59 protein-coding genes (2 of these 59 only partly in view) are annotated in these 56,167 nt (G+C 69.6%); 27 read left to right on the top strand and 32 right to left on the bottom strand.

Annotated features, from left to right (window positions below):
* Positions 1-516 carry the 3' portion of a molybdopterin molybdotransferase MoeA gene (locus MUN33_RS03915; protein ID WP_244803603.1) on the top strand. Its footprint begins 714 nt before the window's first position, so only the last 516 of its 1,230 coding nucleotides appear in the window; its start codon lies beyond the left edge, outside the window; it ends in the stop codon at positions 514-516.
* Positions 517-565: 49 nt separating this feature from the next.
* Here MUN33_RS03915 and MUN33_RS03910 read toward each other — a convergent pair whose 3' ends face one another.
* The 4 genes from MUN33_RS03910 to modA form a co-directional block, all read right to left on the bottom strand.
* Positions 566-1,102 (bottom strand): HPP family protein, encoded by a 537-nt coding sequence (locus tag MUN33_RS03910; protein WP_244803602.1) that lies wholly within the window; start codon positions 1,100-1,102, stop codon positions 566-568.
* Positions 1,099-1,989, bottom strand: coding sequence for a LysR family transcriptional regulator (locus MUN33_RS03905; RefSeq protein ID WP_244803601.1), 891 nt, complete (start codon positions 1,987-1,989; stop codon positions 1,099-1,101). Before MUN33_RS03905 ends, MUN33_RS03910 begins: the two co-directional genes overlap by 4 nt.
* Positions 1,990-2,076: 87 nt before the next feature.
* On the bottom strand, positions 2,077-2,880 hold the full coding sequence (locus MUN33_RS03900; RefSeq protein WP_244803600.1) for an ABC transporter permease: 804 nt from the start codon (positions 2,878-2,880) through the stop codon (positions 2,077-2,079).
* Positions 2,870-3,745 (bottom strand): molybdate ABC transporter substrate-binding protein, encoded by an 876-nt coding sequence (gene modA / locus MUN33_RS03895; protein WP_244803599.1) that lies wholly within the window; start codon positions 3,743-3,745, stop codon positions 2,870-2,872. Before modA ends, MUN33_RS03900 begins: the two co-directional genes overlap by 11 nt.
* 204 nt (positions 3,746-3,949) lie before the next feature.
* Here modA and moaA point away from each other — a divergent pair, with 204 nt between their 5' ends.
* Positions 3,950-5,032 (top strand): GTP 3',8-cyclase MoaA, encoded by a 1,083-nt coding sequence (gene moaA, locus MUN33_RS03890; protein ID WP_244803598.1) that lies wholly within the window; start codon positions 3,950-3,952, stop codon positions 5,030-5,032.
* 46 nt (positions 5,033-5,078) lie between these two features.
* On the opposite strand, the gene MUN33_RS03885 is transcribed toward moaA, so the two are convergent.
* The 3 genes from MUN33_RS03885 to MUN33_RS03875 form a co-directional block, all read right to left on the bottom strand.
* On the bottom strand, positions 5,079-7,049 hold the full coding sequence (locus MUN33_RS03885; RefSeq protein ID WP_244803597.1) for a BCCT family transporter: 1,971 nt from the start codon (positions 7,047-7,049) through the stop codon (positions 5,079-5,081).
* A gap of 61 nt (positions 7,050-7,110) precedes the next feature.
* Complete coding sequence (locus MUN33_RS03880; protein WP_244803596.1) at positions 7,111-8,580, bottom strand: NAD-dependent succinate-semialdehyde dehydrogenase; 1,470 nt, start codon at positions 8,578-8,580, stop codon at positions 7,111-7,113.
* A 33-nt stretch (positions 8,581-8,613) separates the two neighbouring features.
* Complete coding sequence (locus tag MUN33_RS03875) at positions 8,614-9,576, bottom strand: flavin reductase (RefSeq protein WP_244803595.1); 963 nt, start codon at positions 9,574-9,576, stop codon at positions 8,614-8,616.
* A 225-nt stretch (positions 9,577-9,801) separates the two neighbouring features.
* Here MUN33_RS03875 and MUN33_RS03870 point away from each other — a divergent pair, with 225 nt between their 5' ends.
* From MUN33_RS03870 to MUN33_RS03840, 7 genes are read left to right on the top strand one after another with little or no spacing between them, the layout of a single operon-like run.
* Positions 9,802-10,521, top strand: a complete 720-nt coding sequence (locus tag MUN33_RS03870; RefSeq protein WP_244803594.1) for a GntR family transcriptional regulator — start codon at positions 9,802-9,804, stop codon at positions 10,519-10,521.
* Complete coding sequence (locus tag MUN33_RS03865) at positions 10,518-11,150, top strand: amino acid synthesis family protein (RefSeq protein ID WP_244803593.1); 633 nt, start codon at positions 10,518-10,520, stop codon at positions 11,148-11,150. Before MUN33_RS03870 ends, MUN33_RS03865 begins: the two co-directional genes overlap by 4 nt.
* A complete protein-coding gene (locus tag MUN33_RS03860) occupies positions 11,150-11,704 on the top strand; it encodes an amino acid synthesis family protein (protein WP_244803592.1) in 555 nt (184 codons plus the stop codon). The genes MUN33_RS03865 and MUN33_RS03860 overlap by 1 nt, the downstream gene beginning before the upstream one ends.
* 12 nt (positions 11,705-11,716) lie before the next feature.
* Positions 11,717-12,487, top strand: a complete 771-nt coding sequence (locus tag MUN33_RS03855) for an alpha/beta fold hydrolase (RefSeq protein WP_244803591.1) — start codon at positions 11,717-11,719, stop codon at positions 12,485-12,487.
* A gap of 54 nt (positions 12,488-12,541) precedes the next feature.
* On the top strand, positions 12,542-14,026 hold the full coding sequence (locus tag MUN33_RS03850; RefSeq protein WP_244803590.1) for an aldehyde dehydrogenase: 1,485 nt from the start codon (positions 12,542-12,544) through the stop codon (positions 14,024-14,026).
* A gap of 8 nt (positions 14,027-14,034) precedes the next feature.
* Positions 14,035-14,223: a tautomerase family protein gene (locus tag MUN33_RS03845; protein WP_244803589.1), complete on the top strand. Its 189-nt coding sequence runs from the start codon at positions 14,035-14,037 to the stop codon at positions 14,221-14,223.
* A 1-nt stretch (position 14,224) separates the two neighbouring features.
* A complete protein-coding gene (locus MUN33_RS03840; RefSeq protein ID WP_244803588.1) occupies positions 14,225-15,271 on the top strand; it encodes an LLM class flavin-dependent oxidoreductase in 1,047 nt (348 codons plus the stop codon).
* 68 nt (positions 15,272-15,339) lie between these two features.
* Here the strand turns inward: MUN33_RS03840 and MUN33_RS03835 are convergent, their stop codons facing one another.
* From MUN33_RS03835 to rplN, 4 genes are all read right to left on the bottom strand, one after another.
* Complete coding sequence (locus MUN33_RS03835; RefSeq protein WP_244803587.1) at positions 15,340-16,575, bottom strand: molybdopterin molybdotransferase MoeA; 1,236 nt, start codon at positions 16,573-16,575, stop codon at positions 15,340-15,342.
* Positions 16,576-16,706: 131 nt separating this feature from the next.
* Complete coding sequence (gene rplE, locus MUN33_RS03830) at positions 16,707-17,279, bottom strand: 50S ribosomal protein L5 (protein ID WP_244803586.1); 573 nt, start codon at positions 17,277-17,279, stop codon at positions 16,707-16,709.
* Positions 17,279-17,593 carry a 50S ribosomal protein L24 gene (gene rplX / locus MUN33_RS03825; RefSeq protein WP_038546349.1) on the bottom strand — a complete coding sequence of 105 codons (315 nt, stop codon included), beginning with the start codon at positions 17,591-17,593 and terminating at the stop codon, positions 17,279-17,281. Before rplX ends, rplE begins: the two co-directional genes overlap by 1 nt.
* 3 nt (positions 17,594-17,596) lie before the next feature.
* On the bottom strand, positions 17,597-17,971 hold the full coding sequence (gene rplN / locus MUN33_RS03820; RefSeq protein ID WP_244803585.1) for a 50S ribosomal protein L14: 375 nt from the start codon (positions 17,969-17,971) through the stop codon (positions 17,597-17,599).
* 717 nt (positions 17,972-18,688) lie between these two features.
* Here rplN and MUN33_RS03815 point away from each other — a divergent pair.
* The 6 genes from MUN33_RS03815 (at position 18,689) to MUN33_RS03790 (ending at position 23,986) form a co-directional block, all read left to right on the top strand.
* The gene (locus tag MUN33_RS03815) at positions 18,689-19,033 is read left to right on the top strand and encodes a hypothetical protein (RefSeq protein WP_244803584.1); all 345 of its coding nucleotides are present in this window, start codon (positions 18,689-18,691) and stop codon (positions 19,031-19,033) included.
* A gap of 466 nt (positions 19,034-19,499) precedes the next feature.
* Positions 19,500-19,823, top strand: a complete 324-nt coding sequence (locus MUN33_RS03810) for a hypothetical protein (RefSeq protein WP_244803583.1) — start codon at positions 19,500-19,502, stop codon at positions 19,821-19,823.
* Positions 19,824-19,975: 152 nt separating this feature from the next.
* Positions 19,976-21,049, top strand: coding sequence for a FecCD family ABC transporter permease (locus MUN33_RS03805; protein WP_244803582.1), 1,074 nt, complete (start codon positions 19,976-19,978; stop codon positions 21,047-21,049).
* Positions 21,046-22,203: a FecCD family ABC transporter permease gene (locus MUN33_RS03800; RefSeq protein ID WP_244803581.1), complete on the top strand. Its 1,158-nt coding sequence runs from the start codon at positions 21,046-21,048 to the stop codon at positions 22,201-22,203. The genes MUN33_RS03805 and MUN33_RS03800 overlap by 4 nt, the downstream gene beginning before the upstream one ends.
* Complete coding sequence (locus MUN33_RS03795) at positions 22,200-23,048, top strand: ABC transporter ATP-binding protein (protein ID WP_244803580.1); 849 nt, start codon at positions 22,200-22,202, stop codon at positions 23,046-23,048. The genes MUN33_RS03800 and MUN33_RS03795 overlap by 4 nt, the downstream gene beginning before the upstream one ends.
* A gap of 41 nt (positions 23,049-23,089) precedes the next feature.
* A complete protein-coding gene (locus MUN33_RS03790) occupies positions 23,090-23,986 on the top strand; it encodes a siderophore-interacting protein (protein ID WP_244803579.1) in 897 nt (298 codons plus the stop codon).
* Between the two features lie 15 nt (positions 23,987-24,001).
* On the opposite strand, the gene MUN33_RS03785 is transcribed toward MUN33_RS03790, so the two are convergent.
* The gene (locus tag MUN33_RS03785) at positions 24,002-24,703 is read right to left on the bottom strand and encodes a DUF1345 domain-containing protein (protein WP_244803578.1); all 702 of its coding nucleotides are present in this window, start codon (positions 24,701-24,703) and stop codon (positions 24,002-24,004) included.
* 71 nt (positions 24,704-24,774) lie between these two features.
* Positions 24,775-26,013 (bottom strand): MFS transporter, encoded by a 1,239-nt coding sequence (locus MUN33_RS03780; protein WP_244803936.1) that lies wholly within the window; start codon positions 26,011-26,013, stop codon positions 24,775-24,777.
* A 385-nt stretch (positions 26,014-26,398) separates the two neighbouring features.
* Between MUN33_RS03780 and MUN33_RS03775 the strand changes: the two genes are divergently transcribed.
* Both MUN33_RS03775 and MUN33_RS03770 read left to right on the top strand, forming a co-directional pair.
* Complete coding sequence (locus MUN33_RS03775; RefSeq protein ID WP_244803577.1) at positions 26,399-26,911, top strand: flavin reductase family protein; 513 nt, start codon at positions 26,399-26,401, stop codon at positions 26,909-26,911.
* Positions 26,912-26,939: 28 nt separating this feature from the next.
* A complete protein-coding gene (locus MUN33_RS03770; RefSeq protein ID WP_244803576.1) occupies positions 26,940-28,313 on the top strand; it encodes a hypothetical protein in 1,374 nt (457 codons plus the stop codon).
* 22 nt (positions 28,314-28,335) lie between these two features.
* On the opposite strand, the gene MUN33_RS03765 is transcribed toward MUN33_RS03770, so the two are convergent.
* A complete protein-coding gene (locus MUN33_RS03765; RefSeq protein ID WP_244803575.1) occupies positions 28,336-29,040 on the bottom strand; it encodes a GNAT family N-acetyltransferase in 705 nt (234 codons plus the stop codon).
* A 141-nt stretch (positions 29,041-29,181) separates the two neighbouring features.
* On the opposite strand from MUN33_RS03765, the gene MUN33_RS03760 reads away from it, so the two are divergent.
* Together MUN33_RS03760 and MUN33_RS03755 are read left to right on the top strand one after the other, a co-directional pair.
* Positions 29,182-30,516: a SidA/IucD/PvdA family monooxygenase gene (locus tag MUN33_RS03760; RefSeq protein ID WP_244803574.1), complete on the top strand. Its 1,335-nt coding sequence runs from the start codon at positions 29,182-29,184 to the stop codon at positions 30,514-30,516.
* Positions 30,513-32,279 carry an amino acid adenylation domain-containing protein gene (locus MUN33_RS03755; RefSeq protein WP_244803573.1) on the top strand — a complete coding sequence of 589 codons (1,767 nt, stop codon included), beginning with the start codon at positions 30,513-30,515 and terminating at the stop codon, positions 32,277-32,279. The genes MUN33_RS03760 and MUN33_RS03755 overlap by 4 nt, the downstream gene beginning before the upstream one ends.
* 3 nt (positions 32,280-32,282) lie before the next feature.
* Here MUN33_RS03755 and MUN33_RS03750 read toward each other — a convergent pair whose 3' ends face one another.
* Positions 32,283-32,582 carry a phosphopantetheine-binding protein gene (locus MUN33_RS03750; RefSeq protein WP_244803572.1) on the bottom strand — a complete coding sequence of 100 codons (300 nt, stop codon included), beginning with the start codon at positions 32,580-32,582 and terminating at the stop codon, positions 32,283-32,285.
* Positions 32,583-32,695: 113 nt separating this feature from the next.
* Between MUN33_RS03750 and MUN33_RS03745 the strand changes: the two genes are divergently transcribed.
* Entirely contained in the window at positions 32,696-39,721 is a 7,026-nt protein-coding gene (locus tag MUN33_RS03745) for a condensation domain-containing protein (protein ID WP_244803571.1), read from the top strand.
* Entirely contained in the window at positions 39,718-41,331 is a 1,614-nt protein-coding gene (locus MUN33_RS03740) for a (2,3-dihydroxybenzoyl)adenylate synthase (RefSeq protein WP_244803570.1), read from the top strand. The genes MUN33_RS03745 and MUN33_RS03740 overlap by 4 nt, the downstream gene beginning before the upstream one ends.
* 130 nt (positions 41,332-41,461) lie before the next feature.
* On the opposite strand, the gene rpsQ is transcribed toward MUN33_RS03740, so the two are convergent.
* The 11 genes from rpsQ to rpsJ are packed head-to-tail and all read right to left on the bottom strand — an operon-like array spanning position 41,462 to position 46,661.
* Complete coding sequence (gene rpsQ / locus MUN33_RS03735; protein ID WP_244803569.1) at positions 41,462-41,743, bottom strand: 30S ribosomal protein S17; 282 nt, start codon at positions 41,741-41,743, stop codon at positions 41,462-41,464.
* Positions 41,743-41,976: a 50S ribosomal protein L29 gene (gene rpmC, locus MUN33_RS03730; RefSeq protein WP_038546298.1), complete on the bottom strand. Its 234-nt coding sequence runs from the start codon at positions 41,974-41,976 to the stop codon at positions 41,743-41,745. The genes rpsQ and rpmC overlap by 1 nt, the downstream gene beginning before the upstream one ends.
* Complete coding sequence (rplP, locus tag MUN33_RS03725; RefSeq protein WP_038546294.1) at positions 41,976-42,392, bottom strand: 50S ribosomal protein L16; 417 nt, start codon at positions 42,390-42,392, stop codon at positions 41,976-41,978. The genes rpmC and rplP overlap by 1 nt, the downstream gene beginning before the upstream one ends.
* 3 nt (positions 42,393-42,395) lie before the next feature.
* Entirely contained in the window at positions 42,396-43,139 is a 744-nt protein-coding gene (rpsC, locus tag MUN33_RS03720) for a 30S ribosomal protein S3 (RefSeq protein WP_038546290.1), read from the bottom strand.
* Positions 43,139-43,504 carry a 50S ribosomal protein L22 gene (rplV, locus tag MUN33_RS03715; RefSeq protein ID WP_038546287.1) on the bottom strand — a complete coding sequence of 122 codons (366 nt, stop codon included), beginning with the start codon at positions 43,502-43,504 and terminating at the stop codon, positions 43,139-43,141. The genes rpsC and rplV overlap by 1 nt, the downstream gene beginning before the upstream one ends.
* 2 nt (positions 43,505-43,506) lie before the next feature.
* Entirely contained in the window at positions 43,507-43,785 is a 279-nt protein-coding gene (gene rpsS / locus MUN33_RS03710; RefSeq protein ID WP_145941230.1) for a 30S ribosomal protein S19, read from the bottom strand.
* A gap of 15 nt (positions 43,786-43,800) precedes the next feature.
* The gene (gene rplB / locus MUN33_RS03705; RefSeq protein ID WP_244803568.1) at positions 43,801-44,643 is read right to left on the bottom strand and encodes a 50S ribosomal protein L2; all 843 of its coding nucleotides are present in this window, start codon (positions 44,641-44,643) and stop codon (positions 43,801-43,803) included.
* 38 nt (positions 44,644-44,681) lie between these two features.
* Entirely contained in the window at positions 44,682-44,987 is a 306-nt protein-coding gene (rplW, locus tag MUN33_RS03700; protein ID WP_244803567.1) for a 50S ribosomal protein L23, read from the bottom strand.
* The gene (rplD, locus tag MUN33_RS03695) at positions 44,984-45,649 is read right to left on the bottom strand and encodes a 50S ribosomal protein L4 (protein WP_244803566.1); all 666 of its coding nucleotides are present in this window, start codon (positions 45,647-45,649) and stop codon (positions 44,984-44,986) included. Before rplD ends, rplW begins: the two co-directional genes overlap by 4 nt.
* Positions 45,646-46,302: a 50S ribosomal protein L3 gene (gene rplC / locus MUN33_RS03690; RefSeq protein ID WP_244803565.1), complete on the bottom strand. Its 657-nt coding sequence runs from the start codon at positions 46,300-46,302 to the stop codon at positions 45,646-45,648. Before rplC ends, rplD begins: the two co-directional genes overlap by 4 nt.
* A 53-nt stretch (positions 46,303-46,355) precedes the next feature.
* Positions 46,356-46,661 carry a 30S ribosomal protein S10 gene (rpsJ, locus tag MUN33_RS03685; RefSeq protein ID WP_010120790.1) on the bottom strand — a complete coding sequence of 102 codons (306 nt, stop codon included), beginning with the start codon at positions 46,659-46,661 and terminating at the stop codon, positions 46,356-46,358.
* A 678-nt stretch (positions 46,662-47,339) separates the two neighbouring features.
* On the opposite strand from rpsJ, the gene MUN33_RS03680 reads away from it, so the two are divergent.
* Genes MUN33_RS03680 through MUN33_RS03655 form a run of 6 tightly spaced genes read left to right on the top strand, consistent with a single transcriptional unit; the run spans position 47,340 to position 50,856 of the window.
* Positions 47,340-47,831, top strand: coding sequence for an Asp23/Gls24 family envelope stress response protein (locus MUN33_RS03680; RefSeq protein WP_244803935.1), 492 nt, complete (start codon positions 47,340-47,342; stop codon positions 47,829-47,831).
* Between the two features lie 51 nt (positions 47,832-47,882).
* A complete protein-coding gene (locus MUN33_RS03675; RefSeq protein ID WP_244803564.1) occupies positions 47,883-48,344 on the top strand; it encodes a hypothetical protein in 462 nt (153 codons plus the stop codon).
* Positions 48,345-48,351: 7 nt separating this feature from the next.
* Positions 48,352-48,543 (top strand): hypothetical protein, encoded by a 192-nt coding sequence (locus MUN33_RS03670; protein ID WP_439647827.1) that lies wholly within the window; start codon positions 48,352-48,354, stop codon positions 48,541-48,543.
* Positions 48,544-48,548: 5 nt separating this feature from the next.
* Positions 48,549-49,640 carry an Asp23/Gls24 family envelope stress response protein gene (locus tag MUN33_RS03665; protein WP_244803562.1) on the top strand — a complete coding sequence of 364 codons (1,092 nt, stop codon included), beginning with the start codon at positions 48,549-48,551 and terminating at the stop codon, positions 49,638-49,640.
* On the top strand, positions 49,637-50,296 hold the full coding sequence (locus MUN33_RS03660; RefSeq protein WP_244803561.1) for an Asp23/Gls24 family envelope stress response protein: 660 nt from the start codon (positions 49,637-49,639) through the stop codon (positions 50,294-50,296). The genes MUN33_RS03665 and MUN33_RS03660 overlap by 4 nt, the downstream gene beginning before the upstream one ends.
* A complete protein-coding gene (locus MUN33_RS03655; protein ID WP_244803560.1) occupies positions 50,293-50,856 on the top strand; it encodes an Asp23/Gls24 family envelope stress response protein in 564 nt (187 codons plus the stop codon). The genes MUN33_RS03660 and MUN33_RS03655 overlap by 4 nt, the downstream gene beginning before the upstream one ends.
* Before the next feature lie 12 nt (positions 50,857-50,868).
* Here the strand turns inward: MUN33_RS03655 and MUN33_RS03650 are convergent, their stop codons facing one another.
* From MUN33_RS03650 to fusA, 6 genes are all read right to left on the bottom strand, one after another.
* Positions 50,869-51,327 carry a pyrimidine dimer DNA glycosylase/endonuclease V gene (locus MUN33_RS03650; RefSeq protein WP_244803559.1) on the bottom strand — a complete coding sequence of 153 codons (459 nt, stop codon included), beginning with the start codon at positions 51,325-51,327 and terminating at the stop codon, positions 50,869-50,871.
* 20 nt (positions 51,328-51,347) lie between these two features.
* A complete protein-coding gene (locus MUN33_RS03645; RefSeq protein WP_244803558.1) occupies positions 51,348-52,508 on the bottom strand; it encodes an isochorismate synthase in 1,161 nt (386 codons plus the stop codon).
* The gene (locus MUN33_RS03640) at positions 52,486-53,226 is read right to left on the bottom strand and encodes an SDR family oxidoreductase (protein WP_244803557.1); all 741 of its coding nucleotides are present in this window, start codon (positions 53,224-53,226) and stop codon (positions 52,486-52,488) included. Before MUN33_RS03640 ends, MUN33_RS03645 begins: the two co-directional genes overlap by 23 nt.
* 40 nt (positions 53,227-53,266) lie before the next feature.
* Complete coding sequence (locus tag MUN33_RS03635; RefSeq protein ID WP_244803556.1) at positions 53,267-53,935, bottom strand: isochorismatase family protein; 669 nt, start codon at positions 53,933-53,935, stop codon at positions 53,267-53,269.
* A gap of 257 nt (positions 53,936-54,192) precedes the next feature.
* Positions 54,193-55,383: an elongation factor Tu gene (gene tuf, locus MUN33_RS03630; RefSeq protein ID WP_244803555.1), complete on the bottom strand. Its 1,191-nt coding sequence runs from the start codon at positions 55,381-55,383 to the stop codon at positions 54,193-54,195.
* A gap of 416 nt (positions 55,384-55,799) precedes the next feature.
* Positions 55,800-56,167, bottom strand: partial view of an elongation factor G gene (gene fusA / locus MUN33_RS03625; RefSeq protein WP_244803554.1) — the final stretch only. Its footprint extends 1,759 nt past the window's final position; only the last 368 of its 2,127 coding nucleotides appear in the window; the start codon falls outside the window, past its right edge; its stop codon occupies positions 55,800-55,802.

Raw genomic sequence — 56,167 nt, 5'->3', positions numbered from 1 at the left:
CCGGTGGCGGTCGAGGACTGGCTGCGGTGCCCGGACGTGCAGGACGCCGACCTGGTCGTCATGACCGGCGGTTCGGGCCGATCCGGCCAGGACTTCGCGCGCCGTTTCATCACCCGCGTCGCCGACGAGGTCCTCGCCGACGAGATCGCCTGCCAGCCCGGGCATCCGACGCTGATCGTCCGGCGCTCCGGCCAGCTGGTCTTCGGCGTGCCGGGGAATCCTTTCGCCGCGCATGCCGCGCTGCACTCCTTCGTCGCCCCGGCGGTCGCGGTGCTGTCCGGCCGTGGCGCCACCGGGGCCGCGGACCTGGGGCGCGGGACGACGACGGACGCCGTCGGCCCGCTGCGCCGCGACCGGGTGCGGCTGCTGCCCACCCGGGTGGACGGCGACGGACTCACCCCGGTGCCCGGCGCCCACTCCCACATGCTCAGCGGATACGCGGTGGCCGACGCCCTGGCGGTCGTCCCGTCCGACGGGCTCTCCCCCGGGGACCCCGTGCGTTACATCCGTCTCTGAACGATCTGCCGCGACGGCGGGCGGTGGGACGGCGGCCGGAGGGGTGCCGTCATCTCCCCCAGACGCGGTCGTCGACCACCGCGCGGTAGACGATGCCCAGCACCGCGACGGCGAGCGCGCTGACGAGCACGGGTTCGAGCAGGTAGTGCCAGGATTCCCCACCGGCGGTCACCAGTACGGGCATCGTCGCGGCCGGCGGGTGGAGCACCCGGAGGCCGGTCATCAGCAGCGACACCGCGCCGGTCGCCAGGGCCAGCGACCACCAGTCCGACGGCAGGTAGGAGAACAGGATGATCGACGTCGCCGTCGACAGGAGGTAACCGCCGACGACGTTCAGGGGCTGGGACAACGGGGCCGCCGGCAGGATGAACAGCAGGACGCAGGTCGCCCCGAGACTCGCCACGAAGAAGGGGTGGCCGGACAGCTCGCTGAGCCCGCTGAGCAGTGCCACGGCCACGGTCACGGCGACCGACGACACGAGGAGCCCACCCCACGGCATCCGGGGCTGCGTCGGGGTGACCAGTCCCCTCAGCCAGCTCAGCACTGTCAGCCGGCTCAGGGTTGTCAGCCCCTTCCGCGCGCTCACGCGCCCGCCGCCTCGTCGAGGGCACCGATCAGCATCGACCGTGGACGCGTGTCGAGCCGCACCAGCGCCACGTCCATCTCGACCGTCGGTGTGCTCAACGGCAGGGAGACGAGGTCCCCGGACTCGACGCCGGAGGACGGGACCACCGACACCCAGTGGCCCGTCGCCGCCAGGGCGCGCAACGCACTGATGGACGTGGTCTCCACCGCGGGGATCACCGATGCCCCGGCCTCCGCCATGGCGCGGTCGAATCCGGTCCTGGCGAGCATGTCGCGCCCCAGCAGGGCGACGGGCAGCTGCTCCAGGTCGGCGCCGGTGACATGGCCGTCGAAGCGGTCCATCGTCTCCCTGCGGCCGACGACGCTGAAGGACACCGAGCCCAGCGCGGTGAGCCGGACGGCACCCTGGCGCCCGGCACGGGTGTGTCCGCCGGCGGCTGCGGGGTGGATGACGCCGGCGTCGAGTTCGTGGTCGAGCACCCGGGAGACGATGTCCTCGCTGGTGAGGTTGGCGACGAGCTCGACGTGGACCGACGGGTTGGCGTCGACGAGGCGGCCCAGGACCTCCGCGGCACGGTCGGCGGCCGACGGGATCGCCCCGAAGCGGAGCGTGGCGTCCAGGTTGCCCCGCCGGTGGGCGAGGTCCTGCTCCAGCGAGCGCTGGTCGGCGTTGATCCGTTGGGCGTAGTCGAGGACGAGGCGCCCCTCCGCGGTGAGTCCGCGGTAGGTCGACTTCCCTCGGTTGACCAGCGGGAAACCCACCTCGGCCTCGAGCTTGCGGATGGCCTCGGACAGGGTCGAGGTGGACACGTAGCAGGATTCCGCGGCACGGCCGAAGTGTTCCTCCCGGGCGAGGGCCTCGAAGTAGGCGAGTTGCGACAGCAGCATGGTTGAGAACCTACCTGAACGGGAGTGTCAGGTTATACCTTTCAGGAAAATATATCCGTACGGCATCACCGAACGATGGTTCGGGTCCTACCGCTGCGTCCGACGCACCAGGACGACGCCACCGACGACGAACACGTAGATGCCGATGAGCAGGATGCATGCGCCCAATGCACGGTCCATGTCGTTGGCGCTGAGGCCGAGTTCGACGAGCAGCGGGATGGTCCGGGTCTGCCCGGCGACGTTACCGGCGAAAGTGAGCGTCGCCCCGTACTCCGACAACGCCCGGGCGAAACTCAGCACGGTTCCGGCGGCGATGCCCGGCCAGGCCACGGGGACGAGCACACGACGGACCGTCTGCCAGCGCGACGCACCGTCCAACGCGGCGGCCTCGGACAGCGCCACCGGGATACCGCGCAGCGCGGTGACCGTGGTGGACACGAAGAACGGCAGGGAGACGAACACCTGCACCACGACCACGGCGAGGGAGGTGTAGGCGACATGGACACCGAGGTCCCCGAGCCAGCCGCCGACCAGACCCCGCCGCCCCCAGAAGAACACCAGGGCCAGGCCCGAGACCACCGGGGAGAGCACCAGCGGCGCGTAGACGACCAGTTGGACGACCTCCCCCCTACCCGGGTGCCGGCGCGTGAGCTCCGCCAGCCACACCGACAACGGCAGGCCGAGGACGATGCACAGGACCGTGGCCACTGACGCGGTGACCAACGACAGCGTCAGCGACTGCACCGCCGCCGGGGCGGTGACGAGCTCCACCGCCCGCTCCCAGGGGATGTTCAGCAGCAGGGCGACCAGTGGCCCGGCCAGCAGCACCACCGCGACCAGCGCGATGCACGCGAGGGCCGCGGGGACGGCGGTGACGGGTTTACGCTGCACCGAAACCGTAGGACGCCAGGATGTCACGGGCGCGGTCGGACGTCAGCCACCGGAGGAACGCGACGGCGGTGTCATTGTCATCCCCGTCGGTGGACAGGGCCGCAGGGTAGGTGTTGGGCTCGACACCGTCGAGGTCGAAGACCTCCACGGCGCCGTCGGCGGAGTTCTTCTGCAGCGCCTCCGCGTCCGTGGAGTAGATGAAGCCGACATCCGCCTCACCCGTGGCCAGTTTCGTGGAGACGTCGGAGACATTCGCCTCCTCGGACACGGTCGACGGGCCCAGCCTGTGCCCGTCGGCCTCACGGCGGTCGAGGTAGTCGTTGGCGAGGGTGCCGCAGGGCACGCCGTCGGCACAGACGGCGAGCCGGAAGTCCGCGGTGGTGGACAGGTCGTCGGGAGAGTCGAAACCCGCAGGGTTCCCCGGCGCGGTCGCCAGCACCAGGTGGTTGGTGGCGACGGTCTCCGGTTCGGCACCCTCGAACGCCCGCAGGTCCAGGGCGGCGTCCATGTTCTCCTCGTCGGCGCTGATGAGCACGTCGGCCTGCGCCCCCTGGCCGATCTGCCGGACCAGCGCGGAGGACCCGGCGAAGTTGAACTCCACCGACGCGCCGTCGTTGTCCTCGGCGAAGGCCGCGGCCAGGTCGTCCCCGGCGTTGTTCAGCGACGCCGCAGCGAAGACGGTGACCGTCCCGACGGACGTGCCGGACCCCGTGGAGTCCCCCGGGGCGGAACACGCGGAGGCGACGAGCAGACCGGCTCCGGCGACGGCGAGGCCGCACACACGGAGGGCGCCGCGGACGGCGGGTGCGTCAGGGCGGCTGTCACGACGACGGCGTGCGGTGCGGGGACCGGTGGTGACGGACATGGGGGCCAGCTCTCGGAAGTGACGCGGGGACAGGTACGCGGGACAATACTACCCGCCCCGGGGCCACGACCCCGGGGATGTACCGTCCGGACAACCTGCTGTACCGGACAGCCGTTCGGAGCTACCAGACGCCACTGGTTCGCAGCCGCCCCCTGTGCCAAGGTAGACCGGTAGACAACGACATCAATCCACGGAGGTGAACCGGTGACCGCTTCAACTGTATCGGCTGCGCCGACTGCACCGACTGCACCGACTCGGCTCCGCCTCACCGACCGGTGGGGCCGCACCGCCGACGACCTCCGCATCTCGCTGATCGACAAATGCAACCTGCGCTGCACCTACTGCATGCCCGCCGAGGGGCTGCCGTGGCTGAAGAAGGACGAGCTACTCACCGCGGAGGAGGCCGTCCGCCTCGCCGACATCGGTGTGCGCGTGCTCGGTGTGAAGGACATCCGCTTCACCGGTGGCGAGCCGTTGGTGCGCAAGGACCTCGCCGACATCGTCCGCGGCGTGCGCACGATGCACCCGGAGGTGTCGATCTCGATCACGACGAACGGCATCGGTCTGGACAAGCGTATCGACGAACTCGTCGACGCCGGGCTGACCCGGGTGAACGTGTCCCTGGACACCGTGGACCGGGAGACCTTCGCCAGGGTGACCAGGAGGGACCGGCTTCCCCAGGTCATCGCCGGGCTGGAGGCCGCGAAGGCGTCGGGGCTGGAACCGGTGAAGGTGAATGCCGTGGCGATGCGCGGGGTGAACGACGAAGGTGTGGTGGACCTGACCACGTGGTGTCTGGACCACGGGTACCAGCTGCGGTTCATCGAGCAGATGCCGCTGGACGCCGACCACTCCTGGGCCAGGAAGAACCTGGTCTCGGCGGCCGAGATACGTCAGCGGCTGTCCACGGTCTACGAACTCACCGAGGACCCTGTGCCCCGCGGGTCCGCCCCGGCACAGTTGTGGGAGGTCCGTCCACGTGGCGCCTCGCCGGACTCGACCGCCCTGGGCAAGGTCGGGATCATCGCCTCGGTGACCGAGTCGTTCTGTGCGGCGTGCTCCCGCACCCGCATCACCGCCGACGGCCGCGTACGCAGCTGCCTGTTCTCCCAGGAGGAGACCGACCTGATGGGCCTGCTGCGTGGCGGCGCCGACGACGAGGACGTGGCCCGGACCTGGGCCACCGCCATGTGGGGCAAGCCCCGGGCCTACGGTTCCGACGCCGTCACCCTGAACGACCCGGAGTACGTGCAGCCCGAGCGCACCATGAGCGCGATCGGGGGCTGACGGCGACCGCCGTGCCCCCCCGGCCACGGTGCGGTCGCGCTGTCCGTCAGGGCGTTCGGGTGTCACCCCGACCGTCACCGGGATCGTCGGCCGGGTCGTCGGCCGAGTCACTGTCCGCCCATTCCCCTGAGGCGTAGTCGTAGGTGATCTCGTTGCCGTCCTCGTCGGTGCGTCGGTACCAGCCGGTCACCTTCTCGTCGGTCGAGTCGAAGTCCGCGCCCGCTCCCCTGCCGTCCGACGCGGCCGACACCTCCAGTTCGAAGTCGTCGCCGTGTTCCTCGAGTCCCTTGATCACGGCGTTCTGGATGACGTTCTGGGCGTAGGTCCTCCTGATGGCCGCGGGGTCGGTCGAGAGGTCCTTGATGAACGACACGGCGATCCCGACGAGCACCAGCGAGAACGGGATCGCCACGAGGTACGTCAGGCTCTGCAGTCCGGTCAGCGCCGTCTCACCGCCCGAGAGCAGCATGACCACCGCGATCCCGGTCATGCACAGGCCCCAGAACACGACGATGACTTTGCGGGGCCGCGGGTTGCCCCGTTCAGAGAGCGTCCCCATCACCGTGGACGCCGAGTCCGCCGACGTGATGAAGAAGATCGCGAGAACCACCATCAGGAGGATCCCGGTGATGGCCCCCAGAGGAAGCTCGTTGAACAACGAGAACAGGACGTTCTGCGGGGATGCCGACCCGTCGAAGCCTTCCCGCCCTTCCCTGTTGAAGCTGATGGCGGTGCCACCGAAGACGGTGAAGGCGAGGATGAGGATGAACGTCGGCGCGAGCGTCGTGACGATCGCGAGTTCACGGATCGTGCGGCCCCGTGAGATCCGGGCGATGAATGTCCCCACGAAGGGCGTCCAGGCGATCCACCAGGCCCAGTAGAACGCCGTCCACATCGCCTGGAACTCGATGGTCTCGTCTCCCCACGACAGTCCCCTGCTCATCATGTCCAGCATGTTGTCGGCGTAGTTGAGGATGCCGGCCGGGATCAGGTTGAGTAGGAAGAGCGTGGGCCCGAGGAGGAACACGAAGAGGACGAGCCCGAGGGTCAACGTGACGTTGATGTTCGACAGGTAGCGGATGCCGCGGGCGACACCGGACACCGCGCTGATGATGAACCCCAGTGACAGCACGCCCACCACGGCGATGAGCACGGTGTTCGTGACCTCACCGACACCGGAGATGATCTCGACGCCTTGTCCGATCTGGATGGCGGACAGTCCGAGCGTCGCCGCCGTCCCGAAGAGGGTGGCGATGATGGCCATGATGTCGACGAGACGCCCCGCCAGTCCCTCTGTCTGCCGTTGGCCGAAGAGGGACCGGAAGAGTGAGCTGATCAGTGTCACCCGTCCCCGCCGGTACGAGCTGTAGGCCAGGGCGCCGCCGACCATCGCGTAGAGGCCCCAGATGAACAGCCCCCAGTGGAAGTGGGACTGCGCCATGGCACGGTGCAGCGCGGCAGGGGTCTCACCCTCCACGGTCTCCGGTGGAGGAGACAGGTAGTGCGACAACGGCTCCGACGGGCCGAAGAAGAAGATGCCCACGCCGATCCCGGCGCCGAACATCATCGCGACCCAGGAGAACCTGGAGAACTCGGGCTTCTCGTCGTCCTTGCCGAGCTTGATCTTCCCGAAGCGGGAGAAGGCCAGGTAGGCCATGACGATCACGCCGAGCATCATCGTACTATTGAGCAGCCACCCGAAGTGTTCGAGCGACCACGCGAATACTGTCGACGCGACGTCGCCCACGGTCGCGGGGCTCACGATTCCCCAGGTGATGAAGGAGACCATGAGGACTGCGGCGACCCCGAAGACCGTCCTGTCCAGGCCGAACCGGTTGCGCTGTTCCTCGACGCTGATACCCGGGACCAGCCCGGGGTGCAGGTCATGCGGGTACAGCCCGACGGTGCCTTGGGTCCTCGAGGTCCGGAGCTTATCGACGGGGTTGATCGACGGTCGGTTGCGACCTCGTCGTCGGTGACCGCCCGGATGTTCCGTGTTGTCGGGTTTGTCGTTCATGTCAGGGATCCTGTCTCTGTGTTGAATGGAGCCGGAAGTCGACCCACGTGGCTACCGGTGCCTACCCGGCGTAGGGGTCGGGTTGTCCGATGTACTGCACCGACGAGTACTCCGCGATGCCCTCAGCACCACCCTCACGACCCATCCCGGACTGCTTGACCCCACCGAACGGCGCCGCCGCATTAGAGATCACCCCCGCGTTGAACCCCATCAACCCGAACTCCAACCCGTCGGCCATCCGGTACATCCGCGACGGATCCTGCGAGAACACATACGAGGCCAACCCGAACTCGGTGTCATTGGCCATCACGACCGCCTCGGCCTCCGAACCGAAGGTGACGATCGGAGCAATCGGCCCGAAGATCTCCTCCCGCAACACCCGGGCTTCCCGGGGCGCATCGACGATCACCGTCGGGGCGAAGAAGAACCCCGGCCCCGGCACCGGGCCCCCACCGACACGCACCCGGCCACCACGGGCCACGGCATCATCGACCAACGACTGCAGGTTCGCCACCGCCTTGGCCTCGATCATCGGGCCGATATCGGTACCGGCAGCCATACCGTCACCGACACGCAGTGCGGCCATTTTCGCGGCGAACTTCTCGGTGAACTCCGCCGCGATGGCCTCATGGACCAGGATACGGTTACCCGCGGTACACGCCTCACCACCGTTGCGCGTCTTCGCCGCCAGGGCCCCGTCGACGGCCTGGTCGATGTCGGCGTCCTCGAAGACGATCACCGGGGCGTTACCACCGAGTTCCATCGAGGTACGCAGCACATTGTCGGCCGCGGCCTTGAGCAGGTTGACCCCCACCGGGGTCGACCCGGTGAACGAGAGTTTGCGCAACCGCGGGTCGGCCAGCAGCGGTGCCGAGACCTGTGCGGCACTGGCGGAGGCAACCACGTTGAGTACTCCGGCGGGCAGGCCGGCGTCGATCATCGTCTGGGCGAGGTACTGGGCGGTCAGTGGGGTGAGTTTGGCGGGTTTGAGCACCATGGTGCAGCCGGCGGCGATGGCCGGGGCGATTTTGCGGGTCGCCATAGCCAACGGGAAGTTCCACGGGGTGATCAGCAGGCACGGGCCGACGGGTTTGTGCCGGGTGGTCATGCGCAGGGTGCCTTCGGGCACGGTGGTGTGGTGGCCGTAGTGGCGGACGGTTTCCTCGGCGAACCAGCGTAGGTACTCGGCGCCGTAGGTGACCTCGCCGCGGGCCTCGGCCAGGGGTTTGCCCATTTCCAGGGTCATCAGGGTCGCGAAGGTCTCGGCGCGGTCGTGGACCAGGTCGAAGGCGCGGCGCAGGATCTCGGAGCGGGTCCGTGGGCTGGTGCGGGCCCAGTCGGTTTGGGCGGCGCAGGCGGCGTCGAGGGCGGCGAGGGCGTCGTCGCTGGTGGCTGAGGCGACGGTGGCGAGGTGTTGTTCGGTGGCGGGGTTGGTGACGTCGAAGGTGGTGTTGTCGGAGGCGTCGCGCCAGTCACCGTCGATCAGCAGGCCGGTGGGTACCTCGGACAGCAACGCGGTCAGATCGGTCATGGTGGTGGTTCACCTTTCGGGGTGCTGGCCGGCTCAGTCGAGCGGGGTCAGGTCGGAGCTGTGGAAGAACTGTCCGGCCTTGTAGATGATGGGGTCGTCGTCGGTGGCTTCCGCCGAACGCACCCGGCCGACGAAGATCGTGTGCGTGTGCGCCTGGAAGCGCTCCTTGATCTCCACCTCGATCGAGGCTGACGAACCGTCCAGCAGCGGGGACCCGTTCGGCCCCTGGTGCCAGTCGAGGTCGGCGAATTTGTCCGCCCCCTTGGAGGCGAAGGTCCGGAGGGTCTCCCGCTGGCCACCACCGAGGATGTTGATGCCCATGTGGCTGGCCTGGAACAGGGACGCGTAGGTCGACGAGGACTTCTGCACGCAGACCATGACCAACGGCGGTTCCAGTGACACCGAGTTGTAGGAGTTCACAGCGAGTCCGCGCGGCTTACCGTCGGCGTCCATGGCGGTCACCACGGTGACCCCGGTGATGAACTGACGGTTGAAGGCCTTCAGCGCCTCCGTGGTGGGCCGCCCGTCCAGGTTGTCGCTGACCGACTCGTTCTCCTGGTCGAAGGCCGAGCTGAGCGACTTGAGGCCGAGGTCCGCGAGCAGGGCGCTGGGGTCCCACGTCGCCTCCTCGAGGATGATCCTCCCCGCGTCGAAGGTCAGCAGGTTGGAGCCGTGGGTGACGACGCTGGTCCCGGTCGGCGGGACGTCACCGAGGGGTTCGGTGAACGTCCCGGTGGAGTGCCAGTACACCGCGGCCTTGCAGTCACGGTCGTCACCGTCGATGACGATGTGGTCGACGACGGTGGTCAGGTCCGGGAACGCCGCACGGATCCCCAGGATCTCGGTCTTGATCGCCTCCAGGTCGAACAGACCGCCCGAGTGCGCGCTCTTACGACGGTAGTTCTCGTCGGTGAGCTGGTCGAAGACCGAGACGTCCCCCTTGTCCCATGCCGCGTGCCAGGCTTCGGTGATCGCTTTCTTCAGGTTGTGGCTCATGCCCACCTCTCTCCTCGGTACGTGTCGGGGTGCCGTGGATACCCGGAATCTCGCTTCTGTTGTATCCAACACCATGGTTGTGTTGCACACACAAAACCATAGAGAGTGTCGCGCGTCACGTCAACCACCACGGCGAAAGTCTGACTACCTGCAAATATGCACATCCATTCAGTAGTTTCCCCGCAGATCTTGCATCCAAGCGCCAACTCGGGCTACATTCCTTGTATGCAACAGACGACCACAACGACGGCGGCGACAGCAGCCGAACCGTCGCTCCACGAGAGGATCAGGGCCCGCATCGTCACCGGCGAGTTCGCTCCGGGCGAGCAGATCCCGGAGACCGCCCTCGCCGAGGAGTACGGCGTCAGCCGCACCCCTGTCCGGGAGGCGCTCAAGGCCCTGCAGATGATCGGGCTGGTCGAGATCCGGCCGCGGGTGGGCACATTCGTCAGGGAGCCGACCCGTCGCGAGATCATCGAACTCTTCCAGCTCAAGGAGTCGCTTGAAGGGCTGGCCGCGAGCCTCATGGCCCAACGGGGCCGGGTACCTGAACTCGATGTCCTCGAGCGCAACGTCCTCGAGTCCGACGACGCCGCGCGCGCCGGTGACAGCGCCCGGTACGCCAGGCTGGTCAGCGAGTTCCACTGGACCCTCGTCCGGGGTGCAGACAACGAGAAGCTCTACGAGACCTACGGCTGGCTGATGAACCAGCTGGCGTACGACCATCTCGTCAAGAAGACGGTGACCGACCCCCAGCGGCTGACGGAGTCCGACCGGGAGCACCACCACGTGCTGGCCGCGATCCGGGACAAGGACCCCTACGGCGCGGAAGCGGCGATGCGGGCGCATGTCGGGGCGTCGAGCCGGGCAGCGCTCTACCAGAGCTTCGGCGACGACTTCGGACGAGGAGTCCCCGCCGGGCACCACACAGAGGAGGAAGAATGACGGAGAAGCCGACAACATTCGAGGAACTGGGCGCCAGCCTCGGTATACGCAGACTCACCCTGGTCCACGAGGAGGTCGTCTCGGAGGCCGGCACCGAACTCACCCGGCCTGTCCAGAAGGCCGCGGCGATCGCGGTGCTGCGTAACCCGTGGACCGGTACCGGACCGGACCGCGACCTCTCGCCCGAGACCCGTACGATCGCCCCGGTCCTCGCGGCGCTCCTGTCGCAGCGGCTGACGGATTCGCTGGGTGGCGCGGACAACATCGAGGCCTTCGGCAAAGCCGCACTCGTCGGCACCGGGGGCGAGCTCGAACATGCCGGGGCGCTGGTCCACACCCCGTACTTCGGCAATCTCGTCCGCGAGCTGCTCGGCGGCACCTCCATCATCTGCTTCACCGACGGCAGGGTCCCGGAGGGCACGTCCGTGCACGTCCCGATGTGGCACAAGACCCACGCCGCCAACCGGGACCACTACCAGACCATCGACGTGGACCTCGCCGACGCCCCGCACGCGGACGAGATCTGCGTCATCGCAGCGGCGTCCACCGGTCCCCGGCCATTCCCCCGGATCGGCGACCGGCGTACCGACCAGCCCGTCACCACCGACATCCTGAAAGGACTTATCTAATGGAACTCCGTAAGATCACCACCACCGTCGACGAGATCTTCTCCGAGGGGGGCCGCAGTGTCGAACCGGCGAAGCGTGTCGTCGTCGTCGCGGCCGTCATCAGGAACCCGTGGGCGGGTCAGGGCTTCGTCGAGGACCTCGCCCCCGGTATCGAGGCGACGGCCTCGGACCTCGGCGCGCTGCTGGCTCCCCGGGTGATGGAGGCTCTCGGGGTCCCCCTCGAGGCGTACGGCAAGGCTGCGATCGTCGGGACCAACGGCGAGATCGAGCACGGTTCCGCCCTGATCCACACGCTGAAGTTCGGCAACCACTTCCGCGACGCCGCCGACGCGTCCACCCTCCTCCCCGCCGTGGAGCGGCGGGGCGTGTCGGGGACCCCGTTCGACATGCCTCTCAAGCACTTCACCGACGCCACGATCCGCTCGCACCACCAGACCGTGGAGTGCCGGGTCGCCGACGCGCCCCACCCGGACGAGATCCTCATCGCCCTGGGCGGCACCGGGACCGGACGCCCGCAGCAGCGGCTCGCGGACCTCTCGACCGAGACGAAGTAACAGGTCGTCGCCATGGGACAGCCCATCGTCCTCCTCCACGGCGTCGGTCTCGACGCCAGCATCTGGGACTCGGTCATCGCCGCCCTGACCGACGGTGGACAGGTCGACGCCGACTCCGTCGTCGCCCTCGACCTCCCCGGGCACGGGGACCGGCCACCGCTGGACAGCCCGGTGGGTCTCGCCGAGTTGGCCGGGGATGTCGTCGGGCGGCTGCCCGGCGACCCCGGTGAGCCCGTCCACCTGGTCGGGTTCTCGCTCGGCTCACTCATCGCCCAGTACATCGCGGTGCACTGTCCCGAACGGGTGTCGTCCCTCACCTGCGTCAGTTCCGTCTGCGCCAGGACCCCGGAGGAATCCGCCGCTGTCCGACAGCGTCTGAACACGGCGGCGGAGGATTTCCCGCTCAGCGCGAACCGGGCCCTGGAGCGTTGGTTCCCCGATGACGCCGGACTGCCGGACGCCCCGGCACTCCGGGAACGGACGCGGAGGATACTCCTGGCCAACGACGTCGACTCCTACCTCCACGCCTACCGCGTCTTCGCGGAGGGAGACAGGGACCTGGCGGACGACCTCCACCGGATAGACGTCCCCGTCCTGGCCGTCACCGGCGAACTCGACCCCGGGTCGACCCCGGGGATGAGTCACCGCATCGCCGAACGCATCCCGGGGACGCCTGTCCACGTGATCGGCGGAGCACGCCACATGGTTCCCGACACCCACCCGGAGGATGTCGCGGCCCTGATCCGGGAGAACGTCGGACGCGCCGCGGATCTGCGCCGTTGACGTCCCACCGTTGACGTCCCACGTCTGACACACCACTACCGAGAGGAGCACCACATGACTGAACGCCTCACCCACTTCATCAACGGCGAACACCACGCCCCGGCGAACGGCGAGTACTTCGCCTCGACGAACCCCACGACGCTCGACACCCTCTACGAGGTCGCACGCGGATCGGCCGAGGACGTCGCCGCCGCGGTGGCCTCCGCCGACGCCGCTTTCCGCCACCGGTCATGGGCCGGGCTCACCGCGACGAAACGTGGGCACCTGCTGCGGCGCCTCGGCGACCTGATCGGCGAGAACGGACCCGAGCTCGCCCGGTACGAGAGTCTGGACAACGGCAAACTCCTGCGCGAGATGACCGGCCAGCTCAAGAACGTACCGGAGTACCTCTACTACTACGCGGGCCTGGCCGACAAGGTCCAGGGATCGCAGATCCCCGCCTCCTCGCTGGACATCATCAACTTCACCATGCGCGAGCCCCTGGGGGTGGTCGGTGCGATCACCCCGTGGAACTCTCCGCTCACACTGACGATCTCCAAGCTCGCCCCGGCGCTCGCGGCAGGAAACACACTGGTCATCAAGCCGAGTGAGTACACCTCGCGGACGATCCTGCGGTTGGCCGAGCTCGCTGTCGAAGCGGGCTTCCCCGCCGGCGTCGTCAACGTGGTGACCGGGTACGGGGCCGAAGCAGGTGCTGCGCTCGTCGACTCCCCGGAACTGGCGAAGATCTCGTTCACCGGGTCGACGGGGACCGGCTCGCACATCGCCTCCAGCGCCGCGTCCCGGTTCATCGGCTGCACCCTGGAACTCGGTGGCAAGAGCCCCAACATCGTGTTCGGCGACGCCGACATCGACAACGCCGCGATGGGCGCCGTCGCCGGTATCTTCGCCGCCGCCGGGCAGACCTGTATCGCCGGGTCCCGGATCTTCGCCCACCGGAGCATCCACGACGAGCTCCTCGAGAAGATCACCCACCGCGCGTCGACCATCAGGATCGGTGACCCACTGGCCGACGACACCGAACTCGGCCCCCTCGCCTTCGAGGACCAGCTGAACAAGGTGAAGTCCTACGTCGACATCGGCGTCGGTGAAGGCGCCACCCTGCATTACGGGGGAACCCGCCCGGAAGGGCTGGACCTCCCCGGTTACTTCCTCTCCCCCACCGTCCTGACCGGCGCGACCAACGACATGCGGGTCTGCCGCGAGGAGATCTTCGGTCCCGTCGCCGCGGTGATCCCCTTCGACACCGAGGAGGAGGTGCTCCGCCTGGCGAACGACACCGACTACGGCCTCGCCGCCGGCGTCTGGACGTCCAACCTCCAGCGTGCGATGCGCATGTCGCAGTCCCTGGAGGCCGGCACGGTGTGGGTGAACACCTACCGTGCCATGTCCCCGATGTCACCCCGGCAGGGTTTCAAACAGTCCGGGGTCGGTGTGGAGCACGGCATCGAGTCGATGAACGAGTACACACGCCTGAAGTCCGTGTGGATCAACACCGACGAGGGGCCCGTCGCCGACCCGTTCGTCATGAGGGGGTAGGACACGCCATGCCCCTGATCGACGTCTCCATCGCCGAAGGCAGGACGCCGGAACAGCTCCGCGACCTGATCGACGGCCTCCACCGGGTCGCGGAGTCCACCGTCGACGCCGCCCCGGAGAACATCACCGTCATCGTCCGGGAGGTGCCCCACCACCTCTGGGCACGGACCAACACCACCATCGCGGAAAGGAACTGACATGCGATTCTCACTGTTCATCCACATGGAGCGCTGGGACGACTCCATCAGCCACGAAGAGCACTGGAACAACCTCGTCGAGTTGGTGACGATGGCCGAGGCTGGCGGCTTCGGTACCGTCTGGACCGGCGAGCACCACTCCATGGAGTACACGGTCGCACCCAACCCGATGGTCGCCCTCGCCTCCCTCGCCGCACACACCAGCACCATCCGTCTGGGTGCGGGCACCATCATCGCGCCGTTCTGGAACCCGATCCGTGCAGCCGGCGAGACCGCCCTCCTCGACGTCATCAGTGGCGGCCGGGCGGAACTGGGTGTCGCCCGCGGTGCCTACCAGTTCGAGTTCGACCGCCTGGCCGGTGGGCTGTCCGCCAAGGACGGCGGAAGCTACCTGCGCGAACTCGTCCCGGCGGTGAAGAAGCTCTGGGAGGGTGACTACGCGCACGACGGTGACCACTGGTCGTTCCCGGTGTCCACCTCGGTCCCGAAGCCGGTGCAGGCCGCCGGGCCGAAGACCTGGGTGGCCGCCCGCACACCGGAGACCCACGAGTTCGCCGTCGCGAACGGATGCCATGTCCAGGTCACCCCGCTGATGAAGGGCGACGAGGAGGTCCAGGACCTCAAGGACAAGTTCGACGCGGCTGTCGCAGCGCACCCGGAGGCGGACCATGACCCCGAGATCATGGTCCTGCGGCACACCTACGTCCACTCACCGGATGATCCGGAAGGGTGGCATCCCGGGGCCGAGGCGGTCAGCCGTTTCTACCGCACCTTCAGCTCCTGGGCGTTCGGCAAGAAAGCCCCGGAGAACGGTTTCCTCGAGCCGCAGCCGTTGTCGTCGGTGGAGGACCGCCCGGAGTTCGACGTCGACGCGCTGCACCGTAGCGCGATGATCGGTACCCCTGCGGAGATCACCGAGCGCCTGAAGTCCTACGAGGAGATGGGCTACGACGAGTACGCCTTCTGGACGGACAACTCGATGTCCCACGAAGAGAAGAAGAAGTCCCTCCAGCTGTTCATCGACCACGTCGTCCCGAACTTCCGGTAGGGGCGCCGGGCCCGACGATGCTCCGGGCACCTCCCCATCGCCCTCCGGCGGTGCCCTCCCCCGCACGGTCAGTCCAGCGGATATGCCTCCACGGTGTCCCCCGCGGCGAGCGAGGCACCGGCGGGTACCCGGAGCAGGACGTCCGCGGGCACGGACTGCGCCAGCAGGTGCGAGCCCGCCCCGCCGACCGGGGTGGCCAGCAGCCGCGCGGCGCGGTTCTCCGTCCGGGCGCGCAGGAAGCAGTCCTTCGCCGGCAGCCCCTGGACCGCCGTCGTGAGTTCGACGGTCACCGGATCCGCGGCATCGCCGAGGACCGGGGCGATGAACAGGCGGAAACTCACGGCGGTGGAGACCGGGTTCCCCGGCAGGCAGATGACGGGGACGCCCCGGAACCGGGCGAGCCCCTGGGGGCCTCCCGGCTGCTGTGCCACGTGGCCGAACCAGCTGTCCGACTCCTGCGAGAGGGTCTGGCGGACCACCTCGAAAGCGCCGTGGCTGATCCCTCCGCTGGTGACCACGGCGTCGGGGGTCGCCTTGGTGACGGCGTCGTCGAGGGCGGCGCGGAACGCCACCGGGTTGTCGGACGTGCGGACGGTACCGACGACCTCGATCCCGTGGACTCGGCACAGGGCCTCCAGCATCGGGCCGTTGGCGTCGCGGATCGTCGCGGCACCCGGGATGCGTGCACCATCTCCCCCGCCGGCGGTGATCTCGTCGCCGCCGGTGCAGACCACCACGCGTGCCGCCCGGTGCACCGGGACGGTGGCGATGCCCTGGGCGGCGGCGACACCGACCGTCCTCGGGTTCACCCGGTCACCGGCGCGGAACAGCACCTCTCCGGTCCGGATGTCCGTACCGCGGAGGCGCAGGAACTGCCCGGCGGGTGCCGCGGGCACCGTCACCTCGGCCGCCCCGAATACCGGGGGGTCGCATGTCTCGACCGGGACGACGGCCTCGGTGCCGGCGGGCAGACGCGCTCCGGTCATCACGGGGACGACGGCGTCACCGACGGCTCCGGCGGTGCCGGTGAGGATCTCGCGGGGATCGCTGCCGGCCGGGATCGTCCTGTCGACGCGGAAGGTGCCGCCGGCCCGGTGGCTCCCGGCGAGCGCGTAGCCGTCCATCTGCGAGTTGTCGAAACCCGGTGAGTCCTCGGCCGCCGTCACGTCCGCGGCGAGCCGTCGTCCCAACGCCAACGACGTCGGGACGTGGGTGACGCCGCGGACACCACGTCCGTCGACGAGGTCCCGGACGGCGGTGAGGTGCTGGTGCGGACTACGTGCGTGCTCGTGGTGCTGGTTCACCGTGACGACGTTACCGGTGCGGGACTGCCCAGGGCATCCGCAGGACGCGAAAACGCCGTCCCGGCCCCCTGCGTGCAGGGAGTCGGGACGGCGTCAGTGGCGTCGAGGTGTCCTCGATGCAGCCGGGAAGACTACTTCGCGGCGTTCTGGCCGGCCTCGAACGGGAAGCCGAGCTCGCGCAGCAGCGCGCGGCCTTCCTCGTTGTTGGTGGCGGTGGTCACCACGGTGATGTTCATACCGCGGGGACGGTCGATGGAGTCGACGTCGATCTCGTAGAACATGGACTGCTCGTTGAGACCGAAGGTGTAGTTGCCGTTGCCGTCGAACTGCTGGTCCGAGAGACCGCGGAAGTCGCGGATCCGGGGCAGGGCGACGGTCAGCAGACGGTCGAGGAACTCCCACATGCGGTCGCCACGCAGGGTGACGCGGGCGCCGATGGGCATGCCCTCACGCAGCTTGAAGTTCGAGATCGCCTTCTTGGCCTGGCGGATCTGCGGCTTCTGGCCGGTGATCAGGGTGAGGTCCTTGATGGCGCCGTTGATCAGCTTGGAGTCGCGGGCGGCCTCGCCGACACCCATGTTCACGACGACCTTGGTCACGCCGGGGATCTGCATGACGTTGTCGAAGTGGAACTCGTTGTTCAGGGTCTCCCGGATCTCGCCGCGGTAGCGGCTCTTCAGACGGGGGGTGTAGTTGTCGCTCATCAGATGTCCTTCCCGGTGCGGCGGGAGATGCGGATCTTCTTGCCGTCCTCATCGAAGCGGTAGCCGACGCGGGTGGGCTCGCCGTCAGCGTCGAGGACCATCACGTTGGACACGTGGATGGGTGCTTCCTGGGTGACGATGCCCTCGGACTCTGCACCACGCTCGGGTGCGGAGTTGACGACGTGCTTCTTGATGCGGTTGACACCCTCGACAAGAACCTTGTCGCGCTGCGGGTAGGCCTCGATGACCCGGCCCTTCGCGCCCTTGTCCGGGCCCGAGATAACCAGGACGGTATCGCCCTTACGGATCTTCATGGGTTAGAGCACCTCCGGAGCGAGAGAAACGATGCGCATGAAGCGCTTGTCACGCAGCTCGCGGGCGACCGGCCCGAAGATACGGGTGCCGCGGGGATCAGAGTTGTCGACACCCTTGATCAGGACGGCTGCGTTCTCGTCGAACTTGATGTAGGAGCCGTCCGGACGACGGGTCTCCTTCTTCGTGCGCACGATGACGGCCTTGACGATGTCGCCGGCCTTCACGTTTCCGCCGGGGGCTGCTTCCTTGACGGTGGCCACGACGACGTCGCCGATGCCGCCGGAGCGTCGGGTGGAGCCGCCGAGCACGCGGATGACCAGGATTTCCCGGGCTCCGGTGTTATCGGCGACCTTCAGACGCGATTCCTGCTGAATCACTTCTAGTCTCCTTGTAGACCTAGTAGTTCTGTGCGCGTGGGATTACCGACCCTCACGCGCGCGGTCCGTGCCTCTCCGTGGCCGCCCCAGGACCCCTCCCCGACGTACGCGCGGCACGGCCACACGACACGGTGGAGGAACCTGCGGACCACAGGCAACCGCCCAAGTATGCCACTGGTAGGGCGTGGGAACAAACCCGGACCGCACGGCCGTCCGGCGCGAGCACCTCCGCCGCAGACCCAGCCGCAACCCCGCGGGAAGGCATTCCCCACCCCCGAACGGCGGTATGTGCTGCATATCACAGTAACAGGTGTTATGGACTAGATTCACAATTATCACGACCGGAAGGACCCGCGGGGCACCTGCCTACGGAGAGCTCCGGGCGGCACCACCGATGCGATCCCCACCACATCCCCATACTACCCTCCACCTGGGAAGACGCGGTCTCCATCGCAGGCGGGACGGGCACATCACGGTGACGTCACCCGGGCGCCGAGGTAACCGGGAGATGAACATCCGGACTCCTCCGGATGACGCCCGCAAGGTCAGGTAAGCCTCTCACAACTCGCCGCACTTTTCCGCGGGGCGAAAGAAAGTGACTTACCCCACGACATACGCGTGCGCCACTGGTAACTTCTTCGACGAACGGCGGGACCCCCGCCTCCGCCCGGGAACTCTCCCCCGGACGGCCGCACAAGTTCAGTGAGGTACATACACATGTCCATCAAGAAGAGCCTGCTCGCCGCAGCCACCGCCGCCACCGTCACCATCGCCGGCACCGGCATCGCCGCCGCCCAGACCGACGAAGGCGGAAACGCCGAGACCCCCACTGAGGAGACCACCTCCTCCTCGAGCAGCCTCCCCACCCCCGACGAGGACGGCAACTTCGAGGGCTCCCTCGGCAGCGCCCAGGACGCCACCGAGATCCTCACCGTCATCAACGACTTCGGCGGTGCCGTCGCCGGCTCGATCAGCATCCTGCCGGACATCAATGACGCCGTGAACGACTTCAACGACATGGTCGCCGACATCTCCAGCAAGCTCCCGGCCCTGCCCTTCTGATTTCCAGCCGCACCATGCGGCACCCGCTCCCCCGCGGAGCACGGAACCCCTCACGGTCCTGACCACCCCGGTCAGGGCCGTTTCCTTATGCCTGCTCCTCATGTCCGTAACCCGACCCCTCCGACCGCCTGCCCCCCACGCCGACGCCAGGACGACGGTGATGTTGTTCTGTCTGTAGCACCTATTTCTTCCGTTGCACGCGCTGAGGAACGAAGGAACCCCCGCAAAGCCCCCCATAATGAGTGGTTCGGCCGCGACCCGGCAGAGTCGACAAAGACCATCATCACCGCAGGTAATCGGCGCTATTGCACCGCTCATACCCGTCACCGCCACACTGAGCGGCCTCAGCGGCCCGCTCGTGGTGTGGACGTTTTTCCACGAATATCAGACGATAGACCAGGTACATCGCCTTCTTTCGCGTCGGCATCTCAGCACCGGCGCACCCTGACTCAAGAGGAACACTCACATGAAGATCAAGAAGACCCTGCTCGCCGGCGCCACCGCCGCCACTGTCGCATTCGCCGGTGTCGGCGTCGCCTCCGCCCAGGACGGATCCTCCGACCTCCCCGGCTCCCTGACCTCCCTGTCGTCGGACGCCGGCACGGGCGAAGGCTCCGGCGAGGGCTCGTCCGACATCTCCGGTTCCCTCGACGACCTCTTCGCGGACGGCGGCATCCTCGGCTCCTTCGCTCCCGGCGAAGGTGACGACTGGATCGACGGCGTCAAGGGCATCAGCGCTGTCATCAGCCTGATCGTGGCCGCTGTCGGCCTGGGCGGCCTGTTCGTCTAAGCCCTCTGCCGCCCCGGAACACCCCGGGGAGCACCGCCCCTGCTTTCATTGCGCGAGGCTCACCTACCATCTAAGGTGAACCTATCCTCAAGCGTGACGGCAGGGGTTTTCCTGTGCCACCACGCTCGTCCACCACGAGTGAAAGGGGCCCGATGACGACGGGAACCACGGGAACCACCGGTGTCCCCGTCTCCGCGACAGCGGCCCTGCGGCACCGCAGGCTCCTCGGCCTGGCAGGCCTGGTCGCCCTCCTCGCCGTCGGCTTCCTGCTGAGCCTCGCCTACGGTTCCCGCGTCATCCCCGGTGACGTCCTTCTCGACGCGCTCCGTCAGCTGCCATCGGCCCTCGGCGACGACCGGATCGAGAACCCCGACCTCCAGGTCATCGCCGAACTCCGGTTCCCACGCACCCTGATCGGCATCGTCGTCGGCGCCGCCCTCGGTGTCGCCGGCGCCCTGATCCAGGGCCACACCCGCAACCCCCTGGCGGACCCCGGCATCCTCGGCATCTCCGCCGGGGCGTCACTGGCCGTGGTCACCAGTTTCGCGTTGTTCAACGTCACCGGCACCGGTGCGACCGCGGCCTGGGCCTTCGGCGGCGCGATGGCGGCGACGTTCGTGGTCTTCGGGCTGGCGTCGGTCGGTGGCGGGAACGTCCACCCACTGACCCTGATCCTCGGCGGAGCCGCCCTGAACGCCGTCCTCCAGTCGATCATCAGCGCCCTGGTCCTCACCGACGAGAACAACCTCGACCGCATGCGCTTCTGGACGGTCGGCTCGGTGGCGGGACGCGACATGGGGGTCTTCTGGGGCGTGCTCCCGGTCATCGTCGTCGGCCTGTTGCTCGCCTTCGCCACCGGCCCGCAACTCAACCTCCTCAACCTCGGGGACGACGTCGCCTCCGCGCTCGGGGTCAACACCCGCGCCGCCCGCGCCACCGGCATGGTCGTCATCGCCCTGCTGGCCGCCTCCGCCACCGCCGCCGCCGGACCGATCGCGTTCCTCGGCCTGGTGGTCCCCCACCTCGTCCGCGCCGTCACCGGCCCGGACTACCGCTGGATCCTCCCCTACTCCGCACTCGGCGGGGCGACACTGCTGATCTACGCCGACGTCCTCGGACGTCTCGTCGCCCGCCCCGGGGAGCTCCAGGTCGGTATCGTCCTCGCCTTCGTCGGCGCACCACTGTTCATCTACATGCTGGTGCGCAGAAAGGTCGTGCAACTGTGACCCCCACCGACACGACCACCGGCACGCCCGTCAGGAGCAGCCGGGTGCCGGGGCGCCCCGCGTTCCGGATCGGCGCACTGTCCACGGTGTGGCGGCCGCGGCAGGTCGCCGTCACCGTCGGCCTGGCCGTCGCCGCGGTCGTGCTGTTCCTGACGTCGATCTGTCTCGGTGACTACCCGCTGACCCCGGTCCGGGTCAGCGAGGTCATCGGGGCACGGTTCTTCGACGCACTGCACCTCAGCGTGCTCCGCGACCTCATCGTCGACCCCACCCGTATCGAGGAACTCGTCGTCTTCGAGTGGCGGATGCCCCGCTCGGTGAGCGGTGTCGCCGTCGGTGCCGCACTGGGACTGTCCGGTGCACTCACCCAGTCGGTCACCCGCAACGCCCTGGCCAGCCCGGACATCCTGGGCATCACCACCGGCGCCTCCGCGATGGCCGTGACCATCATCGTGCTCGGTGGCGGTGCCTCCGGCGGACTCGTCGGATGGCTGTCCGGGGTCGGCATCCCGGTCGCCGCCCTGGCCGGCGGGCTGCTCACCGGACTGGCGATCTGGGTCCTCGCCTACCGGCGGGGCATGGACCCCTTCCGTCTGGTCCTCTCCGGCATCATCATCTCGGCGCTGCTGATGGCCTACATCAACTTCCTGATGACCCGCGCCGATCTCCGCGACGCCGCCACGGCCCAACTGTGGCTGTCCGGGTCACTGAACGCCACGAACTGGACCCGGGCGCTGCCGGTCATCATCCTCGTGCTGGTCGGGGCACCGGTCTTCGCGTGGATCTCCTTCCAGCTCCTCGCCGGGGTCCTCGGCCCCGACGTCGCCCGGTCGCTCGGCCAGAACGTCACCGGGGTCCAGGTCGCGCTGCTGGTGTTCTCCGTGGCCCTGGCCGCCGTCGCCGTCTCCGCCGCCGGACCGATCGGCTTCGTCGCCTTCGTCTCACCGCAGATCGCCCAGCGCCTCTGCGGCCGCCCCACCCCGCCGCTGCTCGCCTCCGCCCTGTTCGGCGCCTGCCTGCTGGTCCTCGCCGACATGGCCACCCAGTCGCTGCTCCCCGTCGAACTCCCCGTGGGGCTGCTGACCTCCGCGGTCGGCGGACTGTTCCTGATCTACCTCCTCGTCCAGAACAACCGGAGGACCTCCACCGAATGAGTACCCAGACCCCGACCCTCACCCGGTCCAACACCATCACCGCCTCCGGACTCACCGTCGGTTACGGAAAGGGCACCCCGGTCATCGACGACCTGTCGCTGAGCCTCCCCGGGGGTGCGGTGACGACGATCATCGGCCCCAACGGCTGCGGCAAGTCCACGCTCCTGCGCTCGCTGGCCCGGCTGCTGCCCACCCGCTCGGGCGACGTCCACCTCGACGCCACCGACATCGGCGCGATGAAGCGCCGGGACCTGGCCAGGATCATCGGCGTCCTGCCGCAGTCACCGGTCGCACCACCCGGACTGCTGGTGTCCGACCTGGTCTCCCGGGGCCGGCACCCCCACCAGAGCTGGATCAGGCAGTGGTCGTCCACCGACGAGGAGGAGGTGACGGCGGCCCTCGAGATGACCTCCGTGGCCGACCTCGCCGACCGGCCGGTGGACTCGCTGTCCGGTGGCCAGCGCCAACGGGTGTGGATCTCCATGGTCCTGGCGCAGCACACCGACGTGCTCTTCCTCGACGAGCCGACGACCTACCTGGACCTCTCCCACTCCATCGAGGTCCTGGACCTGGTGCGCGAACTCCGCCGGCGGCTCGACCGCACCGTGGTCATGGTCCTACACGACCTCAACCTCGCGGTGCGGTACTCCGACCATCTGGTGGTCATGCGCGACGGCGCGGTCGAGGCCGCCGGCAGCCCCGCCGAGGTCATCACCCCGCGCCTGCTCAAGGACGTCTTCGACCTCGACGCCGTGGTCATCGACGACCCTGTCGTCGGCGGGCCCTTGATCGTCCCGTCCGCACCACCCGAGACCGGCGACCGCCCCGCCGGCACCGACCACTGAGCACCGAGTACCGAGCACCGAGCACCGGGAGGACAACCACCATGGCCACCACACCCGCCAGCGCCGTCCGCGACACCGAACTGCGCGAGCATCCGCGCAGGGACCCCACCGAGGGCACCGAACCGGCCGACGAGTTCGGTGGGCGACTCGTCCCGGTGACCGTCACCGCCAATGAACCGGTCGCCCCGAACCTGCGTCGGCTCACCCTGGCCTCCGACGAGTTCCACGAGCTGGAACTCACCGGGCCCGACGAGTTCTTCGGGCTGCTGATGCCGCAGGACGGCCGCGACTTCGCCCCCTTCGACACCGCCGGACGCAACATCCGCGCCGCCGTCGCCGCCCTCGACGAGGACGTGCGCCCCGGGTTGCGCTGGTACACCGTCCGCCACCTGCGCCAGGAGGCCGGGGAGATCGACCTGGACGTAGTGATGCACCACGACCACCCCGGCCCCGGTGCCGACTGGGTCGCCGCGGTCCGTCCGGGCGCCACCGCCGGGGTGTGGCTGTGCAACGCCATCTGGATCCGGCACGCCGAACGCCCCCTGTTCGTCGCCGATGCGTCGGCGGTCCCCGCGCTGCGGACGGTCCTGGAGTTCACCGAGGACCACCACCCCGACGACCTGCCGAGGTACCACCTCGTGGTCGTCGCCCACTCCCCCGACGACCTGGAGGGCGGGCTGGCGGAGGACTGGGCCGAGCGGGTCGGTTCCCTGCAGATCATCTACACCTCCCCCGGCATGGAGGCCGAGGCCGTGACCGCGCACCTGCGGAAGGCCGCCGGTGACGGGCACCCGTCCGCCGCGGCAGAGTACGTGTGGGCCAGCGGTGAGGCGGGCCTGGCGAAGGCCGTGCGCGGCGTGGCCGTCGACGAGTGGGGCGTCGACACCGCCTTCGTCGACTGGGTGGCCTACTGGATCGAGGGCCGTCCGCGGCCGTGAGACCAGACGGCGCCGTCAGCCCAGCCCGAACATGCCGGTGACCAGGTTGATCGCCGCCCCGAGGATCACCATGCCGAAGACGAACGACACGAGACCGTGCCGCAGCACGACCTTGCGGACGTCCCGGGAGGTCACGGTCGAGTCGGTGACGCCGTAGGTCATTCCCACGGCGTAGCTGACGTACAGGAAGTCCACGTAGGACGGTGCCCCGCCCGGGCCGAAGTCGATGCCCCCGTCCTCGTCGACGTAGTACAGGTGCGCGTAGTGGACGGCGTAGGTCTGGTGGACGCACGCCCACGCCCCGAAGACCCCGACAAGGGTCATCACCGCCTGTGCGGAGTGCCCCGACCCGTCCTCACCTGTGCCCAGGTGGAGCGTGACCACACTGACCATCGCCAGGACCGCGGCGAGGACGACCAGCACCTCGTCGGCGAACGGGGCCAGGTCCTCGCGGGTCGCCGCCCTCGCCGTCTCCTGCGGAGCCATCGGCCACAACGTGCTGGTGGACAGTACCAGGAACACGACCTCCCCCAGGGTGATCCCCACCATGACCCCCAACGCATTGTCCATGACGGTGCCGGTCACCGCCCACCCCAGGACGCCGGCGACGGCGGCGGCGAGGACCTGCGCCTTGGTGGTGCGCAACGGCGACGGTACGACGGTGACTGCGGCACGGTTCCCGGCACGCTTACTGGGACGCTTACTGGCACGGTTCATGACATGATTCTAGGCACGGTACCGGGCACGGTCCTGGGTACGGTCTCTGGAACACGGCCCGGCGAGCCCCCTCAGCGTGCCGCGAGCAGCTCGTCGTCGATGAGGGTGTCCTTCCCGGCGCGCACCCCGAGCACCCCCATGAGCACCGCGACGGCGATCAGGGCCACGAGGATCCCGGTCCAGTCACCGGTGCGTCCGTAAACCAGGCCGATGAGGAACGGGCCGACACCGGCGATGAAGTATCCCATGGGCTGCACGAAGCCGGACAGCCGCGCGGTCACCAGCGACGACCTGCTGCGCGCGGTGATCAAGGCGATCGCCGTCGGGAAGCAGAAGCCGCCCAACCCGAGCATCAACGCCCACACCAGGGGTGCCGCTGTCGGCGCGAGCAGGATCCCCAGGTAGCCGGCGGCGGTGAGGACTGCGAAGAGGACCGGGAACGGGGCGAGACTGCGGGCGCGGTCGATGACGGTGGGCATCACGATGCCGCCGAGGATGTTCAGCCCGCCGACCAACGCCAGGGCGATGCTGCCCACGTCCCGGGACACCCCGGAGTCCACGTAGATCTGCGGCAACCAGCCCATCTGCAGGTAGGCGTTCATCGCCTGGATACCGAAGAACAGGGTGAGGAAGACCGCGGTCGGTGCACGCCAGAGCGAGGTCCGCGCCAGTGCCTGCACCTCCTCCGGGGTCGGCTGGGGCAGCGGTGAGGGGATCGCGTCACCGTCGGTGGAGGTCTTCCGGCCGCCGGGGAAGTCCGCACCGGTACGCACGGCGACGAGCACCCAGACCAGCACCTGGACCAGGCACGGGAGCGCCCACACCAGCAGCGTCCACTTCCAGGCGTCGTCCCCGTCGAACCACAGGGCGGACAGCGGCCCGGCGGCGCCCGACGCACCGAGCAGGGCGCCGTAGACCGTCATCAGCGCCACCGTCCGGCGCCCGCCGTAGTTCTTCACCCAGGCCGGGATCAGCACGTTCCCCAGTGCGATACCGGCGACGACCAGGCCGGTGAGCACGATGAACACCGCGGTCGTCCCGACCCACGGACGTACCGCCAGGCCCACCAGCGACACGACCATGCCGGTGACGATCGTGCGGCTGAGCCCCAGGCGGCGCGCCACCGGAACCGCGCACAACCCCATCACGCCGAAGAGCACGCCCGGCAGTGCCGTGATCAGACCGGCGTAGGAGCTGGAGGTACCGAAGGCGTCGAGGACGTCGGACAGCACCGGGCCGAGCGAGGCGATTCCGGCGCGCAGGTTCACCGCCGCGACCGCGACGGCGACGAACGCGAGGACCACCGGCACCGCCGGCCCACCCCAGGTCCGCCGGCGCGGACCTCCACGCCCGGACCGCCGTCCGTCCGTCGTGTCACCGGTCCCGCCGTCTGCCTGGCTCTTGTCGGCCACGCCTACCATCCTCCTCCGCTGTCCCGCAGCTGTCCTGCAGCTTTCCTGCAGTCGTCGTGCCGCTGTCGTCCCGTCTCATGGTCCCGTCGCCAGAACCCCTGCAAACCTACTCCCTGACCGCCCGACCGGAAACTCCGGGCGACTGGCGAACGCGGTGGGACGAGCTGCGGACGAGCTGTGCCGGCAATTCCATTCACCCCGATCCCGAATCCTCGCCACCGGACAGACCGCATGGTCTACTCGGTGGTGCCGGACCACACCACGACGACCCCAGGAGCTCCCCATGACCACAGCGACCACCCAGACCGCGCCCGAGCACACCCCGACGCCGCTGTCCCTGCGCAGCGCCTGGGCCTCGATCCCCACCCCGATCACCACCGTCGCCGCCCTCGTCGACGGCCGCCCCGTCGGCCTCGTCGTCGGCTCCTATGTGGGACTGTCGCTGGAACCTGCCCTCGTCGCGGTGAGCGTGCAGAAGACCTCGCGGACCTGGCCCCTGCTCCGCACCGCCGACCATCTGGGGATCTCGGTACTCACCAGGGCCCACCGCGGGCACGTCCGCCAACTCGCCGGCCCGGTCGACAGCCGCTTCGACACCGTCGGGTGGACCAGCGACCGCGGCGCGGTCCTCGTCGACGACGCCGCGGCCCACCTCACCGGCCGGGTCGTCAACGAGATCGACACCGGTGACCACACCACCGCCGTCCTGCGTGTCGACCGCGTCCACGGGCAGGCCCCGTCGGAGACCCCACTGGTCTTCCACGGGTCGCAGGTCGCGGTCGTCGGCGAACTCTGAGGAGAACCGCTCCGGTAACCTGCAAGGCATGACTTTCAGGGTTCCACCGGTTCCGACCTCCGCCGTGTACTGGACGGCACTCGACACCACCGGCCCTGTCGGGGACGACACTCTGCGGTCCCTCGTCGACGGCCTGTCCGGCACCCACGGGGCGCTGCGCGCCATCCTCACCACCGACGGCAGTGACGGCAGTGACGGCACAGACGGCACTGGCTGTAGTGTCACTGTCCCCGACGAGGCCCCGGTCCCCGCCACCGACGTCATCGCGGCCGACGGCACCGGCCCCGGATCCCTGGCGTCCTCCCTGGACCCGGCCACCGGGCGGGTCTGGCGGGTCAGCAGACTCTCGGACACCCGCCTGCTGCTGTGCGTGCACCGCGGTGTCGTCGACGCCGCGTCGTGGGCGACGGTGGTGGACGACGCCAGGTCGCTGCTCGACGGCACCCCCGTCGAGCCCAGCGGTGACTGGGGACGGCGGGCCGCGACGGCCCCGCCCGCCCCGTTCGCCGGTGGCGGGCCGTCGACCTACAAGACCTTCGACGTCAGCGACCCCGACGCCCTGCTCCGTCTGCTCCCGGCACAGCTGGGGGTCGGGCACGGCGAGATCCTGGTGGCCGCCGTGCTGCTGGCACGTGCCGCCGCCGGTCTCCCCGCCGCACCGGTGGTCCTGCGGGCACGGGACGCCGCGCCGGCACAGTCCCCCGGCGACGACCGGACCGTCGGGCGACTCGACCGGGATCTCCCGGTGCCCGCCCCGCACGTCGACCTGACCGACGCACTGCTGACCGGAGGTCCCGCGGTACGGAAGACGCTGGAGTCGGTCCGCGACATACTGCGCGGGGGAATCGAGACGGCGACAGAGCCGGCAGAGCTGGCAGAGCCGGCAGAGCCGACGGCGACCGGAGCGACGGTGGAGGTCAGTCCGGCGAAGGTCTCGGTGTCCGGCCCGGTCCGCCCCGTCGACGGTGTACCGCACGTGATCCTGGGCACGCACCGGCTCGCCCGGGTGACCGTCGTCGACGAACGCGGCGGTGCCGGCGGTGTCCTGCTGTGGCCGCACCTGGAACAGACGCTGGTCAGCCTGGCGGCACTGGCACGGCTCATCGACGCCGGGCTGCCGCAGAGCACCCCGGACGCCACCCCGGACCCCGTGGACGCGCGCGCGAGGAACCTGTTCCGTGGCGTCGCAGGCACGGCAGGGACCCCTGCCACCCCGGACGTCACCGTCGACCTGACCCAGCTCCCCGAGGTCAACGGTTTCGCGGTGGCCAAGCGCCTGCAGCGGGAACACACCGGTGGCTCGACCCTGGTACGCCTGCCCGGGGTGACCGACCCGAAGAGCACCGGCGGCAGGGCCGGGCGGGTGGGCAGCGGTGTCACCGGCAGGCTCATCACCGGCTGACACGTCAGGCCAGTCAGGCTGATCAGGCCAGGTCGCCGTCCTCCGGGGCACCGTGCAGCCGGGACAGCGGGTCAACGCCGGCGCCCGGCCAGAAGAAGAGCCGGACGCGCCGGTCGGCACGTTGCTGCCACTGCCCGGCGTCCACGCCGCCACCCCGGTGGAGCACCCGGTGGACCCGGTGGTTGGTCACGTCCGGCTCAGCGATGACCAGGCGGCAGGCGGGGTCGGAGTGCAGCAGGTGCCGGGCGAAGGCACCGACGAACGGGCCGAAGATGCCCTTGCCGGTCAACGTGGGTTCCCCGACGGCGACGTGGAATCCGAGGTCATGGGGTTCGGAGCGGTACGCCAGGCCGATCTCGTCGCGGTGGGGGCGGTAGATCTCCATGTAGCCGACGTCCCGCCGCTCCCCGTCGGCGCTGTAGCTGAGGATCAACGGCACCGCGTAGGTGGTCGACAGTTTCGCCCGCCAGTCGGCGGCCCAGGCCGGTGCGCTCCAGGCCTGGTCCCAGGTCTCGACCAGGTGCGGGCGGTTCATCCACCGCGACACCGTCTCCGCGTCGGTCTCCGGGTCGGCCACGCGCAGTGAGATCCCGTCTGTGCCCTGCAGGTACTCCGCGGGGATCCGGGGTGGTGTGTCGAGGACCCCGCTATCCGGGACGTCGGTGCGCAGCCGGTGCAGGACGCTGAGGTCCGGGGTTCCCGGCATGGGGGTGTTCTTCTCGGTCACGGGTGTTTCCCTCTCCTGCTGGTCATGCAGCATGTACGCTAGTTAGGGATTCCTACCCTTTGATAAGGGCTGCCGTTACAGAGTACCCTGCGCCTACACGCCGTGTCCGCGCACCACCGAATCACAGGAGCACCCCTCACCGTGCCGCATCCGTCGCCGACCCCACTCTCCCCCTCGCTCGTCGTCCTGGGCGCCGGCCCCAAGGCCGTCGCCGTCCACGCCAAGGCCCACGCCCTGCGCACCCTGGGCCTCCCTGCGCCGACGGTCACCGTCGTCGACCACCAGGGCGTCGGCGGCAACTGGCGTTCCGGCGGTGGCTGGACCGACGGCCGCCACCAGCTGGGAACCTCCCCCACCAAGGACATCGGGTTCCCCTACCGCACCCGGATCGCCGGTGGCACCGGGGCGAACCGGGCCGTCGACCGGGCACTGCTGGACATCGGGTGGACCAGGTTCCTCGTCGACACCGACCGCTACGCCTGGTGGGTCGACCACGGCCACCCCAACCCCCGGCACTACCTGTGGGCGGACTACCTGCGCTGGGCGGCGGAGACGACGGGTATGACCCTGGTCAACGGCCAGGTCACGCATATCGGGCTGCGCGGGGCAGACGACCCGGACGGCTGGTCGCTGACCGTCGACCGGATCGACGGGACCACCTCGTCGCTGGAGGCCGACACCCTGATGATGACCGGCCCCGGACGCTCCGACCGGCGGATCGCCCCGTTGCCCACCATCTACTCGGTGGCCGGGTTCTGGCAGGCGGTGTCCTCGGCACAGCTGCCCACGGCGTCGCGGGTGGCGGTCATCGGCGGCGGCGAGACCGCCGCGAGCGTCGTCGAGGAGCTCATCACCCACGACGTCGTCGACATCGCCGTGGTGTCCCCCACCCCCACGATCTTCACCCGGGCCGAGGGCCCCTTCGAGAACGAGCTCTACACCGACCCCCGGCTCTGGACGGACCTGGACGACGACGCCCGCCGGGACGTGGTCACCCGCTGCGACCGCGGCGTGTTCTCCACCCAGGTCCAGGAGAAACTCATGGCCGAGGACCGCGTCAGCCACCTCCGCGGCCGGGTCAACGCCGTCCACGACCGCGACGGCCTGGCCGAGCTGCACATCGGCCACCGGACGGAGGTCGTCGACCTCGTCGTCGACGCCCGCGGCAACTCCCCGCTGTGGTTCACCCGCATGATGGACGACCGCGTCGTCGCCCGGCTCATCGGGGCCTGCGGCGGGGCGGTGACCCCCGCCACCGTCGAGGACCGGATCGGCCCGGACCTGTCGCTGTCCGGGATGTCCCCGACGCTGTTCCTCCCCACCCTCGCCGGCATGGCCCAGGGTCCCGGCATGGCCAACCTCAGCTGCCTCGGTGAACTCTCCGACCGCGTCCTCGCCGGACTCGGTGCCGGGGCGGCACCGGCCCCGGACGACCTGCGACACTCCCCCTCCCGTCCCGAAAGGACCCTCCTGTGACCGCACCCGACACCGCGACGTCCTTCTACACCGGTTGCCCCGGCGACCTGCGCTTCGGCCCGGCCGCCCCGATCGAGCCGACCACGCTGGACGTGCTGCTCCACCGCACGGTCACCGGCGGGGGTGGACGTCCCGCCGTGGTCGGCGACGGCGGGACGCTCAGCTACGCCGAGCTGGACCGCCGCTCCAGCGCCGTCGCCCGGTACCTGCGCGCACAGGGCATCGGCACCGGTGACCGTGTGGTCGTGCTGGCCCACCGGTGCGGGTGGCTGCCGGTGGTCGCCGTCGGCGTCATCCGGGCCGGCGCCGTCTACGTGCCGGTCGACGCCTCGTACCCGCCCGAACGCGTCCGTTTCATCCTGGAGGACTGTGACCCGGCCGCCGCCTTCGCCCTCGGCGGCGCGTCACTGCCCGCGGCGACCGACCTCGCGACTCCGCCGGTGGGCGGGACGGTCACCGACGATTCCCCGCTGGGGCGGGCGTTCCTGTCGGAGGACGGGCCGGGTTTCAGGCCGGGCGACCTGTCCCGCCCGGTCCTCCCGACCGACGACTGCTACCTGATCTACACCTCCGGCACCACCGGAACCCCCAAGGGCGCGCTGAACACCCACCTCGGGGTGTGCGCGCACCTGCAGTGGATGGGCCGGGTCCTCAGGGAAACCGGGGACACCGCCGACACCGGGGACTCCGGGGAGATCAGGATGCTCCAGAAGGCCCCGGTCAGTTTCGACGTCGGCGTGGCCGAACTCCTCGGCCCGTTGTCCACCGGCGGCACGACCGTGGTCCCGGGGCCGGACTGGTGGCCAGGCGACGTCGACGCCATGGTGGAGATGATCTCCTGCCACGGGGTGACCGTCCTGTCGATGGTGCCGTCGTTGATGCGGGTCCTGCTCGACGTCCTCGACGACATCGGCACGCCCCTGTCGTCCCTGTCGGGGATCCGGCATCTCCTGCTCGGCGGTGAAGCCGTCCCGGCCGACGTCGTGCGCCGCGCACGGGACGGGATCGGTTGCCGTGTCCACGGGCTGTACGGCCCGACGGAGGCGGCGATGGACGTCACCTGGGTGGAGTACACCGACGCCCTCGTCGGCGCACCCGACTTCGACGACCGCGCCAGTCTGCTCGGCCTGCCGGAGGACAACGTGGGCGTGTACGTCATCGACGAGGACGGCGACGAGGTCGACCCGGCCTCCGACCGGTGGGACCGGCCCGGCGAGCTGTGCGTCTCCGGCCCGCAGGTGGGCAACGGCTATGCCGGCCGCCCGGAGCTCACCGACGAGGTCTTCGTGGACTCGCCGCGGCCGGACGTGGACGGCGGACGCATGTACCGCACCGGCGACATCGTGGCCTGGACGGAGGTCGACGGCACCCGGCTGCTGCAGTTCCTGGGACGTATCGGCGACCAGGTGAAGATCCGCGGCAACCGTGTCGAACTCGGCGAGGTGGAGTCCCGGCTCCGTGATCTCGACGGGGTGCGCATGGCCGCCGCCGTCGCCGACGACACGGGCACCCTCGTCGCGTTCGTCGTCGGCACGGGCGCAGGTGCCGGCGCAGGTGTCAGCGCAGGTGTCAGCGCAGGTGTCAGCGCAGGTGTCAGCGCAGGTGTCGATGTCGCGGAGCTCAGCGCCCGGCTGGCCCGCCAGGTGCCCGAGTACATGGTGCCCAGCCGGATCCTGGAGCTGAACGCACTGCCGGTGAGCCCCAACGGGAAGCTCGACCGCGCCGCGCTCAAGGCCCTCGCCGGTGGGCCCGGCGGGCCCTGACGCCTAGAGCCCGTCGGCGAGCTGGTCGACGAGCAGTTCGCGCCAGGCGTCGACGGAGCTGTCCTCGGCCAGGTCGGCGAAGTCCGCGTCGAAACCTTCCCTGCGCAGGAACGTCACGATCTCCACGAGGCGGACCGAGTCCAGCCCCTGGTCCATGAGCTCCTCGTCGGTGTCGATGTCGGACACGTCGGTGTTCAGCAGCTCGGCCACCCGGGCGAGCAGTCGCCGCATCGTGGCGTCCACCCGGGCCTCGCCTGTCTCGTCCGCCGCTGTCTCGTCCGTCGTACCGGTGATGTCAGCCATGTGTCAGCCTTCCGTCGTGTCTGGGGATCGCCGCTGCGGCGACCGCGCAGACTGTACCACCCCTTTCGATATTAAGTAAGCCTCTCCAACCCTCGATCCTGAAAGGACCACCGGTGTCGCCCCAGTCGTCCCCGTCACTCCTCCCCCTCACCGCGGCACAGCTCGGCATCTGGAACGCCCAGCGACTCGACCCGACGTCGCCCTACTACGTCGTGGGCGAGGTTCTCCAGCTCCGCGGTGGCCCCACGGGCCGGCCCGGCGCGGGGCCGGGGGTGGACACGGCCGCACTCGCCGAGGCCGTCCGGTTGACCGTCGACGAGGCGGAGACGCTGCGGCTGCGCTTCACCGACGGGGCCGACGGCCCACGCCAGTACGTCGACCCGGCCCCGGCCTCACCCCCCGAAATCGTCGACCTGTCCGGGGCACCCGACCCCCGTCTCACCGCCGAGGCCATCATCGACGCGGAGAAAGCCGCCTGCGGTGAACGCTGGCGCACCATGACCGACGGGCCCCTGTTCCGGTACCTCGTCCTCGACCTCGGCGCCAGCCACAACGGCGAACCCGGCGAGGTCTGGTGCATACAGCTGTACCACCACATCATCGTCGACGGTTACAGCGCCGCGCTGCTGACCAGACGCACCGCCGCGCACTACACCGCCCTCACCGGCGGGAAGCCCGCCCGGCGCAACCGGTTCGCCACCATCGCCGAGATCGTCGACGCCGACCGCGCCTACCGCGAGGGCCCCGACCACGCGGCGGACCGGGACTTCTGGCGCGCGCAGATGTACCCGCTGCCGGACACCACCGGACGCGAGGACCTCGTCCACGGTGCCGGCACCGCGAGCATCACCACCTCCGTGCGTCTCGGGGCCTCCGAGGTCGGGGCCCTCCAGGCCCGCGCAGAGCGCCGGGGACTGGTGTGGTCCGACATCGTCGTCGCCGCCTACGCCGCCTGGCTGCGCAAACTCGGCATCGCCGGCAGGGGCGGCACCGGCAGCACAGGCGGGGGAAGCACGGGCCGCGACTGCGAGGCGCTGATCGCCATGCCGATGATGGCCCGGACCTCCGGGGCATTACGCCGCACCCCGGCGATGCTGGTCAACATGCTGCCGCTGCGGTTCCCCGTCGACGCCGACGCCACGGTCACCGACCTCGCCGGCGTGGCCCGTGACGCCCTCGACGCCGCCCGGGGACACCAGCGCTTCCCCGGCAGTGAGCTCGCCCGCGAACTCGGCACCCCGGCCGTCCTGCACGGCGTCGGACTCAACCTGAAGACCTTCGACGTCGGCCTCGACTTCCACGGCATCCCCGGGGTGCTGCGCAATGTCGCCGGCGGACCTCCGGAAGACCTCGTCCTGGTCGTCACCCCGACGTCCGACGGCGGTGTGGACCTCGCCTTCGAGACCGACCCGCAGAGCGTGGACGCCACGACCGCACGCCGACGGCTCGAGGACATCCGCGCACTGCTCACCGCCGAGGGGCCGTTGCACGGCATCCGGCTACGCACCCCGCAGGAGCGGGCCACCGCCGCCCGGGAGCGTGCCGGAGCTCCCCTGCCCGACGACTACCCGGGCCTCGACGACCTCGTCGACAGCCTGGCGTACGGCACCGGACGCCTCGTCGGCGGCACCGCACCCGACCTCGCCGGACCGGCACTGGCCACCCGCATCGGCGAATTCGCCGCGCTGGTCACCGGCCGGTCCCGGACCGACGACGTCATCGCCCTGGACCTGCCGAAGGGCCCCGACCTCGCGGCCGCGCTCCTGGGCGTCTGGCGGTCCCACCGCGTGGCGGTCGTCCTCGACCGTGACCACCCGCAGGCCCGGCGCGACCAGATCCTCGCCGACTCCGGGGCCGTCGCCGTCCTCGACGAGGACGGCGTCCGGCCGGTGCCCTCACCGGGTTCCGGCGCCCCGGTGCCCGAGGGCCTGGCGTACCTGCTGTACACCTCGGGGACGACCGGAACACCCAAAGGGGTCCGGGTCCCCCGTACCGCCGTCGAGGCCCTGCTCGCCGGGCACCACACCACCCTCTACCCGGATACGTGGTCACGGGCACGCGGCACCGGCCTGCATGTCGCCCACACCGCGTCGTTCTCCTTCGACGCGGCGATCGACCAGCTGTCCTGGGTGTTCACCGGCGCGACCGTGCACCTCTACCCCACCGACACGGTCGGTGACCCCGCCTCGATGCGTGCCGCGCTCATCGACGACGGGATCGACGTCCTCGACGCCACACCGTCACTGGCAGGTGCCCTGATCGACGCCGGGGTGCTCGATGAGTCACCCGTATCAACCGTGATCCTGGGAGGGGAAGCCGTACCCCGGTCGCTGTGGGACCGTCTCGCGCAGGCGTCGGGACCGTCGTTCGCGGCGTGGAACGTCTACGGCCCCACCGAAACCACCGTCGACGCACTGTCCGCCCGTGTCACCGCCGGCCCGGTGACCATCGGCACCCCTGTCCCCGGGATGACCGCCGAGATCCTCGACACCGACGGCGAGACCGTCCCCGAAAACGAGACCGGCGAGCTGTACCTGTCCGGCCCCCAGGTGGCCCTCGGCTACCACGGCCGCCCCGACCAGACCGCCGCCGCCTTCGACAGCACCGGCGGCACCGACGGCACCGGCGGCACCCGTCGCTACCGCACCGGCGACCTTGTCACCTGGGTCCCCTCGCCGCACGGGACGGGCCGCGGCGCCCACCATTTCCGCGGCCGTGCCGACGAGCAGCTGGAGATCCGCGGCCACCGGGTGGAACCCGCCGAGGTCGAGGCGGCCCTGCTCACCCTGCCCCGGGTCACCGGCGCCGCCGTCGCGACCGTCGGCGAACCCGGCGCGCTCAGACTCGTCGCACACGTGACCACCGACTCCGGGACAGGTTCCGGGTCAGTGACCGGGGCAGCACTGCGTACCGAGCTCGCGGCCCTGGTGCCGGGCCACCTCGTCCCCACCCGGGTGCTGGTGCACGACCGGCTTCCCCTCACCGTCGGCGCGAAGGTCGACCGCACGGCCCTGGCCGCACTCGCCGCCGAACCACCCCACCCGGCCGAGCAGCCCAACGCCGCCGGAGCCCCGGGACGGCGTCCGGTCACCGACGCCGAACAGGCGCTGGCCGACGTCGTCGCCGACGTCCTCGGCGCCCCGGACACCACCACGGTCGACCTGGGACGGGACTTCATCGCCCTCGGCGGTGACAGTATCGGCGCCCTCACCGCCGCAGGACGGCTCCGCCGGAGTGGCTGGGCGATCCAGGCGAAGGACCTGCTCACCGGCGTCGACCTGTGTGATGTCGCCGCCGGCGCCACACGGGTCGCCGCCACCGGGTATCTGAGCACGACCAGTGCCGGCACCACACCGGACACCGGCACCGATCCCGACCAGACTCTGCGTTACGCCACCGGTGCCGTGCCGACCGGTACCGTCACCGGTCCCCGGCCGACCTATCTCGGGCATCTAGGCGTCCCCGGCGACGCCACACCGGAGGCCGCTGCCGTGGCACACGCCGTCACCACCCTGATGAACACCCACGGTGCCCTCCGGTCCGTCCTCGACGAGAGTGACCGAACTGACCGGGCAAACCCACGGTTCATCGTCCCCCGGGTTCCCCTCGTCCCGGCGGAGTCGTTCATCGCACCCGCTACCGTCACCGACGACGAACTCACCGCGTCGCTCGACCCGACGGCCGGCGTGGTGTGGCGCATCGCGGTCTCCACCGGGTCAGACGGGCACGACCACGGAGCCACCGTCCGGGTGGCCGTCGACGCAGGCGTGGCCGACGCCGCCTCCGCCGCACGGATCCTCGACGACCTCTCCGGGATCCTCACCGGCACCCTCGCCGACGACCTCCCGGGACGCAGCCGCCCCCGTGACCGGGCGGCGGCCGGTACCGGGCACTCGTGGCGGTCCGGGGCACCGGCACCCCGGCACGTGACCTCCACACCGGCCCGGACCCGCCGGGCACCCCTGCCAGGACACCCGGATACCCTCACCCGACTCGTCACGCTGTACTCGGCGACGGCCGAGGACGCCGCTGTCGCGATCGCCCTGCTGGCGACCGGCGGTCCCGTCGACCTGATCACCCGTGGGCGACGCGGCCCGTCCGGCACCACGTCGACCACCCCGGTCGGTGCACTCAGCTCCGTCCGCCACGTCCCCGCGCTCCCGGGCACAGCGCCGGCCTCCGCCCGGACCGCCCTCCTGCACGCCAAGGAGCACCGTGCCCGTACTGACGCCGCTACCACCACCGGCAGCACCGCCGGCACCGGTACGGACGGCGATGTGGAAGGCGGCGCGACCCCGCCGCCTGCGGTGACCGTGACCTGCGGGGACACCCGGATGGTCCCGCACGGCCACGCCGCGGCCTGCCCGCTGCTGACCGTCGGCGACACCGGACTCGCGCTCACCACGGCAGCTGACACCGGCGACGGAGACAGCGACGGGGCCTGCGACGGGGCCAGCGGGTCAGACGCCCTGCTGCACCGGATCACCGACGCCGCCACCGCACTGGCGATGCTGTCGCTGAGCACCGACGGCGGAGCCTCCCCGTCCGACCTCCATATCGACGGGGTCGACGGGGTCGACGGGGTCGACGGGGTCGGCGGGGTCTCGCAGGCCACCATCGACACCTGGGAGCGGCACCACGGGCCACTGGCTGACGTGCTACCCCTGTCACCCCTCCAGGAAGGGATGCTCTACCACTGCCTCCGCGGCGGCGACGGCTACGTGCTCGCCGCGGGTGTGGACCTGCGCGGCGACGTCGACCCCGAACGGCTGCATGCGGCGTTGCACGACGTGCTCACCCGCCACGACCTGCTGCGTGCCCGCTTCGACAGCACCACCTGCGACGCCCCGGTCCAGCTGATCCCCCGCAGCGTCACCCTGCCCTGGCGCACCGTCGACCTCCGGGAGCTGCCCCGCCACGCCGCCGTCACCGCAGCGGACGACCTGCTGCGTCAGACCGCCGCACGCTCCGTCGACCCCGGCACCGGACCACTGGTCACCGCCACCCTGGTGCTGCTGCCGGACGAGGCGGGCCCCGCGCCGACGGCACGCCTGGTGCTCGGCAGCCACCACCTGCTCACCGACGGTTGGTCCACCCCGGTGATGCTCCGCGACCTACTGGCGATCTACCACGACGAGCCCCTTCCGCCCGTCACGCCGTACTCCGACTACCTCCGCTGGCTCGCCGCCCGGGACCCCCGCGACGCCGACGACGCCTGGCGCTCACGGCTGGACGGACTCGACCAGGGGACCGTGGTCGCTGCCCTGGCCCCGCCGGCCGCACCCGACGCCGCAGCTGATGCGGTCGGCGGCGAATCCGTGCAGGAGATCGCCCCGGACGCCGCGGCCGGTCTGCTGCGACGAGCCCGGCAGGACGGGGTCACCCCCAACACCGTGCTGCAGACCGCCTGGACACTCACCCTCGCGGCGCTGACCGGGCGCGACGACATCGTCTTCGGCACCACGGTCTCCGGTCGCCCCACCGAACTCGAGGGCATCGAGAACACCGTCGGCCTGTTCATCAACACCCTGCCCTCCCGCGTCCGGCTACACCGTGCCGACCCGCTCACCGACCTGCTCACCGGCATCCGCCGGGCCCAGGCGGAGATGACCGCACACGCCTCGACCCCGCTGGTGCACGTCGAACAACTCGCCGGGGTCGGTCCCCTCTTCGACACCCTCGTGGTCTACGACAACTTCCCGCCGCTCGACGACGCCACCGGCGGTGACGACCCGGCACGTCTGGCCGTCGCCGGGGTCCACTCCGCCGGCACGACCGACATCCCGCTCTCCGTCGTCGTCCCGCCCGGTGACACCCCGCGGATCCTGCTGGCGCACGAGCAGGCCCTGGTCGACCCGGCGTTCGTCGAGCGTGCGGCGCAAATCCTGACCCAGGTGCTCACCCACCTGTCCGACGGGCCGGCGACGACGGTCGGCGAGGTACTCGACGCCGTCGCCGCAGTGACCCCGCCGTGGCGTCCCACCCAGGTCGCACCGACCGGCACCGACGATGCGGGCGCCGTCGCCGGAGCGTCAGGCGATGCGGCCGACACAGGTGCCGACACTGCGCCAGCCACTGCAGCCGGGGCGACCGCCGCGACGATCGCCGGGGTCATGGCCGACCTCCTCGGGCGCGGGGAGGTCGACGTGCACGACAACTTCTTCGACATCGGCGGACACTCACTGCTCGCCATGCGGCTGCTCGGGAAGCTCCGGCGGCTCCGGGCACACGGTCTGGAGGCCGTCACCATCCAGGACATCGTCGAGACCGGCTCGCCGGCCGCCCTGGCCGCACGACTGGCCCCGGGAGCACCCGACGCCCCGGATGACGTGCATGGCTCGGACGCCCCTGACGTCTCCCCCGGTCAGGACGTCCTGCCGTTGGCCGCCGGCACCGGCGCTCCGCTGGTCTGCGTCCACCCCGCCGGCGGGCTCGCGCTGCCGTTCCGCGGTCTGGCCACGCACCTCAGTGCGGCTGACGAAGGCGGCATCCCCGTCACCGGCCTGCAGTTGCCCGGTGCACTGCCGCAGGTCGACGACGTGTCCGGCCTGGCCGCCCGCTACGTCGACACCGTGCTCAGGGTCCATCCACAGGGCCCGTACCGCCTGCTCGGCTACTCCTTCGGCGGCGTCGTCGCCCAGGCGATGACCGCAGAGCTGATCCGCCGGGGCCACACCGTGACCTACCTCGGCATCATGGACGCCTACCCCGCCGGGGAGGCGCCACGCAGAGCGGCCGCCCCAGGCGCCGACCGAGACACCGACCCGGCCGTCGGGCTCACTGCGGACGAACTCCGGGCCCTCACCGGGACCGACGCCGATGCCGGGCTGCTCACCAGGAACCTGCAGTTCTGCGACCGGTTGCTCCGGACCGCGACACCGGTGGACATGTCGGGGTTCTCCGGGAAGGCCCAGGTCTTCGTCGCCACCCGCGCCGACAGCCGCCTCGCCGAGCCGGCCGGCCCGGCCGGCCACCCCGTCTGGGCGCCGGCGCCCGCCTGGCGCAACACGCTCCCCCATGAGCCGGACGTCCTGTTCCTGCCCACCACCCACGCCGGACTGACCGGCGACGACGGCTGGGCACACATCGCCCCCGTCATCCACTCCGCCCTGACCAGCACAGAGGAACCACAGCCATGACCGACACCCTCCCCAACGGATTCAGCCACGACGCCGCAGAGCACTACCGCCGTCTGGGTGTGTGGAACGGCGACACCCACTGGAAGCTCTTCCGACGCACCGTCGAGGCACGGCCGCACGCGCCTGCCGCCGTCGACGCCGTACGCTCACTGACCTGGGCAGAACTGGACGACACCGTCGCCCGCGCCGCCGCCGTCCTGACCCGGGCCGGCATCCGCCGTGGCGACCGCGCCATCGTGCAGTTGCCCAACAGCGTGGCCTACCTCGAGACGGTCTTCGCACTCTGGCGGATCGGGGCCGTCCCGGTGTTCTCCCTCCCCGCCCACGGTGCCACCGACATCCGCCACTTCGCCGCCCACGCCCCGGCCACCCACTACATCGGCACCGCCCACCCGAACAAGCACCTGGGCCGGGTGCAGGCCGACCTCGCCCGTCCACTGCCCGACGGACGGACGCTGACCACCGTGCTCGTCGACGACCGGGCCGTGGAGCCCTGGCCGGCGGACGGCCCCTCGCCCGAGACCCCGGGAGCACCGGAGGAACTGGCGTTCCTGCAGCTCTCCGGGGGCACAACGGGAGTGCCGAAACTGATCCCCCGGACCCACGACGACTACCTGTACTCCGTCCGCGCCTCCGTGGACGTCTGCGACCTGCGCGCCGACGACGTCCTCCTCGTCGCCCTGCCCGCGTCCCACAACTTCACGATGAGCTCGCCGGGGATCCTCGGTGCCGTGCAGGTCGGTGCGACCGTCGTCTTCGCCCCGGGGCCGCTGCCGACCGAGATCCTGCCGCTCATCGAGGAGCACCGGGTCACCCACCTCGCCCTGGTTCCCCCGGCGCTGATCAGCCTGCTCAACTACCCCGACCGTGCCGCCCACGACCTCGGCAGTGTCCGCACGGTGTGGGTCGGTGGGGCGAAACTCTCCGAGGCTGCGGCCCGTCGCGTGCGCCCCGAGCTCGGCTGGAACCTCCAGCAGGTCTTCGGCATGGCGGAAGGGCTGGTCAACTACACCCCGTTGGACGCCGACGTCGCCGAGGTCGTCGCCACCCAGGGCCGCCCCATGAGCCCCTACGACGAAGTGCTCGTCGTCGACGAGGACGACAACGAGGTGCCGCCGGGCACACCGGGCGCGCTGCTCACCCGCGGGCCGTACACCATCCGCCAGTACCACCGTGCGCCCGAGGTCAACGCCCGGTCGTTCACCGCCGAGGGCTTCTACCGCACCGGTGACATCGTGACCTTCGTCGACGGCGTCCTCACCGTGGTGGGCCGGGCGAAGGACCAGATCAACCGCGGTGGGGAGAAGGTCGCCCCCGAGGCCGTGGAGAACGTCCTGCTCACCCACCCCGGTGTCCACGACGTCTCCGTCGTCGGGATGCCCGACGAGTTGCTCGGCGAGAAGGTCCGTGCCCTGGTCATCCCCCGGGACGGCGCCCCCGGCCCCCTGAAGCCCACGGCGTTGAAGAGGTACGCCCGGGGACAGGGCCTGGCCAGCTTCGCGGTCCCGGACGTGATCGACATCGTCGACGAGTTCCCCGTGACCGGCGTGGGCAAGGTGAGCAAGAAGGACCAGTCGCTCCAGCGTCCTGCGTCGTCGCCCGAGGCGTGACCCCCTGACGGCGGGCACCCCGCGCTGCGGCCCTGGGCGCGGGGTGCGGGCATGCGAAACGCCCCCGTCCACCGGTGTGAACCGGGGGCGGGGGCGTCACCGCGTCGAGGAGGGGCGGTCCCGGGTGGGACTACTTGGCCTTCTCGATGATCTCGACGAGACGGAAGTGCTTGTCCTTGGACAGCGGGCGGGTCTCCTCGATACGGACGAGGTCGCCGACGCCGGCGGTCTCGTTCTCGTCATGCGCCTTCACCTTGGAGTTGGTGCGCATGATCTTGCCGTACAGCGCGTGACGCTTACGGTCCTCGAGCTCGACCACGATGGTCTTGCTCATCTTGTCGGACACGACGTATCCGGAGCGGACCTTGCGTGCGCCCTTGGTGTTCTCGTTGCTCACAGTAGCCTCGCTCATTATGCGTCGTCACCACCGGGGACGGTGGACAGTCCGAGCTCGCGCTCGCGCAGGACGGTGTAGATCCGGGCGATGTCGCGCTTCACGGTGCCCAGTCGACGGTTGTTGGACAGCTGACCGGTGGCGGACTGGAAGCGCAGGTTGAACAGCTCTTCCTTCGCCTCCGTGAGACGGGTGGTCAGTTCTTCGTTGTTGAGCTCGCGGAATTCGTGAGCCGGGGTTCCGGTAGCCATCAGAACTGATCCTCCTTCTTCACGATGCGCACCTTGCAGGGCAGCTTGTTGCCGGCACGACGGAGTGCCTCAAGGGCGATCTCCTCGTTGGGGTACGACATCTCGAAGAGAATGCGGCCGGGCTTGACGTTGGCCACCCACTTCTCCACGGGGCCCTTACCGGAACCCATACGCACGCCGAGCGGCTTCTGGGTCAGGGGGCGGTCCGGGAAGATGTTGATCCACACCTTGCCACCACGCTTGACGTGGCGGTTGATGGCGATACGGGCGGACTCGATCTGGCGGTTGGTGATGTAGGTCGGCTCCAGGGCCTGCAGGCCGTAGTCGCCGAACGTCACCCGGTTACCACCCTTGGACACACCGGAACGGTGCGGGCGGTGCTGGCGACGGTACTTCGTGCGCTTGGGGATAAGCACGGGTTAACCCTCCTGCTTCTGCTCTGCACGCTGGCGGCGGGCACCACCGCGGCGCGGACGCTCACGGTTGTTGCGGCGCGGACGCTCGTCGCGTGCGTTCTGCAGGGACTCACGGCGGCCGCCGACGACGTCACCCTTGTAGATCCACACCTTGACGCCGATGCGTCCGAAGGTGGTGTGGGCCTCGTAGGTGCCGTAGTCGATCTCGGCGCGCAGGGTGTGCAGCGGAACGCGACCCTCGTGGTAGCGCTCGGTGCGGCCCATCTCGGCACCGCCGAGACGGCCGGAGCACACGACCTTGATTCCCTTGACCTCGGGCTGACGCATCGCGGACTGGATGGCCTTGCGCATCGCGCGGCGGAATGCCACGCGGTTACTCAGCTGCTCGGCGATGGACTGTGCCACCAGCTGAGCGTTCGCGTCGATGTTCTTGACCTCGAGGATGTTCAGCTGGACCTGCTTGCCGGTGAGCTTCTCCAGCTGACCGCGGATGCGGTCGGCCTCGGAGCCACGACGTCCGATCACGATGCCCGGGCGGGCGGTGTGGATGTCCACACGGACCCGGTCGCGGGTGCGCTCGATGACGACGTCGGCGATGCCGGCGCGGTCGAGGCCCTTCGACAGGAACTCGCGGATCTTGATGTCCTCGGCGAGGTAGTCAGCGTACTGCTTGTCGGCGTACCAGCGGGAGCGCCACTCGGAAGTGATACCCAGCCGGAGGCCGTGGGGTTGGATCTTCTGGCCCACTACTGAGCACTTCCCTTCTGGCTCTCGACAACCACGGTGATGTGGCTGGTGCGCTTGCGGATCTGGAAAGCCCGACCCTGGGCGCGCGGCTGGAACCGCTTGAGCGTCGGGCCCTCGTCGGCGAAAGCCTCGGAGACGACGAGCGTACGGGGGTCCAGGCCGAAGTTGTTCTCCGCGTTGGCCGCTGCGGAGGCGACGACCTTGGCGATCGGCTCGGAGGCCGACTGCGGCGCGAAGCGCAGCAGTGCCAGGGCGTCCTCCACGGACTTGCCGCGGATGGTGTCGATGACGCGGCGGGCCTTCATCGGGGTGACCCGGACGAACTTGGCCGTGGCGCGTGCGTTGTTGACAGCGGTGTCAGACATGTCTATCGCCGACCCTTCTTGTCATCCTTGACGTGACCCTTGAAGGTCTTCGTCGGGGCGAACTCGCCCAGCTTGTGACCGACCATCGAATCGTCGATGAACACCGGGACGTGCTTCCGGCCGTCGTGGACGGCGAAAGTGTGGCCGATGAAATCGGGAAGGATGGTGGACCGGCGAGACCAGGTCTTGATGACCTTCTTGGTGCCGGCGTCGTTCTGAACGTCCACCTTCGCGAGGAGGTGTTCGTCGACGAACGGGCCCTTCTTGAGGCTGCGTGGCATTCTCAACTACCTCCTTTAGCGCTTCTTGTTCTTGTTGCTGCGGCGACGGCGGACGATCAGCTTGTCGCTCGGACGGTTCGGCTTGCGGGTGCGGCCCTCAGGCTGACCCCACGGGGAGACCGGGTGGCGACCACCGGAGGTCTTGCCCTCGCCACCACCGTGCGGGTGGTCGACCGGGTTCATGACGACACCGCGGACGGTCGGGCGGACGCCCTTCCAGCGCATACGGCCAGCCTTGCCCCACCGGATGTTGATCTGGTCGACGTTGCCGACCTGACCGACGGTGGCGCGGCAACGGATGTCGACGCGACGGATCTCGGAGGACGGCATACGCAGGATGGCGTACTTGCCCTCCTTACCCAGCAGCTGCACCGACGCACCGGCGGACCGGGCCATCTTGGCACCGCCGCCCGGCTTGAGCTCCACGGCGTGGATGGTCGTACCGGTCGGGATGTTGCGCAGCGGCAGGTTGTTGCCGGGCTTGATGTCGGCAGCGGCGCCGGACTCCACGATGGTGCCCTGCGTCAGACCGCGGGGAGCGATGATGTACCGCTTCTCACCGTCGACGTAGTGCAGCAGCGCGATGTTCGCGGTGCGGTTGGGGTCGTACTCGATGTGCGCGACCTTGGCGGCGATGCCGTCCTTGTCGTTGCGACGGAAGTCGATCACGCGGTAGCGACGCTTGTGACCGCCACCCTTGTGACGGGTGGTGATGTGGCCGTGGACGTTGCGGCCGCCGGTCTTGGACAGCGGGCGCAGCAGAGACTTCTCCGGGGTCGAGCGAGTGATCTCGTCGAATTCGGAAACGGAGCTCTGGCGGCGACCCGGCGTAGTCGGCTTGTACTTGCGAATAGCCATACTTCTGCTCTCTCTTTACCTGTCGGTGTGCGCGGCCGCTACGCGGTCGCACCACCGAAGATGTCGATGGGATCGCTGCCGGCGACCAGGGTCACCATGGCGCGCTTGGTGGCCTTGCGCTGACCGTAACCGGTACGGGAGCGCTTGCGCTTGCCCTCACGGTTCAGGGTGTTGACGCTGGCGACCTTCACACCGAAGATCTGCTCGACGGCAATCTTGATCTGGGTCTTGTTGGAGTCCGGGTTCACCAGGAACGTGTAGACGTTCTGCTCCATGAGTCCGTAGGACTTCTCGGAGACGACGGGGGCGACGATGATGTCCCGGGGGTCGGCGATGGTGCTCACTTTGCCTCCTCCTTGGCGGCGGCCTTGGCGGTGTCAGCCCCGGCGATGAAGCCGTTGAGCGCCTCGACGGAGAACACGATGTCGTCTGCGTTCAGCACGTCGTAGGTGTTGAGCTGGTCGAAAGCCAGGGTGTGGACGTTCGGCAGGTTGTTGGCCGACTTCCACGCCGTGACGTCCTCGCGACCGAGGACGACCAGGACGGACTTCCGGTCGGTGAGACGCTCGATGAACGCCCGTGCGGCCTTGGTCGACGGAGTCTGGCCTGCGACGAGCTCCTCCACCAGGTGGATGCGCTCGTTGCGGACACGGTCGGTGAGGGCACCGCGCAGGGCGGCGGCCTTCATCTTCTTCGGGGTCCGCTGGTCGTAGTCACGCGGCTGCGGGCCGTGGACCGTGCCACCACCGGTGTAGTGCGGCGCGCGGATCGAACCCTGACGGGCACGGCCGGTGCCCTTCTGGCGGAACGGCTTGCGACCACCACCGCGGACGTCGCCGCGGGTCTTGGTGGCGTGGGTGCCCTGGCGCTTCGCGGCCAGCTGGGCCACGACGACCTGGTGCATCAGCGGGATGGACGGCTCCACGTCGAAGATGGACGCGGGCAGCTCGACCGAGCCGTTGGTGGCACCGTCAGCGGTCTGGACGTTCAGAGTCAGGTTGCTCATGCGTGTGCACCGCCCTTCACTGCGGTCTTGACGGTGACGATACCGCCGTTAACTCCGGGGATGGCACCCTTGATGAGGAGCAGGTTGGACTCGACGTCCAGCTTTGCGACCTTCAGGTTCTGCAGGGTGACGCGCTCGTTGCCCATGCGGCCTGCCATCCGGGTGCCCTTGAAGACACGGCCCGGGGTGGCGCAGGCGCCGATGCCACCGACGCGGCGGTGAGCGGCCTGGTTACCGTGGGAGGCGCCCTGGCCGGCGAAGCCGTGGCGCTTCATGGCGCCAGCATAGCCCTTGCCCTTGGAGGTGCCGGTGACGTCGACGAAGGCGACGTCACTGAACAGTTCTGCGGTGATGTCCTGGCCGACCTCGTAGGAGGAGGCGTCGTCGACGCGCAGCTCCGTGACGTGGCGGCGCGGGGTCACACCGGCCTTCTTGAAGTGACCGGCCTGCGGCTTGTTGACCTTACGCGGGTCAATGTCGCCGTAGGCGATCTGGACGGCCTCATAGCCGTCGATGTCCTTGGTGCGCACCTGGGTGACGACGCACGGCCCAGCCTCGACGACGGTGACCGGCACGACCCGGTTGTCCTCGTCGAAGATCTGGGTCATGCCGAGCTTCTTGCCCAGGATGCCCTTGATCTCGTTTTCACTCATAATTCAGTCTCCGCTGCCTCAGTTCAGACTCAAGTCCACGATCTCTGACGAGATCACTGGATGTTGACGTCGACGCTCGCCGGCAGATCGATGCGCATCAGGGCGTCAACGGTCTTCGGCGTCGGGTCGAGAATGTCGATCAGGCGCTTGTGGGTGCGCATCTCGAAGTGCTCGCGCGAGTCCTTGTACTTGTGCGGCGAGCGGATGACGCAGTACACGTTCTTCTCTGTGGGCAGAGGCACAGGGCCGACCACACGGGCACCGGTACGGGTGACCGTCTCGACGATCTTCTTCGCAGAAGCGTCGATTGCCTCGTGATCGTAGGCCTTGAGCCTGATGCGGATCTTCTGTCCCGCCACGCTAGTCCTCTTCCTCGTGTCTCTCTCGCCCGGGAGCCGGGCCCGAGAGAACTTCTTTTCAATGTCAACGCTGTCCGGCCCGGGGCCTGGCACAGTCGCCAGTTATGACTTCGGTTGGTCTCACGGTGCCCCGGTGCCGTCGTGGAGACGATGGCAAACACGGTGTCCGTCCGACCGGCGCCCAGGCACTCCCGGGACGCCGCCGAATCATGGTGAGGAAGAGCCCCTCCAACGTGGTGGCCGGGATCTTCACTTACTGCCGCTGTTTATTTGCCATGCCCCACTCCGGTCCCCGCGGTCGGGCGTGTCCGCCGTCTCCACGTGGGCTACCGCACGACAGCGCAACCCGGGACCAGATATGTATCCGACCCGAGGGGAACTGCCGATGAAGGTTCATGCTCACTTCACCATCTGCGTCGTCTTGCGCTACCACCGTCCCTGCCACCGGTTCCGATACGGCCTGATGGCGGGGCACAAAGCAATGGCGCTCAGACGCAATGTCAAAGCAACGTCCGCTATTTAACCACGAAGACCCCGTTCCATCAAATCCGGGCACCTACCGCGGAACACCGGTGTCGGGCGTCCTCACCAGCGGCACCACGAAAAGTGAGTACGCTTGAGACTGTCCTGTCCATGCCACCGTCCATCGGCACCGTCAAGAACAGTGAGGCCCTCTCCATGAGCGACAACGATTCCACGAAGAACTCCGGCTCCTCCAACTCCTCCGCACCCGCCGTCCGCGACGACTCCCCGGCCGACTCCGACCTGTTCACCGACCACGGGCGGACGTCGGTCGCCGACGTCGTCGTATCCAAGATCGCCGGCATGGCCGCCCGCGAGGTCTCCGGGGTCCACGGTCTCGGAGGCGGTGCCTCACGCACCATCGGCGCCCTGCGTGAGCGCATCCCGGGTGGCCGGGTGAATGTCCAGCAGGGCATCTCCGTGGAGGTCGGTGACCGCCAGGCCGCCGTGGACATCTCCATCGTCGCCGAGTACGGCGTCGCGATCCACGAGTTGGCCGAGGCCATCCGCCGCAACATCATCATCTCCGTCGAGGAGATGACCGGCCTGGAGGTCACCGAGGTCAACGTCATCGTCCACGACGTCCACCTCCCGGAGGACCACGACGACGATGACGACGAGGCGGAGCAGTCCCCCCGCGTCCAGTAGGACCCCGGTCACCGTCCCCACCGCACGCCACCCCGCCATCTTGGAGCATTCATGAGCAGCGCCGGAGCACAGGGCCCCTCCCCGGACTTCCGCAAGGACCCGGAGTACGTCCGCATGCGCCGACAGGTCATCCGCGACAACCACCCGGACACCGGTGGCTCCGACGCCCGGCTCATCGCCGCCCTCCGGGAGCTCGACGTGCAGTGGGAGCGCCGGACGTCGGTCCGACGGAGCGTGCAGAACGTCCGGCTGCCCGGGTTCATCCCGGACGACGTGGCCCGCCAGGCCACGGAACTCGCCGGCCGGACCTCCGAGGAAGTGCTCCGGCGCGCGGAGGACCTGCGCGCCAGGGGCACGGTCTTCGCACACTCCCCCACGACCCGTCGTGTGGTCCGCGCGGCCGGCAGATTCGTACGGGAGGCCGACCGCACCGTGCGGTCGCGTCTTCCCAACAACTTCCCCGGTGCCCGGCGGTTCACCGACACCGGTACAGACGACAAGCCCAACCGATAGTGAGGTCATGATGAAGTACGCGACAATCACCGGCGTGCTGCTGGGGTTCCTCCTGGCAGTCGGCGCCCTCTGGGCCGGCGTGGTCGGTTTCCTCGTGGTGCTTGTCCTCTGCGGGGTCGGCGGGACCGTCGGCGCCCACCTGGAAGGTGTGATCGACCTGCGCCGCGCATTCAACACCAGTGGCCGGGGACGGGGCTGATCCCCGTGTCCGGTACCCCGTCCGCCACGTCCGACCTCCGCGACGAGCTCCCCGAGGAGCTTCCACGGAGCCGCGCCTACCTGGCGCAACGCGCCCACGTCACCATCGAGACAAAGGTGCTGGAGAAGATCGGCGTCCAGGCCGCACTGTCGGTCCCCGGGGTCGTGCCCCACTCCTCCGGGCTCGTCCAGCTCGCCGGCCGGAGACTGCCGAGGGTGTCCGTGCAGATGGACCCCACCGGCACGTGCGCCGTGGCCGACGTGCAGATCGCCACGTCCTGGCCGGCGCCCACCGTCGCCGTCGCGCAGGTCGCCAGGGAAGCCGTCGGTGAGTGGATCGAGCACTCCACCGGCGTCCCGGTGCTCGCGGTGAACGTCGACGTGGCCGCCGTCGTCCCCGTCGTCGATCCCGACTCCGGCCCCGACTCCAGCCCCGCCGTGACGGTCCAGGACCTGGCCGACACGCCCCGGACACCGGAGCTGACCAGGGTCGCCGCCGAGCCGCTGCGGCCCACCCCACCCACCGTGTCGCGCCGCGTCCCGACGGTCACCGTGCCGGCGACCCCTGCCCCGGTCTCCCCGGTGCACCCACGGCCGCTGGAGACCGTCCACCTCACCCCCGTCTCGGCCGGGCGGCCCCGGCCACCCCGGCATATCGCTGCGCCGGCTCCGCGCCCGGTCCGCCGTCCGGTCACTCCGACACCGGTCCAGGTGACGCCCGTGCACAGTCCCGCACCGCCGACCGTGACCCGTCCGGTGACTCCGCCGGCGGCACCGGTCGTGCGGCCACGGTCGCCACACAGTGCGTCCCGTCCGCGTCCCCTGCTGCCGGTCGTCGTCGACCGTGCCGACGTCACCGCACCCCCGACGCCCCGCGGACTGCGGATCCTCTACGACGTACCCACGCCCACCGGACCACGGCTACGCGACATCCCGACCCCACGTGGTCTGCCGACCAGGGCGGTGCCGACACCGCAGGGTCTCGGGGTGAGCATCTACCCGACGGTCCGACGGCACCGACGGACCCCGGTGACGGTCGACACCAGTCGCCGCTGGCGGCGCACCCCCGGCGGAAACGACGACAGGAGCCCACGATGACCACAGCACCCCCTCCGGAGCGCTACCGTCCTGCACCGTCCGGACGGTTCGCCGCCGACCTGACCTCCTCGGACGACACCTCGACGGCCGTCCCCTCTGGTACATCCGACCCAGACGCCCACGCCCCCGAACCGAAGGCGTCGCCCCGGGCACGGGCGTGGACGGTCGTGGTCGGCCTCGTGTTCCTCGCCGTCGCCGGCGTCGCCGTCCGGGACGTCCTCCTGCTCAACGGCACCTTGTCCGGCGACCAGCTGCTGGCTCCGGTGTTCGACTGGTTCGCCACCGTGCACGTCGGTGCCTGGACGCTGTGGGCCGGCGTCGGTTGCGCGCTCGTCGCCCTGTTCTTCCTCACCGTCACCGTCCGGCCCCGGCGCCGGACCCACATGGCGTTCGGCCGTGGCTCGGAGCTCTACGCGCGGCCCGTCGATGTCGCCCGGCTGTCCACCGCGGCCGCCCGACGGATCCCCGGCGTCCTGTCGGCCCGCACCGTGACCACCCGGAAGAAGATCGCGGTCACCGTGGTCACCGCCGTCACCCCGGAATCCGCCGACACGATCCGTGACCGGGTGACCACCCAGGTCTCGGAGCTGTCCGCCCTGCTGGACCCCTCCCCCGGGGTCGAGGTGACCGTGACCCGCGGAGGTGAGACGGCATGAACCGGGGCAAAGCCTTCGTCGACCGCGTCGTGACCTTCCTGCTGTTCCTGGTGTTCGGCGGGGCCGCCTTCTGGATGATCGGGTCACACCTGGATCTACCGGCCGCCCGACGCATCGGCGACTACGTGGACAGCGACTTCTGGGCGGAGTTGGGTTCCCGGGACAACTACAACACCATCCTGATCGTCGCGGCCACGGTGGCCGCCCTGGCCGGGCTGCTGCTCATCGGGATCAACATCGAGCGCAAACGCCTCGGACGCACCGCCTCCCCGGCGTCGGCGCCCACCGGCACGATCCGCACCTCCCCGGCCGACATCGCCTCCGCCGTCGCGCAGACCTTCGAGAAGCGCGACGACGTGCGGTCCGCTCGCCACCGGGCCACCGAGGACCGTGGCACCGACATCATCGAGATCCGGCTGCGGATCACCGCGGAGGCCGATATCGCCGCACTGACCGACAGCTGCCACCGGGCCGCCGCCGACATCACCGACGCCTTGCCGGGGCAGAACATCCTGCCCCGCTTCGTGCTCCAGGCGGAGCAACCCGTCCGGTCGCGGTAGGGCCCACCCCGGTCAGGCGGTCCCCGTCGGGGGAACGACCTCCCACGGTTCCACGGGGCCGGAGGTCACGGTGAACAGCGGGTGCGCGGGAACCGGCCCGTCGTCGGATGGGAGCCGGGGCAGCCACTCCTCGGCGCGGTGGGCGACCTTTCCCCGCAGATGTCCGAGCTCGTACCCCAGCTGGCCGTCCGTGACCTCGATCGACGGGACGTCCCCGGGACCGACCTGCTCGTGGATCCGGCTGCGGTCGAAGGAGTAGCCGCGGTCCGTGGCCTCCCGGTGCAGGCCGGTGAGAAACGCCCCGACTGCCTCGACCGGGGCGGGGTGGTCCCGGAACCGAAGGAGCTGGGGGTGTGACCGGTAGCCGCGGGTACCGCCCTCCAGGACCTTCTGGGCCAGCAGTGCCTCACGCCAGCAGGCCACGAGGGCCGCACGGTCGAGCACCGACGGGTGGAGACTCCAGAGTCGCATACCGGACCATCCTACGCGGGCTACACCGTGACGGTGCGGCGCTGCTGGTTCTGCAGTACCCGGGCGAACGTCGCGAATTTCGTCGCGGTCTCCCGGTGCTCGTCCTCCGGCACTGACCCGGAGACGATCCCCGCGCCGGCGAACAACCGGGCCCGCTCCCCGGTGACCACCCCGCCGCGCAGCGACAGGGCCCACTCACCGTTGCCCTCGGCGTCGACCCACCCTACCAGTCCGGAGTACATGCCGCGGTCGAAGTCCTCGAGGTCGTCGATGACCGCCCGGGCGGCGGGCGTCGGCCACCCGCAGACGGCGGGCGTCGGGTGCAGGTCGTAGAGCATCTCCATGAGCGCCGCGGGCGAATTCGGTCCCGGCAGGCGCCCTGTCACCCGGCTGCCCAGGTGCAGGATGACCGGGGTGGCCACCACACCGGGTTCCTCGGGGACCACCACGTTCTCGGCGTGACGCCGGAAGACCTCGCCCACCTGGTGCACGACATGGCCGTGTTCCGCGCGGTCCTTGGGCGACGCCAGGAGCCGACGGGTCAGCTCACGGTCCAGCTCCGGATTCCCGTGGTCCCGCGGCACCGACCCTGCCAGGGGGAAACTGGTGACCGCGCCCTTCCTGCTGCGCAGGACCAGCTCCGGGCTCGCCCCGACGAGCGTCCCGACGTCGCCCAGGTCGGTGCGGTAGATGTAGGCGTGGGGATTGGCGGCACCGAGGTCGCCGACCAGGCGGTCGATGTCGAAGGGCCGGTCTGCCTCGAGGACCGCGGTGCGGGCCAGGACGACCTTCTCCAGCTCCCCGGCGTCGATGCGCTCGACCGCCCGACGGACCGCCTCACGGTAACCCGGTGAGTCCGGCAGGGGCGGCGATGACGCCGCCGGAGCGCTCCCGTCGGATCCGTCCGTTCCCGTCGCACCCGCCCCATGGCGCCAGGTGACGTCCTCCGGGACGTAGAGGACCGCGGGCCGGGAGGTGTCGAAGGGTATGCACCCCACCACCGGCCCCTCGTGCCCGCCGCGGTGCAGCAACTCCTCGACCGCCGCGGCGACATCGGCCCCACCCCACGTCCGCGGGGCGACGACCGCGCGGACGCCGTGACCGGTAAGCCGGTACTCCGGTGTCGAGAACACGAACGTCGCGGCGTCCTCGCGCGTGTCAGCGCTGGCTGGCACCACCATCGACGACCACCTCCTGCAGGGTCATGTGACGGGCGTCGTCCCCGGCGAGGAAGACGACGACGGCGGCGATGTCCTCCGGGGACGCGATACGCCCCAGGGGGATCCCACCCTTGAACAGCTCCGGACGACCGGCGACGAGATCACTTTCCGAGCCGAGGCCCTCGATCATCGCGGTACGGGTCGTCCCTGGACAGACGACGTTACACCGCACGTTGTGCGGCCCCAGTTCCAGCCCGAAGGAGCGGGTGACGCTGCTGGCAGCGGCCTTGGACGCCGCGTAGGCGACCATCCCCGACCGCGGGACCACCCCGGCGTTCGACCCGATGGTGACGATCGACCCGCCGCCGCGCTCCGCCATCCGCGGGCCGAGCGCGCGGCACAGGGCGAAGACCCCGAAGGCGTTGACCGAGAACTGACGGTGCCAGTCCTCGTCGGTCGTCGCCGCACCGGGACCGGAGGCGATGACGCCGGCACCGTTCACGAGGGAGTCGACCGGCCCGACCGAATCCCAGACCGCCGCGACGGTGGACTCGACCTTCTCCGTGTCGCCGACGTCCAGACCGACACGGTAGAGGGTGCCGGGTAGGTCCCCGTCGACTTGTGGGTCGGCGTGTACGACGCCCGGAGCGAAGGCGGTGTCCGCTGCGGTGACGACGTCTCCCTTGGAGAGCAGGCGACGGACGACCGCTCCCCCGATGCCGCCAGCGGCTCCCGTCACCAGATGGTGCCGCGGCGGTCGATGATGATCTGCAACCATGTCAGGCGCCCGACCCCACGACCTGCGTAGTACGCGCCGTACGCGACAGTTCTGCCACGGCCTGCGCGGTGTCCGTCACCCTCCCGCAGCGGGCCGCCGCGAAGGACAGCGCGCTGTGGTGGTCGTCGGCGGTGAAGTCCGCCATCGCGTCGGAGACGAGGAACGGTTCGATATCGCGCATGAAGGCGGAGGTGGCGGTGGTCAGACACCCGATATGGGCGTAGACGCCGGCGATCATGAGCTGGTCGCGCCCGTCCTCGGCCAGCAGGGTCTCCAGGTCCGAACGGTAGAAGGCGTCGTAACGCCATTTCGTCAGCACGGTGTCCCCGGGACCCGGGGCGAGGTCGGAGACGATCCCCGCCTGGGACTCCTCCTGGAGCCCCGGCCCCCAGAAGTCCCACAACAGGCCCCGGTCCGCGGGGTCCTGCTTCGGCGGCTGTGCGGTGTAGAACACCGGGATCCCCGCCTCGGAGGCCGTCTGCCGGAGAGAGCGGATATTCTCGATCACCCTGGAGATCATGGGCGAGCCCGCGCCGAAGGCGTCGATGAAGTAGTTCTGCATGTCGTGGATGAGCAGAGCGGTCCGGGAGGCGTCCACCGTCCATGGGGCGCGGCCGCGGGGTAGGTCGGCTGCGACGGGTAGCGGGTAGGCCTGTATTGAGGGAAGCACGACGTCCTCCTGGAGGTGTGAGGGGTGGGTTCAGTGGAGCATCGCCGGCCACGCCGGCGCGACTGATAAGCGTACCCTACCCTGCTTTCCTGTATGGCGACCCTACATATGGCATTTCTCACAGGGATTTCTCCGTCCGCCGTGGACTGGGGACACGCAAACGCCCCCTCCCGTCAGTTGACGGGAGGGGGCGTTTCATGGCGAGTCGACCGGCCCCGGCGACGGGGCGGTGACAGACCCTGTCAGGTCAGATCAGACTACTTGTTGATCTTGGTGACACGGCCGGCGCCGACGGTGCGGCCACCCTCACGGATAGCGAACCGCAGGCCCTCGTCCATGGCGACCGGCTGGATCAGGGTGACGCTCATGTCGACGTTGTCGCCGGGCATGACCATCTCGGTGCCCTCCGGCAGCTTCACGACGCCGGTGACGTCGGTGGTGCGGAAGTAGAACTGCGGGCGGTAGTTGTCGAAGAACGGGGTGTGGCGGCCGCCCTCATCCTTGGACAGGATGTAGACGGAGCCCTCGAACTCGGTGTGCGGGGTGTATGCGCCCGGCTTGGCGATAACCTGGCCGCGCTCGACGTCCTCGCGCTTCAGGCCACGGAGCAGCAGTGCGGCGTTGTCGCCGGCCTCTGCGGAGTCCAGCAGCTTGTTGAACATCTCGATGGAGGTCACCGTGGTCTTGGTGGACTTCTCGCGGATGCCGATGATCTCGATCTCGTCGTTCAGGTTCAGCTGACCGCGCTCGACACGGCCGGTGACGACGGTGCCGCGACCGGTGATCGTGAAGATGTCCTCGACGGGCATCAGGAACGGCTTGTCGGTCTCGCGCTCCGGATCCGGGATGGAGTCGTCGCAGGCCTGCATCAGGTCGACGATGGCCTGGGTCCACTTCGGGTCACCCTCGAGTGCCTTCAGAGCGGAGATCTGGACGATCGGGGCCTCTTCGTCGTAGTCCTGCTCGGCGAGGAGCTCACGGACCTCCATCTCGACGAGCTCGATGAGGTCCTCATCGTCGACCATGTCGCACTTGTTCAGGGCGACGAGGATGTAGGGGACGCCGACCTGGCGGGCCAGGAGGACGTGCTCACGGGTCTGCGGCATCGGGCCGTCGGTGGCGGCGACAACGAGGATCGCGCCGTCCATCTGGGCAGCACCGGTGATCATGTTCTTGATGTAGTCGGCGTGACCCGGGGCGTCCACGTGTGCGTAGTGGCGCTTCTCGGTCTGGTACTCCACGTGGGAGATGTTGATCGTGATGCCACGCTCACGCTCTTCCGGCGCCTTGTCGATGGAGTCGAAAGCGAAGGCGTGGTTGAGATCCGGGTAGGTGTCAGCCAGAACCTTCGTGATGGCAGCGGTCGTCGTGGTCTTGCCGTGGTCGACGTGACCGATGGTGCCGATGTTAACGTGCGGCTTAGTACGCTCGAACTTAGCCTTCGCCACTGTGATGTCCTCCTGGACTCTTCGGTGACTACGACTTTCGCAGCCACGTGGGGTTGTCTTTTCCGGTACCGGGCCCACCGCTGGTCGCAGCGGCCGGAACTCCGGAATCTTCTATTGTGCCGATTACAGCATCGTACAGCGCGTTGGCGGCCGTGACACCCCCGCACCGGAATGGCGGGACTGAAAGGGCTTCCTGCCTTCACGCAGGTGCTGGGTAACGGCCAGCACTCCACATCCTACTGCAACCCTCCCCCGCAGGAAAAACCGCGTGGTCGAACATGGTTGTGAGGATGCCGGGTGCTGGCCCCTACCCTCCCGTAAGTGAGCGTCCAGATTCCCGGGGAACCGGGCTCCCGGACCCGCCACGGGGAGGCGGGGACCGTGCCGGCGTGGGTCACGCCGGACGTGGCCGGAGCTTAGGCGTTGCCCGTACGCTCGGCGATGATCTCGGTCGCCACGGACGAGGGGACCTCACCGTAGGAGTCGAAGATCATGGTGTAGTTCGCACGGCCCTGGGTCTTGGAACGCAGGTCGCCGACGTAGCCGAACATCTCGGACAGCGGGACCTTGCCCTTGACGACCTTCGCACCGGAGCGGTCCTCCATCGCGGAGACCTGACCACGGCGGGAGTTGATGTCGCCGATGACCTCACCCATGAACTCCTCAGGGGTGGTGACCTCGACTGCCATCAGCGGCTCGAGCAGGACGGGCTTCGCCTTGGCGACACCCTCCTTGAGAGCCTGGGAGCCGGCGATCTTGAAGGCCATCTCCGAGGAGTCGACGT

The organism is Corynebacterium kalidii (assembly GCF_022869005.1).
Lineage (GTDB): Bacteria > Actinomycetota > Actinomycetes > Mycobacteriales > Mycobacteriaceae > Corynebacterium > Corynebacterium kalidii.
Note: the sequence above shows the minus strand (reverse complement) of the source record. Positions and strands in the feature narration are given on the sequence as shown.

Coding starts and splice junctions, on each gene's coding strand:
- MUN33_RS03795 (WP_244803580.1), top strand. CDS start 22,200: ATGAGTACCCAGACCCCGACCCTCACCCGGTCCAACACCATCACCGCC.
- MUN33_RS03885 (WP_244803597.1), bottom strand. CDS start 7,049: ATGAACGACAAACCCGACAACACGGAACATCCGGGCGGTCACCGACGA.
- rplD (WP_244803566.1), bottom strand. CDS start 45,649: ATGAGCAACCTGACTCTGAACGTCCAGACCGCTGACGGTGCCACCAAC.
- rpmC (WP_038546298.1), bottom strand. CDS start 41,976: ATGGCTACCGGAACCCCGGCTCACGAATTCCGCGAGCTCAACAACGAA.
- MUN33_RS03880 (WP_244803596.1), bottom strand. CDS start 8,580: ATGACCGATCTGACCGCGTTGCTGTCCGAGGTACCCACCGGCCTGCTG.
- MUN33_RS03840 (WP_244803588.1), top strand. CDS start 14,225: ATGCGATTCTCACTGTTCATCCACATGGAGCGCTGGGACGACTCCATC.
- MUN33_RS03775 (WP_244803577.1), top strand. CDS start 26,399: ATGACCACAGCGACCACCCAGACCGCGCCCGAGCACACCCCGACGCCG.
- rplX (WP_038546349.1), bottom strand. CDS start 17,593: ATGAAGATCCGTAAGGGCGATACCGTCCTGGTTATCTCGGGCCCGGAC.
- MUN33_RS03645 (WP_244803558.1), bottom strand. CDS start 52,508: ATGGTGGTGCCAGCCAGCGCTGACACGCGCGAGGACGCCGCGACGTTC.
- MUN33_RS03750 (WP_244803572.1), bottom strand. CDS start 32,582: ATGGCTGACATCACCGGTACGACGGACGAGACAGCGGCGGACGAGACA.
- MUN33_RS03770 (WP_244803576.1), top strand. CDS start 26,940: ATGACTTTCAGGGTTCCACCGGTTCCGACCTCCGCCGTGTACTGGACG.
- MUN33_RS03655 (WP_244803560.1), top strand. CDS start 50,293: ATGAACCGGGGCAAAGCCTTCGTCGACCGCGTCGTGACCTTCCTGCTG.
- rplC (WP_244803565.1), bottom strand. CDS start 46,302: ATGAGTGAAAACGAGATCAAGGGCATCCTGGGCAAGAAGCTCGGCATG.
- MUN33_RS03790 (WP_244803579.1), top strand. CDS start 23,090: ATGGCCACCACACCCGCCAGCGCCGTCCGCGACACCGAACTGCGCGAG.
- MUN33_RS03680 (WP_244803935.1), top strand. CDS start 47,340: ATGAGCGACAACGATTCCACGAAGAACTCCGGCTCCTCCAACTCCTCC.
- MUN33_RS03865 (WP_244803593.1), top strand. CDS start 10,518: ATGACGGAGAAGCCGACAACATTCGAGGAACTGGGCGCCAGCCTCGGT.
- MUN33_RS03670 (WP_439647827.1), top strand. CDS start 48,352: ATGATGAAGTACGCGACAATCACCGGCGTGCTGCTGGGGTTCCTCCTG.
- MUN33_RS03875 (WP_244803595.1), bottom strand. CDS start 9,576: ATGAGCCACAACCTGAAGAAAGCGATCACCGAAGCCTGGCACGCGGCA.
- MUN33_RS03785 (WP_244803578.1), bottom strand. CDS start 24,703: ATGAACCGTGCCAGTAAGCGTCCCAGTAAGCGTGCCGGGAACCGTGCC.
- MUN33_RS03650 (WP_244803559.1), bottom strand. CDS start 51,327: ATGCGACTCTGGAGTCTCCACCCGTCGGTGCTCGACCGTGCGGCCCTC.
- MUN33_RS03810 (WP_244803583.1), top strand. CDS start 19,500: ATGAAGATCAAGAAGACCCTGCTCGCCGGCGCCACCGCCGCCACTGTC.
- rplV (WP_038546287.1), bottom strand. CDS start 43,504: ATGTCTGACACCGCTGTCAACAACGCACGCGCCACGGCCAAGTTCGTC.
- MUN33_RS03815 (WP_244803584.1), top strand. CDS start 18,689: ATGTCCATCAAGAAGAGCCTGCTCGCCGCAGCCACCGCCGCCACCGTC.
- MUN33_RS03860 (WP_244803592.1), top strand. CDS start 11,150: ATGGAACTCCGTAAGATCACCACCACCGTCGACGAGATCTTCTCCGAG.
- rplB (WP_244803568.1), bottom strand. CDS start 44,643: ATGGCTATTCGCAAGTACAAGCCGACTACGCCGGGTCGCCGCCAGAGC.
- MUN33_RS03805 (WP_244803582.1), top strand. CDS start 19,976: ATGACGACGGGAACCACGGGAACCACCGGTGTCCCCGTCTCCGCGACA.
- MUN33_RS03905 (WP_244803601.1), bottom strand. CDS start 1,989: ATGCTGCTGTCGCAACTCGCCTACTTCGAGGCCCTCGCCCGGGAGGAA.
- modA (WP_244803599.1), bottom strand. CDS start 3,745: ATGTCCGTCACCACCGGTCCCCGCACCGCACGCCGTCGTCGTGACAGC.
- rpsQ (WP_244803569.1), bottom strand. CDS start 41,743: ATGAGCGAGGCTACTGTGAGCAACGAGAACACCAAGGGCGCACGCAAG.
- MUN33_RS03845 (WP_244803589.1), top strand. CDS start 14,035: ATGCCCCTGATCGACGTCTCCATCGCCGAAGGCAGGACGCCGGAACAG.
- MUN33_RS03675 (WP_244803564.1), top strand. CDS start 47,883: ATGAGCAGCGCCGGAGCACAGGGCCCCTCCCCGGACTTCCGCAAGGAC.
- MUN33_RS03870 (WP_244803594.1), top strand. CDS start 9,802: ATGCAACAGACGACCACAACGACGGCGGCGACAGCAGCCGAACCGTCG.
- MUN33_RS03660 (WP_244803561.1), top strand. CDS start 49,637: ATGACCACAGCACCCCCTCCGGAGCGCTACCGTCCTGCACCGTCCGGA.
- MUN33_RS03850 (WP_244803590.1), top strand. CDS start 12,542: ATGACTGAACGCCTCACCCACTTCATCAACGGCGAACACCACGCCCCG.
- MUN33_RS03855 (WP_244803591.1), top strand. CDS start 11,717: ATGGGACAGCCCATCGTCCTCCTCCACGGCGTCGGTCTCGACGCCAGC.
- rpsS (WP_145941230.1), bottom strand. CDS start 43,785: ATGCCACGCAGCCTCAAGAAGGGCCCGTTCGTCGACGAACACCTCCTC.
- rplE (WP_244803586.1), bottom strand. CDS start 17,279: ATGAGCGACAACTACACCCCCCGTCTGAAGAGCCGCTACCGCGGCGAG.
- MUN33_RS03740 (WP_244803570.1), top strand. CDS start 39,718: ATGACCGACACCCTCCCCAACGGATTCAGCCACGACGCCGCAGAGCAC.